The sequence below is a fragment of the Aerosakkonema sp. BLCC-F183 genome, assembly GCF_041929145.1.
Lineage (GTDB): Bacteria > Cyanobacteriota > Cyanobacteriia > Cyanobacteriales > Aerosakkonemataceae > Aerosakkonema.
Genome location: NZ_JBHFNU010000075.1, coordinates 57,672 through 113,498, shown reverse-complemented (window position 1 = coordinate 113,498; position 55,827 = coordinate 57,672). Strand labels below are relative to the sequence as shown.

General features: G+C 44.8%; 62 protein-coding genes (2 of these 62 running past the window's edge). 27 read left to right on the top strand and 35 right to left on the bottom strand.

Annotated features, from left to right (window positions below; all coding sequences use genetic code 11):
* The 5 genes from nuoH to ACE1CD_RS22870 form a co-directional block, all read left to right on the top strand.
* On the top strand, window positions 1-545 hold the 3' portion of the coding sequence (gene nuoH, locus ACE1CD_RS22890; protein ID WP_374793247.1) for an NADH-quinone oxidoreductase subunit NuoH. The gene continues 574 nt to the left of window position 1, outside the view; the window shows 545 of its 1,119 coding nt (coding positions 575-1,119); the start codon falls outside the window, past its left edge; its stop codon occupies window positions 543-545.
* Window positions 546-638: 93 nt separating this feature from the next.
* A complete protein-coding gene (gene ndhI, locus ACE1CD_RS22885) occupies window positions 639-1,223 on the top strand; it encodes an NAD(P)H-quinone oxidoreductase subunit I (RefSeq protein ID WP_190469615.1) in 585 nt (194 codons plus the stop codon).
* Window positions 1,224-1,298: 75 nt separating this feature from the next.
* Window positions 1,299-1,943: an NADH-quinone oxidoreductase subunit J gene (locus ACE1CD_RS22880; protein WP_374793249.1), complete on the top strand. Its 645-nt coding sequence runs from the start codon at window positions 1,299-1,301 to the stop codon at window positions 1,941-1,943.
* A gap of 111 nt (window positions 1,944-2,054) precedes the next feature.
* Entirely contained in the window at window positions 2,055-2,360 is a 306-nt protein-coding gene (gene nuoK, locus ACE1CD_RS22875; RefSeq protein WP_190469700.1) for an NADH-quinone oxidoreductase subunit NuoK, read from the top strand.
* A 195-nt stretch (window positions 2,361-2,555) separates the two neighbouring features.
* Entirely contained in the window at window positions 2,556-3,476 is a 921-nt protein-coding gene (locus ACE1CD_RS22870; RefSeq protein ID WP_374793251.1) for an NAD(+) kinase, read from the top strand.
* A 134-nt stretch (window positions 3,477-3,610) separates the two neighbouring features.
* On the opposite strand, the gene nblB is transcribed toward ACE1CD_RS22870, so the two are convergent.
* The 6 genes from nblB to ACE1CD_RS22840 all read right to left on the bottom strand — a co-directional run bounded on the left by nblB (window position 3,611) and on the right by ACE1CD_RS22840 (window position 9,530).
* Window positions 3,611-4,276 (bottom strand): phycobilisome degradation protein NblB, encoded by a 666-nt coding sequence (gene nblB / locus ACE1CD_RS22865; protein WP_374826335.1) that lies wholly within the window; start codon window positions 4,274-4,276, stop codon window positions 3,611-3,613.
* Window positions 4,277-4,414: 138 nt separating this feature from the next.
* A complete protein-coding gene (locus tag ACE1CD_RS22860) occupies window positions 4,415-4,882 on the bottom strand; it encodes a CBS domain-containing protein (RefSeq protein ID WP_374793255.1) in 468 nt (155 codons plus the stop codon).
* A gap of 239 nt (window positions 4,883-5,121) precedes the next feature.
* Complete coding sequence (locus tag ACE1CD_RS22855; RefSeq protein ID WP_374826334.1) at window positions 5,122-6,174, bottom strand: M42 family metallopeptidase; 1,053 nt, start codon at window positions 6,172-6,174, stop codon at window positions 5,122-5,124.
* Between the two features lie 193 nt (window positions 6,175-6,367).
* A complete protein-coding gene (locus tag ACE1CD_RS22850; protein WP_374826333.1) occupies window positions 6,368-7,765 on the bottom strand; it encodes an S-layer homology domain-containing protein in 1,398 nt (465 codons plus the stop codon).
* 116 nt (window positions 7,766-7,881) lie between these two features.
* A complete protein-coding gene (locus tag ACE1CD_RS22845; protein WP_374793261.1) occupies window positions 7,882-8,133 on the bottom strand; it encodes a hypothetical protein in 252 nt (83 codons plus the stop codon).
* A 140-nt stretch (window positions 8,134-8,273) separates the two neighbouring features.
* Window positions 8,274-9,530, bottom strand: coding sequence for a glycosyltransferase (locus tag ACE1CD_RS22840; protein ID WP_374826332.1), 1,257 nt, complete (start codon window positions 9,528-9,530; stop codon window positions 8,274-8,276).
* 250 nt (window positions 9,531-9,780) lie between these two features.
* Between ACE1CD_RS22840 and ACE1CD_RS22835 the strand changes: the two genes are divergently transcribed.
* Genes ACE1CD_RS22835 through ACE1CD_RS22825 form a run of 3 tightly spaced genes read left to right on the top strand, consistent with a single transcriptional unit; the run spans window position 9,781 to window position 10,466 of the window.
* Complete coding sequence (locus tag ACE1CD_RS22835; protein ID WP_374826331.1) at window positions 9,781-10,119, top strand: DUF433 domain-containing protein; 339 nt, start codon at window positions 9,781-9,783, stop codon at window positions 10,117-10,119.
* Entirely contained in the window at window positions 10,112-10,330 is a 219-nt protein-coding gene (locus ACE1CD_RS22830) for a DUF5615 family PIN-like protein (protein WP_374826330.1), read from the top strand. The genes ACE1CD_RS22835 and ACE1CD_RS22830 overlap by 8 nt, the downstream gene beginning before the upstream one ends.
* The gene (locus ACE1CD_RS22825) at window positions 10,290-10,466 is read left to right on the top strand and encodes a hypothetical protein (protein WP_374826329.1); all 177 of its coding nucleotides are present in this window, start codon (window positions 10,290-10,292) and stop codon (window positions 10,464-10,466) included. The genes ACE1CD_RS22830 and ACE1CD_RS22825 overlap by 41 nt, the downstream gene beginning before the upstream one ends.
* Here the strand turns inward: ACE1CD_RS22825 and ACE1CD_RS22820 are convergent.
* The 3 genes from ACE1CD_RS22820 to ACE1CD_RS22810 are packed head-to-tail and all read right to left on the bottom strand — an operon-like array spanning window position 10,450 to window position 11,791.
* On the bottom strand, window positions 10,450-10,878 hold the full coding sequence (locus tag ACE1CD_RS22820) for a hypothetical protein (protein ID WP_374826328.1): 429 nt from the start codon (window positions 10,876-10,878) through the stop codon (window positions 10,450-10,452). The genes ACE1CD_RS22825 and ACE1CD_RS22820 overlap by 17 nt on opposite strands.
* 15 nt (window positions 10,879-10,893) lie before the next feature.
* Window positions 10,894-11,508 (bottom strand): hypothetical protein, encoded by a 615-nt coding sequence (locus ACE1CD_RS22815; RefSeq protein ID WP_374826327.1) that lies wholly within the window; start codon window positions 11,506-11,508, stop codon window positions 10,894-10,896.
* On the bottom strand, window positions 11,489-11,791 hold the full coding sequence (locus ACE1CD_RS22810; RefSeq protein ID WP_374826326.1) for a hypothetical protein: 303 nt from the start codon (window positions 11,789-11,791) through the stop codon (window positions 11,489-11,491). The genes ACE1CD_RS22815 and ACE1CD_RS22810 overlap by 20 nt, the downstream gene beginning before the upstream one ends.
* Before the next feature lie 99 nt (window positions 11,792-11,890).
* Here ACE1CD_RS22810 and ACE1CD_RS22805 point away from each other — a divergent pair, with 99 nt between their 5' ends.
* A complete protein-coding gene (locus ACE1CD_RS22805; RefSeq protein WP_374826367.1) occupies window positions 11,891-12,190 on the top strand; it encodes a hypothetical protein in 300 nt (99 codons plus the stop codon).
* A 294-nt stretch (window positions 12,191-12,484) separates the two neighbouring features.
* On the opposite strand, the gene ACE1CD_RS22800 is transcribed toward ACE1CD_RS22805, so the two are convergent.
* The 5 genes from ACE1CD_RS22800 to ACE1CD_RS22780 all read right to left on the bottom strand — a co-directional run bounded on the left by ACE1CD_RS22800 (window position 12,485) and on the right by ACE1CD_RS22780 (window position 14,237).
* Window positions 12,485-12,967 carry a hypothetical protein gene (locus tag ACE1CD_RS22800; RefSeq protein ID WP_374826325.1) on the bottom strand — a complete coding sequence of 161 codons (483 nt, stop codon included), beginning with the start codon at window positions 12,965-12,967 and terminating at the stop codon, window positions 12,485-12,487.
* 298 nt (window positions 12,968-13,265) lie between these two features.
* Complete coding sequence (locus ACE1CD_RS22795) at window positions 13,266-13,529, bottom strand: type II toxin-antitoxin system RelE/ParE family toxin (RefSeq protein ID WP_374826324.1); 264 nt, start codon at window positions 13,527-13,529, stop codon at window positions 13,266-13,268.
* Complete coding sequence (locus ACE1CD_RS22790; protein WP_374793271.1) at window positions 13,522-13,800, bottom strand: hypothetical protein; 279 nt, start codon at window positions 13,798-13,800, stop codon at window positions 13,522-13,524. The genes ACE1CD_RS22795 and ACE1CD_RS22790 overlap by 8 nt, the downstream gene beginning before the upstream one ends.
* Before the next feature lie 28 nt (window positions 13,801-13,828).
* Window positions 13,829-14,026 (bottom strand): hypothetical protein, encoded by a 198-nt coding sequence (locus tag ACE1CD_RS22785; protein WP_374793273.1) that lies wholly within the window; start codon window positions 14,024-14,026, stop codon window positions 13,829-13,831.
* Entirely contained in the window at window positions 14,016-14,237 is a 222-nt protein-coding gene (locus ACE1CD_RS22780) for a hypothetical protein (protein WP_374793274.1), read from the bottom strand. The genes ACE1CD_RS22785 and ACE1CD_RS22780 overlap by 11 nt, the downstream gene beginning before the upstream one ends.
* Window positions 14,238-14,256: 19 nt before the next feature.
* Between ACE1CD_RS22780 and ACE1CD_RS22775 the strand changes: the two genes are divergently transcribed.
* The 3 genes from ACE1CD_RS22775 (at window position 14,257) to ACE1CD_RS22765 (ending at window position 15,089) form a co-directional block, all read left to right on the top strand.
* On the top strand, window positions 14,257-14,442 hold the full coding sequence (locus tag ACE1CD_RS22775) for a hypothetical protein (protein WP_374793276.1): 186 nt from the start codon (window positions 14,257-14,259) through the stop codon (window positions 14,440-14,442).
* 69 nt (window positions 14,443-14,511) lie between these two features.
* Window positions 14,512-14,781, top strand: coding sequence for a type II toxin-antitoxin system ParD family antitoxin (locus ACE1CD_RS22770; protein WP_374826323.1), 270 nt, complete (start codon window positions 14,512-14,514; stop codon window positions 14,779-14,781).
* The gene (locus ACE1CD_RS22765) at window positions 14,778-15,089 is read left to right on the top strand and encodes a type II toxin-antitoxin system RelE/ParE family toxin (RefSeq protein ID WP_374826322.1); all 312 of its coding nucleotides are present in this window, start codon (window positions 14,778-14,780) and stop codon (window positions 15,087-15,089) included. Before ACE1CD_RS22770 ends, ACE1CD_RS22765 begins: the two co-directional genes overlap by 4 nt.
* Before the next feature lie 93 nt (window positions 15,090-15,182).
* Here ACE1CD_RS22765 and ACE1CD_RS22760 read toward each other — a convergent pair whose 3' ends face one another.
* From ACE1CD_RS22760 to ACE1CD_RS22750, 3 genes are all read right to left on the bottom strand, one after another.
* Complete coding sequence (locus ACE1CD_RS22760; RefSeq protein WP_374826321.1) at window positions 15,183-15,404, bottom strand: hypothetical protein; 222 nt, start codon at window positions 15,402-15,404, stop codon at window positions 15,183-15,185.
* Between the two features lie 110 nt (window positions 15,405-15,514).
* Complete coding sequence (locus ACE1CD_RS22755) at window positions 15,515-16,039, bottom strand: hypothetical protein (protein ID WP_374826320.1); 525 nt, start codon at window positions 16,037-16,039, stop codon at window positions 15,515-15,517.
* Complete coding sequence (locus tag ACE1CD_RS22750; protein ID WP_374826319.1) at window positions 16,040-16,264, bottom strand: hypothetical protein; 225 nt, start codon at window positions 16,262-16,264, stop codon at window positions 16,040-16,042.
* Between the two features lie 298 nt (window positions 16,265-16,562).
* Between ACE1CD_RS22750 and ACE1CD_RS22745 the strand changes: the two genes are divergently transcribed.
* The gene (locus ACE1CD_RS22745) at window positions 16,563-16,769 is read left to right on the top strand and encodes a hypothetical protein (protein ID WP_374793288.1); all 207 of its coding nucleotides are present in this window, start codon (window positions 16,563-16,565) and stop codon (window positions 16,767-16,769) included.
* Window positions 16,770-16,841: 72 nt separating this feature from the next.
* On the opposite strand, the gene ACE1CD_RS22740 is transcribed toward ACE1CD_RS22745, so the two are convergent.
* Both ACE1CD_RS22740 and ACE1CD_RS22735 read right to left on the bottom strand, forming a co-directional pair.
* Window positions 16,842-17,732 (bottom strand): alpha/beta fold hydrolase, encoded by an 891-nt coding sequence (locus tag ACE1CD_RS22740; protein WP_374826318.1) that lies wholly within the window; start codon window positions 17,730-17,732, stop codon window positions 16,842-16,844.
* A gap of 266 nt (window positions 17,733-17,998) precedes the next feature.
* Window positions 17,999-19,456: a hypothetical protein gene (locus ACE1CD_RS22735; protein WP_374793292.1), complete on the bottom strand. Its 1,458-nt coding sequence runs from the start codon at window positions 19,454-19,456 to the stop codon at window positions 17,999-18,001.
* Between the two features lie 415 nt (window positions 19,457-19,871).
* On the opposite strand from ACE1CD_RS22735, the gene ACE1CD_RS22730 reads away from it, so the two are divergent.
* Window positions 19,872-20,450, top strand: a complete 579-nt coding sequence (locus ACE1CD_RS22730) for a hypothetical protein (protein ID WP_374826317.1) — start codon at window positions 19,872-19,874, stop codon at window positions 20,448-20,450.
* A 278-nt stretch (window positions 20,451-20,728) separates the two neighbouring features.
* Window positions 20,729-22,126 (top strand): TldD/PmbA family protein, encoded by a 1,398-nt coding sequence (locus tag ACE1CD_RS22725; protein ID WP_374793295.1) that lies wholly within the window; start codon window positions 20,729-20,731, stop codon window positions 22,124-22,126.
* 63 nt (window positions 22,127-22,189) lie between these two features.
* Here the strand turns inward: ACE1CD_RS22725 and coaE are convergent, their stop codons facing one another.
* The 8 genes from coaE to ACE1CD_RS22685 all read right to left on the bottom strand — a co-directional run bounded on the left by coaE (window position 22,190) and on the right by ACE1CD_RS22685 (window position 34,250).
* Window positions 22,190-22,807: a dephospho-CoA kinase gene (coaE, locus tag ACE1CD_RS22720; protein ID WP_374826316.1), complete on the bottom strand. Its 618-nt coding sequence runs from the start codon at window positions 22,805-22,807 to the stop codon at window positions 22,190-22,192.
* Between the two features lie 75 nt (window positions 22,808-22,882).
* Window positions 22,883-27,937, bottom strand: coding sequence for a PAS domain S-box protein (locus ACE1CD_RS22715; RefSeq protein ID WP_374826315.1), 5,055 nt, complete (start codon window positions 27,935-27,937; stop codon window positions 22,883-22,885).
* 462 nt (window positions 27,938-28,399) lie between these two features.
* Complete coding sequence (gene cobA / locus ACE1CD_RS22710; RefSeq protein WP_374826314.1) at window positions 28,400-30,061, bottom strand: uroporphyrinogen-III C-methyltransferase; 1,662 nt, start codon at window positions 30,059-30,061, stop codon at window positions 28,400-28,402.
* 27 nt (window positions 30,062-30,088) lie between these two features.
* The gene (locus tag ACE1CD_RS22705) at window positions 30,089-30,826 is read right to left on the bottom strand and encodes a tetratricopeptide repeat protein (RefSeq protein ID WP_374793305.1); all 738 of its coding nucleotides are present in this window, start codon (window positions 30,824-30,826) and stop codon (window positions 30,089-30,091) included.
* A 148-nt stretch (window positions 30,827-30,974) separates the two neighbouring features.
* A complete protein-coding gene (locus ACE1CD_RS22700) occupies window positions 30,975-31,307 on the bottom strand; it encodes a translation initiation factor (RefSeq protein WP_374793307.1) in 333 nt (110 codons plus the stop codon).
* A 36-nt stretch (window positions 31,308-31,343) separates the two neighbouring features.
* Window positions 31,344-31,808, bottom strand: coding sequence for a hypothetical protein (locus ACE1CD_RS22695; protein WP_374793309.1), 465 nt, complete (start codon window positions 31,806-31,808; stop codon window positions 31,344-31,346).
* 513 nt (window positions 31,809-32,321) lie between these two features.
* The gene (locus ACE1CD_RS22690; RefSeq protein WP_374793460.1) at window positions 32,322-33,266 is read right to left on the bottom strand and encodes a homogentisate phytyltransferase; all 945 of its coding nucleotides are present in this window, start codon (window positions 33,264-33,266) and stop codon (window positions 32,322-32,324) included.
* A 132-nt stretch (window positions 33,267-33,398) separates the two neighbouring features.
* Complete coding sequence (locus tag ACE1CD_RS22685; RefSeq protein WP_374826366.1) at window positions 33,399-34,250, bottom strand: methyltransferase domain-containing protein; 852 nt, start codon at window positions 34,248-34,250, stop codon at window positions 33,399-33,401.
* Between the two features lie 172 nt (window positions 34,251-34,422).
* Between ACE1CD_RS22685 and ACE1CD_RS22680 the strand changes: the two genes are divergently transcribed.
* Complete coding sequence (locus tag ACE1CD_RS22680; RefSeq protein WP_374793311.1) at window positions 34,423-35,757, top strand: TrkH family potassium uptake protein; 1,335 nt, start codon at window positions 34,423-34,425, stop codon at window positions 35,755-35,757.
* A 64-nt stretch (window positions 35,758-35,821) separates the two neighbouring features.
* Window positions 35,822-36,517, top strand: a complete 696-nt coding sequence (locus ACE1CD_RS22675; protein WP_374793313.1) for a potassium channel family protein — start codon at window positions 35,822-35,824, stop codon at window positions 36,515-36,517.
* Window positions 36,518-36,664: 147 nt separating this feature from the next.
* Here the strand turns inward: ACE1CD_RS22675 and ACE1CD_RS22670 are convergent, their stop codons facing one another.
* Window positions 36,665-37,600: a tetratricopeptide repeat protein gene (locus ACE1CD_RS22670; protein WP_374793315.1), complete on the bottom strand. Its 936-nt coding sequence runs from the start codon at window positions 37,598-37,600 to the stop codon at window positions 36,665-36,667.
* 124 nt (window positions 37,601-37,724) lie between these two features.
* On the bottom strand, window positions 37,725-38,888 hold the full coding sequence (queA, locus tag ACE1CD_RS22665) for a tRNA preQ1(34) S-adenosylmethionine ribosyltransferase-isomerase QueA (protein ID WP_374826313.1): 1,164 nt from the start codon (window positions 38,886-38,888) through the stop codon (window positions 37,725-37,727).
* Window positions 38,889-39,272: 384 nt separating this feature from the next.
* On the opposite strand from queA, the gene ACE1CD_RS22660 reads away from it, so the two are divergent.
* On the top strand, window positions 39,273-39,662 hold the full coding sequence (locus tag ACE1CD_RS22660; RefSeq protein ID WP_374793319.1) for a hypothetical protein: 390 nt from the start codon (window positions 39,273-39,275) through the stop codon (window positions 39,660-39,662).
* A gap of 12 nt (window positions 39,663-39,674) precedes the next feature.
* Here the strand turns inward: ACE1CD_RS22660 and ACE1CD_RS22655 are convergent, their stop codons facing one another.
* A complete protein-coding gene (locus ACE1CD_RS22655) occupies window positions 39,675-40,211 on the bottom strand; it encodes a YraN family protein (RefSeq protein WP_374793321.1) in 537 nt (178 codons plus the stop codon).
* 14 nt (window positions 40,212-40,225) lie between these two features.
* On the opposite strand from ACE1CD_RS22655, the gene ACE1CD_RS22650 reads away from it, so the two are divergent.
* Window positions 40,226-40,735 carry a pentapeptide repeat-containing protein gene (locus tag ACE1CD_RS22650; protein WP_374793322.1) on the top strand — a complete coding sequence of 170 codons (510 nt, stop codon included), beginning with the start codon at window positions 40,226-40,228 and terminating at the stop codon, window positions 40,733-40,735.
* 169 nt (window positions 40,736-40,904) lie between these two features.
* On the opposite strand, the gene dnaG is transcribed toward ACE1CD_RS22650, so the two are convergent.
* On the bottom strand, window positions 40,905-42,830 hold the full coding sequence (gene dnaG, locus ACE1CD_RS22645) for a DNA primase (RefSeq protein WP_374826312.1): 1,926 nt from the start codon (window positions 42,828-42,830) through the stop codon (window positions 40,905-40,907).
* 718 nt (window positions 42,831-43,548) lie between these two features.
* Between dnaG and ACE1CD_RS22640 the strand changes: the two genes are divergently transcribed.
* The 3 genes from ACE1CD_RS22640 (at window position 43,549) to ACE1CD_RS22630 (ending at window position 46,545) form a co-directional block, all read left to right on the top strand.
* Window positions 43,549-43,737 carry a hypothetical protein gene (locus tag ACE1CD_RS22640; RefSeq protein WP_374826311.1) on the top strand — a complete coding sequence of 63 codons (189 nt, stop codon included), beginning with the start codon at window positions 43,549-43,551 and terminating at the stop codon, window positions 43,735-43,737.
* Window positions 43,738-43,750: 13 nt separating this feature from the next.
* Window positions 43,751-43,924 carry a hypothetical protein gene (locus ACE1CD_RS22635; RefSeq protein ID WP_190464059.1) on the top strand — a complete coding sequence of 58 codons (174 nt, stop codon included), beginning with the start codon at window positions 43,751-43,753 and terminating at the stop codon, window positions 43,922-43,924.
* 653 nt (window positions 43,925-44,577) lie between these two features.
* Window positions 44,578-46,545, top strand: coding sequence for a PQQ-dependent sugar dehydrogenase (locus tag ACE1CD_RS22630; protein ID WP_374826310.1), 1,968 nt, complete (start codon window positions 44,578-44,580; stop codon window positions 46,543-46,545).
* Between the two features lie 132 nt (window positions 46,546-46,677).
* Here ACE1CD_RS22630 and ACE1CD_RS22625 read toward each other — a convergent pair whose 3' ends face one another.
* Together ACE1CD_RS22625 and ACE1CD_RS22620 are read right to left on the bottom strand one after the other, a co-directional pair.
* Window positions 46,678-48,204, bottom strand: a complete 1,527-nt coding sequence (locus ACE1CD_RS22625) for a GMC family oxidoreductase (RefSeq protein WP_374826309.1) — start codon at window positions 48,202-48,204, stop codon at window positions 46,678-46,680.
* A gap of 185 nt (window positions 48,205-48,389) precedes the next feature.
* The gene (locus tag ACE1CD_RS22620; RefSeq protein ID WP_374793464.1) at window positions 48,390-48,602 is read right to left on the bottom strand and encodes a helix-turn-helix domain-containing protein; all 213 of its coding nucleotides are present in this window, start codon (window positions 48,600-48,602) and stop codon (window positions 48,390-48,392) included.
* Between the two features lie 124 nt (window positions 48,603-48,726).
* On the opposite strand from ACE1CD_RS22620, the gene ACE1CD_RS22615 reads away from it, so the two are divergent.
* Window positions 48,727-49,182, top strand: a complete 456-nt coding sequence (locus tag ACE1CD_RS22615) for a hypothetical protein (protein WP_374793331.1) — start codon at window positions 48,727-48,729, stop codon at window positions 49,180-49,182.
* Window positions 49,183-49,184: 2 nt separating this feature from the next.
* On the opposite strand, the gene ACE1CD_RS22610 is transcribed toward ACE1CD_RS22615, so the two are convergent.
* Window positions 49,185-50,921, bottom strand: coding sequence for a phosphatase PAP2 family protein (locus tag ACE1CD_RS22610; RefSeq protein WP_374793333.1), 1,737 nt, complete (start codon window positions 50,919-50,921; stop codon window positions 49,185-49,187).
* A gap of 162 nt (window positions 50,922-51,083) precedes the next feature.
* On the opposite strand from ACE1CD_RS22610, the gene typA reads away from it, so the two are divergent.
* The 4 genes from typA (at window position 51,084) to ACE1CD_RS22590 (ending at window position 54,504) form a co-directional block, all read left to right on the top strand.
* Window positions 51,084-52,874 (top strand): translational GTPase TypA, encoded by a 1,791-nt coding sequence (typA, locus tag ACE1CD_RS22605; protein ID WP_190464055.1) that lies wholly within the window; start codon window positions 51,084-51,086, stop codon window positions 52,872-52,874.
* Between the two features lie 75 nt (window positions 52,875-52,949).
* On the top strand, window positions 52,950-53,141 hold the full coding sequence (locus ACE1CD_RS22600; RefSeq protein WP_374826308.1) for a DUF433 domain-containing protein: 192 nt from the start codon (window positions 52,950-52,952) through the stop codon (window positions 53,139-53,141).
* 10 nt (window positions 53,142-53,151) lie between these two features.
* Entirely contained in the window at window positions 53,152-53,787 is a 636-nt protein-coding gene (locus tag ACE1CD_RS22595) for an SMI1/KNR4 family protein (RefSeq protein WP_374826307.1), read from the top strand.
* 411 nt (window positions 53,788-54,198) lie between these two features.
* Window positions 54,199-54,504 carry a hypothetical protein gene (locus tag ACE1CD_RS22590; RefSeq protein ID WP_374826306.1) on the top strand — a complete coding sequence of 102 codons (306 nt, stop codon included), beginning with the start codon at window positions 54,199-54,201 and terminating at the stop codon, window positions 54,502-54,504.
* 40 nt (window positions 54,505-54,544) lie between these two features.
* Here ACE1CD_RS22590 and ACE1CD_RS22585 read toward each other — a convergent pair whose 3' ends face one another.
* A protein-coding gene (locus tag ACE1CD_RS22585; RefSeq protein WP_374826305.1) for an Hsp70 family protein crosses the window boundary here: on the bottom strand, window positions 54,545-55,827 show its 3' portion. Its footprint extends 640 nt past the window's final position; only the last 1,283 of its 1,923 coding nucleotides appear in the window; its start codon lies off the right edge, out of view; the stop codon is at window positions 54,545-54,547.

Genomic DNA, 55,827 nt, shown 5'->3' with positions numbered 1-55,827 from the left:
CGATCGACATCGTAGACCAACAATCGGGTTACGGTATCTTGGGTTGGAACGTCTGGCGTCAGCCGATCGGATTCATCGTATTTTGGATTTGTGCTTTAGCAGAATGCGAACGGATACCTTTTGACTTGCCGGAAGCTGAAGAAGAACTGGTAGCAGGCTATCAAACCGAGTATTCTGGTATGAAATTCGGTTTGTTCTACGTGGGTTCCTACGTCAACCTGGTTCTCTCTTCTCTACTCTTTTCCATACTTTACCTCGGCGGCTGGGATTTTCCCGTTCCGATCGATCGCATCGCCAGCTTGTTGGGAGTCAGCGAGACAAACCCCTGGTTGCAGGTAATCGCTGCCTCTTTAGGCATCACCATGACAGTTCTGAAAGCTTACTTCCTCATCTTTCTCGCTATTCTGCTGCGCTGGACGGTACCCCGCGTCAGAATTGACCAGTTGCTAAATTTAGGGTGGAAGTTCCTCCTACCAGTTTCTCTGGTCAATCTGCTGTTAACCGCCGCCCTCAAGCTAGCATTTCCCTTTGCCTTCGGCGGCTAGATAAATTTGAGATTTTGGATTTTAGATCGCAAATTTGCACTCAATCTAAAATCTAAAATCTAAAATCTAAAATTCCCAAGAGAGTGAGACACGATGCTAAAGTTCCTCAAACAAGTTGGCGATTACGCTAAAGAAGCCGTTCAAGCCGGTAAATACATCGGTCAGGGTTTGGCAGTTACCTTTGACCATATGCGCCGTCGTCCCATTACGGTACAATATCCTTACGAAAAACTCATCCCTTCAGAGCGTTTTCGAGGACGCATTCACTTTGAATTTGATAAGTGTATTTCCTGCGAAGTTTGCGTCCGCGTTTGCCCGATCAACCTGCCAGTAGTAGATTGGGAATTCAACAAGGAAACGAAAAAGAAACAGCTGCGACACTACAGCATTGATTTCGGAGTTTGTATCTTTTGCGGCAACTGTGTGGAATACTGCCCGACAAACTGTTTATCTATGACAGAAGAGTACGAGCTTTCCACATACGATCGTCACGAATTGAACTTCGATAACGTGGCTTTGGGACGTTTGCCGTATAAAGTAACTGATGACCCGATGGTCACACCGCTGCGCGAACTCGCGTACTTGCCAAAAGGTGTGATGGACCCTCACGACGTTCCAGACAGCTATCGTCGCGCCGGTCAACTTCCAGAGGAAATTTTGGAAAAATCGGAAAAGTAGGTTTAATAGTTCATTGTTCGTTGTTTGTTGTTCTTGGCTATGAATGATTAACAACGAACAAAAGGAGAAATAACTGTGGATTTAGCGCAAGGGGTTCAGATTGTTTCGTTTGCCATACTGAGCGTGATGATGATTGGAGCAGCTTTGGGTGTGGTGCTGTTTTCCAACATTGTCTATTCAGCTTTCTTGTTGGGCGGAGTTTTTATCAGCATCGCCGGAATGTACATTTTGCTAAATGCTGATTTTGTAGCAGCAGCACAAGTGCTGATATATGTAGGTGCGGTAAACGTTTTGATTTTGTTTGCCATCATGTTGGTGAACAAGCGCCAAGATTTTACACCCCTTAAGAGCGCTTGGCTTCGTCAGGGAGCAACAGCCTTAGTCTGTGCTGGTTTGTTTGTCTTATTAGGCACAATGGTTTTGGCAACTCCTTGGGCGATTTCTACGGAAGTCGCTACTACAACTGAAAGCTCAATTATGCGAATCGGTCAACATTTCTTTAGCGACTTTTTGCTACCTTTTGAGCTAGCATCGGTGTTATTGTTAATCGCAATGGTGGGTGCGATCGTTTTGGCACGGCGCGAATTTTTGCCGGAAATAACCGAAAGTACAAGCGTACAACAACAAGTTTTAACTTTGCCGGAACGTCCTAGAGAATTGGTGCCCGCAGGTAGCGATGCTTCTACGCTGACAAGCAATCGAGGCGCTCAAAACAAGTAATAGTCGTTAGTCATTATTTCAAGCTCCGTCCTTTCAAGGCGGAGCTAATCGCAAATCCCAAATCCCAAATCTAAAATCGGTTGACTACTTCGCTAAAAAAGAGGATTCATGCTGCAACTGCAATATTTCTTACTCTTAGCTGCTGCCCTTTTCTGCATAGGTATATACGGTTTGATTACCAGTCGCAATGCAGTGCGGGTACTGATGTCAATTGAATTGCTGCTGAATGCAGTGAATCTTAATTTGATGGGTTTTTCCAATTTCCTAGACCCGCAAGCAATTAAAGGTCAGGTTTTTACTGTGTTTGTGATTACCGTAGCAGCTGCTGAAGCGGCAGTTGGGTTGGCGATCGTGCTGGCAATTTATCGCAACCGCGATACGGTAGATATGGAGCAGTTTAACTTGCTCAAGTGGTAATGGAGAATTTTAGATTTTAGATTTCAAATTTGAAATCTAAAATCTGAAATCTGAAATTACGGAAATTTTGCCGAATTTCAAACTCTGCCCACTGATTGCGGAGTCAATTCTTTCATCCAAAATCCTCTCATCCAAAATCGGGTGAAGAACCCTACTTAGTTATTAGTAAAATCATTATTTCACCAATATAAAAAAGTGGAACTGAAACAAGCAATTATAGCACATAAAGCAGGAGATTCGCAGAGCAAGCGCTGGGCAGAAAAGTGCGCCAGAGAACTGGAAAAACTCGACTGTAAGGTGCTGATGGGACCGAGCGGGCCAAAAGATAATCCTTACCCGGTTTTTTTAGCATCATCTACACAACCGATCGATTTGGCGATCGTACTGGGAGGCGACGGTACGGCTTTGTCAGCAGCGCGGAATTTGGCAGGGGATGGCATCCCGATTTTGGCTGTGAATGTGGGGGGACATCTGGGTTTTTTGACGCAGCCTTTTGAGGAATTTAAAGATACTGAGAAAGTTTGGGAACGGTTAATTGACGATCGCTTTGCGATTCAGCGGCGGATGATGTTGCAGGCAGCAATATTTGAGGGCGATCGGCGGGACTTGCCACCAGTGAGCGATCGCTTTCTGGCTTTAAATGAAATGTGCGTTAAACCAGCTTCAGCCGATCGAATGCTCACCTCTATTTTGGAGATGGAAATTGATGGTGAGGTAGTCGATCAGTATCAGGGAGACGGGTTAATTGTGGCAACGCCTACAGGGTCTACTTGCTATACGGTTTCTGCTAATGGCCCGATCGTACACGATGGTATGGAAGCGATCGCCGTAACGCCTATTTGCCCTCTGAGCCTTTCCAGCCGTCCCATTATTTTGCCCCCTGGCTCTGTAGTTAGCATTTGGCCTTTGAGCGATTACGAACTCAGTACCAAACTGTGGATGGATGGGGTTATGGCTACCTCTATTTGGCCGGGACACCGGGTTGATGTTTGGATGGCTAACTGTCAAGCTAAATTTATTATCTTGCGAGATAACTATTCCTACTACCAAACTTTACGAGAAAAGCTGCTGTGGGCCGGTGCGAGAATTAGGTACGACAACAATCACCGTAATTAAAAAGTCAAAAGTCAAAAGTCAAAAAAGGGCTAAGGGAGAGGGAGAGGGAGAAGGGACAGGGAAAAGGGACAGGGAAGAGGAGGAATTTTGACTTTTGACTTTTGACTTTTGACTTTTGACTCCCCCTAGCCCCTCTAAGCAAGAGGCAAACAGTTTCTCGCTTCTTGAGCTACCTGCTCTACCTCATCGTCAGTCATTGTTTCCAGAATCGCAAGAGCTTCTGGGCTACCTAAATGATTGAGGGCTTGGACAACTCGGTAGCGCAGTTGCCAATCTGGATAGGTGGTGAAAGTTGCCAATATAGGAACGGCACGTAAATCGCCCAATTCTCCAAGAGAACTGATGGCGGCGGTTTTGATCAGATCGATATTGGAATCGAGTGCTTCTTCTAGCAGCTCGAAGCCTCGCGGGTCGCCCATTTCTCCCAAAGCAGCAATAATGCTGACTTGGAGAAGCCATTCAGAAGAATTGTGGTAAGCTTGCCGCAAATCTTCAAAAGCTTCTTCTAACTTGAGCGCCCCCAGAGCATCTGCGGCTGCGGCTTGCACGTCTACTTCCGAGTCGTGCTGAAGGCGATCGCGCAAAATTTCCAAGGCTTTGTGGAGGTCTAGCTTGCCCAGCGTATCCATGAGGCTGACTGCACCATATCGAACGCGGGCGTTGCTGTCTTGAATAGCTGGTTGAACCAGCTTGAAAGCGATCGCAGGTTCCAACTGACGCAGCTGGTTAACGCCTCGCAAGCGATCGCTCAGTTCGTCCGAACTTAACAACTTTTGAACAGACTCAGGAGTAATGGTCATTTTTTCGTCGTCACTTCTGGGTGAAAAGAATTGCAAATTTTAGAAGAGCAGATTGCAAATTTAATTCTTCGAGATTTCAAAGAAATAAATTTGATTTGACCATTCGCCTCGTTTCCACGGCTGAGCCTGGAAACGCCATTAGTCTTGAGTGGCTGCCATTTCTCGAATGATATCGCCACGGGTGACAATGCCGACGACATGACCGCCATCATCGATCACCGGCAAACGGCGAATATTGCGTTCGTGCATCAATTGTGCCGCTTCACGTAACGATTTATGGGGATGGACCGTCACCAGCGGATCGCTGGTCATCAATTCCCCAACCGTTTGCCCCAAGGCTTTGTGGAGGTCTCGATCGTACTTGGCGGGATTTTCTAAGTAAATAACGCTGTCGAGAATCATGATGTAAGCGGGAGGGGTAACCCCTGTTTCCTGCCACATCAAGTCGCTTTCGGAGATAACGCCCACTAATTTGCCATTTCCATCCACCACTGGCATACCGCTGATCCGGCGTTCTGCCAAAATCTTGATAGCCTCTTTGAGAGGAGTTTCTGGCCGCACTGAAATCGGATCGCGGCTCATCACATCGGCAACTGTTTTGGGCATGATCTACTGCTATAGCTAGGGGCTAGGAACTAGGGGTTAGGCGCTAGAGGAAGAAGGGTCTAGAAATCTTGAGTTTGGTGAAATTAAGTACGTCCTAACTGACACCTCATCGGTTGTTATATTTCTGACTGATTCCCTAGCTTCACTATTGTAGAAAATCGTGGCGATCCAAAGGTTAGCGTTTATGGATTGTTTAATATTCGTGATTGGGTAATTGACAACCGGCGACTGACAACTGACTATTGGCTAAATTCCGTTTCGCAGTATGCTTGCAGCAGACGGATGCAGTTGGCGATCGCTCCTAAGTGAGCAATCTCGTAGCCGTGGGTGTTTTGGGTGGGGAAACTCAAACAAGCCGCACGCGCTACGTGACCGAATTTCATGGCAATTGAGGCATCGGAACCAAAACCGCTCAGTGTTGCCAGTTGTAAGGGAATATCCAGTCGTTTTGCCACGCTTCGGATCTCCCCGTTCAGGTTTTCGTCGTAAATGCCGTAGCCATCTTGGGAAAGCAGTACCGGCGCTTCCCCATCTTCAAGAGGATATTCGCTCGACAAAGGACAGATTTCCAGGGCGATCAATGCTTCTAGCCGCTGATTTTGCGTAAAGTAGAGAGCGCCGATCGCACCCACTTCTTCTTTTGCCGAAGCTACCAGATAAGTATCCACAGGCGGCTGCTTTAAGGTTTCTGCCAGACCCAACAAAATAGCTACCGAAGCTTTGTTATCCAGGGTGTAACTGGCAATGTAATCCTTGAGTCGGATCGGTCGCTTGCGATGTTTGCCTACGACTGCGCGAGTTCCCGGTCGAATCCCGGCTGCTTCCAGTTCCGCTGTGCTGCATTTGGTTTCCACCCAGGCATCTTCCCAGCGTAGCGGTTTATCTTCCTGCTGGGCTTTTTGAGGCGATTCGTGGGAGACGTGACGCGATCCGAATGATAAGATGCCGCTGATAATTTGGTGATCTCCCAACAGATCGATGACGCCTTCACCGTAAACCCAAGGAAATGCACCGCCGAGTTTTCGTACTTGTACTCGTCCAAATGGCTCGATGCTCTTGACAATTGCGCCAATTTCGTCTTTATGGGCGGTGATGGCGATACTGCGGCTGGAATCTTGACCGGGAATGAGAGCGATCGCATTTCCCGCTGCATCCAGCCATGCTTTCACTCCCAGAGCCTTGAATCGATCGAGCAACAGGCGATCGATTTCCCCTTCTGCGCCACTGGGAGAATGGTGCAGCACTAATTCCTCAATTGTATCGAACAGTCGATCGTAATTTAATAAAGACATTTGCAAGTATTTGGTGTTTTTGAGATTTTGCTGTTTCTAGTGAGTTCCATCAGAGAGCGAAATTATAACAATAGCTTATATTTTTACTGTACGGGATCGGACAGACAAACGATTTCGTACCTATCGTCTAACTCGATCGTAACGAGCATAATTGCTATTGACAAATTTTGTCTCCTACAAACTCAAAATTCTCCTACTCCTTAGTTACCAATTCCTTTGCAGATATGCCCTCATTTTGAGTGCCAAAATACCAAAGCGCCGCCGCCGCTTCAGCGCGAGTCACAGATTTTTTTGGCTGAAATAGGGTAGTATAACCAAAAACTCGCCGAATAATAGAAGTATCTCCATTTTGGAAATCTGTGAGGATCGATCGCAACGCCTTCGGGTCAATTTTCGCTACATCTTGAAAACCCCAAGTTTGCTTCACTGAATCAATAGTTGCAGCCGACACCAAGCGAGTATCCAAAGGTACTTTCCACATGAGTAACTGTTCCCGCGTTAAAGCTGCACCCGGACGAAACAACACCGCTGTGCTATCTCCAGAAAGCGGACTGGGAATAATTCCCGCTTCAGCTAATCCTTGAATAGCGGCAAAGTCGGGGTCTGTTTTCGGCACATCTTGAAAAGCAGGTTGAGACGCATCTGTTGCCAAACGGATTTGCTTCGCCGGATTGTTAGCATTCATTTTATTACTGGTAGCAATTAGCCAACGCGCAAACTCGCGATGACTGATGGCTTTGTTCGGCTCAAATTTGGTGTTTGCCGCCGATTGATTTTGTTTCGAGTTAGGGGGATTGAGGGTCAGTACTCCCAATTGCGCTACATCTGTGACGTAGGAACGCAATTCTTTGGGTGCATTATTTAAGTCAGAAAAAACAATAACATTATTAGTAGTATTGGTGGCAGTTTCCGCTTGGGAAGTTGCGGTTGGTTGCGCGGAAGGTGTTGGTGTTGGAGAAGCAGAACTTGTGGCTTCTGGTTGCGGTGCAGTTGCGGTAGTATCGCCACTTGGTTGCTGGGCTGTATCGCTGCTAACGCGCTCGTATTGTATGGTAAATTCTGTGGCGGCTGCTGAATTTTGATTAGCAGCAGGTTGATTGGTGCTGCTCGTATTTGTCGTGCTAGAAATTGGCTGGATGGAAACCGTAACTTTCAAGTCATTTCGCTTCGCTTCAAACGTACCGCCAGCATCATCCGTAGGCTGACTGAGTAATTGCCAGTTATTTTCCTGAAACTGCTTTTGATAGAAGTTCTGAACTAAGTTAACGGGGTCGCCGCTAGTCCAGCGAGTCAGGGTCGCCTGTTCTGCTGGAGTTGTAGAGTTAGGTAACTTGACTTCCTGTAATTGCGCTAGGGGATATTTGTTAATTTCCGATGGGAAGTCAGATGGTAAATTTACCGTTGGTGATGTTTGGACGTTGCGATCGCTTCCCGACTGTCCCACTGTAACCGGGTTTTCTTGCAGTTTGGGATCTGCCGCCAAAGACTGCTCCAAGTTCCTCGCAGCTGGACTGTTGGCGCAGGCAGTCAGGGAAGTCAGCAACAAAGCCGTCAGATTTATTAATATAGCAGGGCGTCTGGAAGGAAACACAGTCTAGCTAGGGAAATCGTTTTCAACCCTACCCTAGCGCAGTTTGGCGATCGCTGACGATCGCGAATGAATCCCCAACTATTATCTCGAATTTAGTTGGGGTGCGTGGAATGCGATTAGAGAACCTGACTGCGCCGTGCAGTTGTGCAAGTAGCGCAGCTACATCCCAATTGGTCTAGAATAGGATTTCCCTGCTGCACATTCAAAGTGGGCAATCGATCGCTCAGGCTCACCTGTGCAGTCTGTGCGGAGATGGCGGAGTTTGCGATCGGAGTTCCTATTTCAGCAGCATTTGCGGGATTCCCCATCAGCAGCAAAGCACCCAATAAACCAGAGGAAACAAGCAAAGTTAAAGTAGCTTTGTTCATGAAACCAACTCCACTTTTCTGGAAAGGTAAATTTAGTTAATTCTAACCTTAGCAAATCCTTAAGTGCATCTTTGAGGAATTTGATGGTAGCGATCGCGTCCATTAGTTTTTCTGCTCTCACCCATCCTACAAACTGGCTGTTAAAGCTGTTTTTCGATCGCATCGCACGCCACACCAACCCCATTTTCGGCTTGAATAATCCGTCCTATTTCTGCTGCTTTAGCTGCATAATGGGGATTTTCCCACAATTCACCTAAGTTTTTGGCTACTCGTGCTGCTGAATACTGCTTGCGGGAAATAGTTCGGGAAGTTCCCAAGCGTTCCACTCTTGCTGCATTGTCTGGCTGGTCGTGGCTGTAGGGCATCACCAGCGTGGGACGACCCGCCCGTAATGCTTGGGCGGTTGTACCAATGCCGCCTTGATGTACGATCGCACAAGCACGCGAAAAAATTTGCGAGTAAGGTGTATAACCTACAGCAATGATGTCTTGAGAAAGATTCTCTGGAGGTGCATTCTTACCAATCAACAAAACTGCACGACGGTTTAGCAGCTTTGCAGCTTGAATGCTTTCTTGATAAAAGCTACCAGGAGTCATAACTGCGGCTGAACCAAGGGTAAAAACGATCGGTGCTTCGCCTGCATCTAAAAATTGTTTGAGTTCTGGTGTGAGTTTCGTTTTTTCCTCGCTACCATCATAGAATGTAAATCCTGTAATAACAGTATTTTTTGGCCAATCAAGTTGAGGTTTTGCGAATGCTGACGAGAACATCGCCAACACAAGGTAGGGAGAATATTTATCATCAATGAAAGGACTGCCAATTAGGGGAGGCAAACCGAGTTCGCGTCGCAGTTGATGAATCGGTTCTGCCCAAGATTTAGAAATTACTCTTGATAATTGAATTATACCTTGGCTGAAAATAGATCCAAGCTTGCGAAACTTAGCTAAAGATGGAAACACAGGGATTACTGACGGGTCATAAACAGATAGAAATGAAGCGGGTTGCAAGACAGCAAACGCCCACCGCATCCCTAATTTTTCCGCCACCAATCGCGCCGCCACAACTCCTTCACCCGCAACAATAAAGTCTGCATCTTTGGCAACGTTCATCAAATCTGTATAAGTTTCCCGTAAATTCGCACAAACCCAATTTTTGATGACATATTCCGTCCCCGTTTTCAAATCCATCATCTGCGCCATTTCTTGCGGATCGCTTAAAGCCTTGTTGTCAGGGCGCATTCGATGAAACTCAAATCCCAAAGCTTCAATTTTGCCTTGATATTCCCGATGAGTTGCAAACACTATATCGTGACCGCGTTTTCGTAATTCCAGTGCGATCGCAATTTTCGGATGCAGATCGCCAAAAGAACCAATGGTAGTTAAAACAATACGACTCACGGTTTTGGCTGACTATGGAGAATAAATAACGTTGATTATTTTATCATTTTCATGGTTGATGGGTGTGGTGCGATCGCACATAAAATTTATCTTAATTAACTTGACAGCTTAATGCTATAATGTTGTTGGCTGGATCGCACACCGCGATCTTAATGGTAATAAAGATTTATTCATTTAGATAATTCATCTAGGCAACAATGAATAAGCAAAGATTAAAAACTAATAATCCTACCTACCAAAGTGAGGATTTATGAATGTTAAGTTAGTTGAATCTTTAGTGCAGTTAATCGAGTCTCTGGATATAGAAGAATATGCTTTATTGCAAGATAAATTACAAAATAGAATGATTCAAAAAACAGCAGGAGTCTGTGGAGGTCATGCCTGCATCCGTCAGACGAGAATACCAGTCTGGACTGTAATTTCTTTGCAACTGCAAGGAGCAGATTATCAAGAAATTATCCGAAATTTTCCCAGCTTAACGATACCTGATTTGAGCGCAGTACAGGCTTACTATGAAAACAATAAATCAGAAATCGATCGAGCTATTGCTTCTCACCAAGATGATGCTGATATAGAAATCAATGATTAGATTTTACTCAAATGAAAATTTCCCTTTGGATATGGTGCAAGCTTTACGCGATTTCGGCTATGATGTGCTGACATCTTATGAGTCTGGACGAGCCAATCAAAGGATTCCAGATGATGAAGTTTTAGCTTTTGCCAAGAGTGAACAGCGAATTGTAATTACCCTAAATCGGGATGATTTTATTGCCTTGCATCGACCAACGAGAGGCGATTGATACAGCCTTGGCGCAGTTGGCGTTGGCGGCGATGGAACAGAAAGATGAGGTTTCGCGGTTACGGTTGCGGGAAAGTTGGGTATTGAAGGTTTTGGGAAGTCGCCCGATTTTTCAGGCGGTTATGGGGGTGAAGTAGTTGAATCAACTATATTTCTAACGAGATAATTGTTCTGAACGCATTCACTAAGTAATTTTGCTATTAATAGATCGTCAGCCTCATGGAAAATACCACAATGAGGTAAGTTCTTTTCTCTATAAAAAATTTCTGATGATATTTTTTCTAAAATATATTCTTTGGATTTCTGTATATTAATAATAGCAAAAGACCCATTATATTTTAACCTAAAACCGTTTTGTTCCATATAGGCTTTAACTTCTCTAATGTTTTCTAATTCAGTTGTTTTGCCAAAAAAGTCAAGCCAATAGACAGACAAATCTTTTTCATCTCTTTCTCTTCGTCTTTCAAAAGCCGAACTCTTTGGTATTTCATTCTCCAAAGTTGAAGGTTTACAATAGCGCGTAACATCACCAGTTTGTATCTCTGTCATTGTTATGTTTATTGTTTATATTTTTTTGTGTATTTTTATGTTAAAACCGTTAAGTAGATCGATTAAATCTAGAGCATACATCGAACCTTTCAAAATAATTCGTTGATTTATATGAGAACTTGGCTTAAAAATAACGTAGTCTACGAAGTAATCTTTTTTGAATCGCAGGGTTATTGAATTGTTCCTATCTCTCTCCCATTCTAAATAAAAAATGCCACTTTCACTTACCGTTAAGCTACTGGCTTTAGAAATACTTCCAATTGCTTCAAGAAATAAAAACATCGTTTTAAGCGACTCTAAAGAAACATCATAGTCTTCTTCTGAATCGCATAATTCTTTTAATTCACTAATACGATTGAAAAAATAATCATCATTCAACTTAATAGCATCAATACCATATTTCAGTATTTCTTCAAAGGTCGATAATTTATCTATTTCATCTCTTTTACTTAATTTATTTTTGGTTATTTTGAGATTTTGCGATTTGGGTTCTGTATAAACAAATGGAAAATCTTTTCGTTCAAGAGAAGGCGAAATTGTACCTACTGGATACCCTTTGAAATCAATAGGGTTTTTATTTTCGTCAACATCAGAAAATTTATTATATTTTTCACGGGTTATTGTCAGCATCTTGTTCTTCCATTAATTTTTCAATTTCATCTGAATCCGGTATTGTCTGATTTGTTTGAGTTTCAAATCTTCTCAAAGCCTCACTTAGAGAGTTTACAAGTGATTTAGCTGTAATGTGAGATGCGTTAAGTATTGCTTCTTCTTTTCCATTGCGTCTTAATAATATGAAAATATCATGCTTAGAAACTCCAATACCAAACTCGTTAAAATAGATACTGTGTAATTGACCAGATTTGATGATCTCTGTTATAGTTTGTTTTTTATCGTCTTTTTCTGAATCCATTACCTTATCTCTTAGTGTGATTGTAGATTTTCTAAGTTGGGTTGAGGGAATGCAACTGAATATCGGCTCATTTGCTAATTATGGCATAGCGACACCCCAATCGTCAACCTCGCCCAACTCCTGTGCATCGACGGTAGCAAATTCGATAACCGCGATAACCCCGCCATCGATATCTACCTGCAACTCGTCAAAAAACACGACTGTCCCAAATCCACAGAAGGCACACCCCGCACCCTCACCGAACTCAAAATCTACTCTTCACTCCTAGACTGGGAAAAACACCCCATCCTCATTTTCTACGAAGAAGCAAAACCCCAAGGTTTTAGCCAAACTTTTCTCGATGCTCTCACTCGCAACGATCCAGGTTGTCTTGTGCAACCAAATCCTAGAGGAAATTAATCTGGTAACTCAAAGAACGAAACTCCAAAAATATTTTCCGGACTGGCTTAAATTCGCCTACAACCTCCCATTGGAATGAGAGCAAATCGAATAGTTTATCCGGCGTTAGTTTGGACAGATGAATTGAATAAATTCAACTCACAGCGAGAAGCTCATTCAGCTTATTTTTTAAGTCTGGGGATGCCATTAATGGATTATAGATTTCCCCCTCGTAGGGTTGCCAAACATAACTAGAACTAAAGGTTCGGAAAAGTGGTAATATTTCTAGCATAAGAGTAAGTTCTTTGGCTAAAACTACTGTCTGTACTTGTTAAGTTCCGTTACCGCTTCGCCTCTGAAGTATAAAACCCCAAATACATCAAAAATCCCAAATCCCTGCTCTTTGATTTGGTAGGAAATGGGTTGACCGCTCACGACTAAACGCGCCCAATGCTCACAGTTCCAGCCCTGAACTCCATAGTTCCACTTGTTATGAAAAGCTGAAACAGAGGCAATTATATTTTCAAATATTTCATCCTTGAGCAAATATGAAACTTGAACCGCATCTCTGAACTCATAACCAAGACAATGTATTACAAGACAACCTTTATAATAAAGTTTTGAAGTCTCCCTCGGCCCCCAAGAAATGGCTGAAGTATCTGATAGTGCGACACCATAATGCCAAACGCCATCAAATCGTTGTACCAACGTTCCTGAACGCTTTGATAAAGGATTCCAACATTGCCGTATTTTCTCGATTAGCTCACCATCGTTATCTATGTCTTTTTGCAAATTCATAGTATTTTTCAAAACCCATCACATGAATTTATTTTTCTATCTTACTACTACTCCAAGGCGATCTCGGAAAACATCTTAGCACCACTCGTCAAAAAACATCACTGACCCCCTCCCCGCACCCTCACGGAACTCAAAATTTACTCTTCACTCCTAGACTGGGAAAAACACCCCATCCCACCATTCCCACATTCTCACCCCAAGATACGCACCTGATTCAAACTATTATGAATTGGCTACAACGCACTGTTTTAGAAGCGTAATATCAACCCATATGAGGAAATTTTAGATAACAGGCAATTCATGGGTCATAAGCCTCACTACGATGGGCGATCGCTACAACAAACACCCGAACTACTTCATCTTCTATTGAATAGATGACTCTATAATCTCCAATTCTATACCGATATAACCCCGCCAAATCTCCCTTGAGCGCTTTAATATTGGAGTGCGATCGAGGATTTTGCTCTAACTGCTGCAAACATCGAGCAATTTTCTTAGCTAGGGCTTTTTCAGCATTAGCATAAACGTTTTGAGCATCGGGATGAAGCAAAACTTCATACATCAGATCGAATGTTTCTCCAGTTTGTGTAATCGGTTTTAGGAGTAGCTTGATTTTGTTTAATTCGTTCTAACAACCCTGGAATTGCCAAAAGTTCCTGAGTTGCTGCTTCACTTTCAACATTAACTAGGTAAGCAGCAAAATCAGCAAGCACCTGTAATTTCTGTGGCGATAGTTGCTTGAGTAATTCATTAAGCTGACATTCTAATTCTGTGACAGATATCACTACTGCCGACGATCGATCTGAGCTTGGGGAATTGTCTGTAGTATTCATACCTGTTTTTGACCTTTATAGAAAATCTTTATTCTTCCCAAATTGTCCCTAATTGCATTCCCATATTATAGGATAAAACGTTAACACTAGCTCCTGTATCCAGTAAACCCATAACCTCAACCGATCGATTTTGATAAGTTAGTGTTAAAGGCAAATACGGAACGTCAGCTAAAACACCAAACTCATCTCGTTTAGGTTGAAAAGGATATCGCTTACTATTTAACATTTTGAATTGGCTGTTTTTCAGTTTCTAGTAACTGCATTAATTGTTCTGCTGCACCATTAGATGTATGCACTGCACTCCATATTTCTGCTGCTTCATTTCCTAATACAATTCCTTCTTCTTTCGCCAATTCAGCCGTTAAAAACTGTATGATTTGCAACTTTTCAGAACGGGATAACTGTCGCAGTTGGGCTAATAATTCGGGATTTGACATAAAACAAACTAGAATTCATTTGTCCATTTTACCACTATCCACAGACTTCAGTCAAACTTTTCTCGATTCTCTCTCTCGCTTCGACGCTACAATTTGCGTTATCACTGACTCTCCTCATCCCACTATTCCCACTTTCTCACCTCAAGACCCGCACCTAATCAAAACTATTAAGAATTGGGTAAAACGCACTATTTTAGAAGATTGATGCTATAATTAAGCTACAATATCTACAAAGCATAGTCTTAATTCAAAATGACTCAAACTGAGGTTAAAAATGAATATATCGTTAAGTTCAGAAATTGAGAAGTTTATTGAAAGTCAAGTAGAAAGCGGTAAGTATCCTTCTGCTGAAGAAGTCATCGTGGCGGGTATCAGGCTGTTAGAAGAACGAGAACGCATTTACAAAGGGCGGTTTGAGGAATTGAAAAGGGAAATTATGCTTGGCGTTGAAGCTTCAGAACGAGGTGAGGTTATTGATGGGGAAACGGTTTTTTTCCAACTGCAACAGAAACTACAACAACGTCGCGATCAAGCTGGTTTATGACTAATATTTGTCGTTTTACGTCTCCCGCCAGCAGAGATATTGAAACCATTATCGATTTGATTGCTGACAATAGTGGTTTTGATGCGGCAGAGCGCTTCCTGAAAAAAGTCAATCAAAAGTGTAAGAATTTAGCAATTTTTCCAAATATGGGGCGTCGGCGTGATGAACTTCTTGAGGAGTTGCGGAGTTTTCCAGTTGATGATTACCTGATTTTTTATCGTCCAATTGAAGGGGGAATTGAGATTTTAAGGGTAATCAGTGGTTATCGGGATTTGTCAGGACTTTTTGAAGAACCTTTTGAGGAGTGATAAATTTGTTCAAGGCTTAAATTTTTTTGTCTAATTTTGACCATTCAGGAAAATCTTCAAAAGCAGAAGATTCAAAAACAATTCTTCTGCTCATTATAAATCCTCTAAGTTAACTTCTACTAAATTTTGCCGATCTTTAACATTTTTAATCGCTTTAAGAAGTCGATTTTTGTTGACTGTTGATTTTAAAAGGTATTCAGTTTCATCAAATTGTGAAACAATGATTTCAATTTCTTTATCTCCAAAAGTTGCTTTAATTTCTTCTAAAAAATTACTATCTAGTTCGCTGGCTTTCAACCGATAAACTGTTGACATAGTTTTTATCTATTTTCGATTCTGATAATTATAGCGTTATCTTAGCACCTTTCATCAATAAACACCACGACCCCCAAACATTTCGCGGAATTTGCTCTACCTGCTTTCCTTTAAAGCCTTTTACATTCCCAAAAAAGTCCAGGCCCGACCGTCAAAATTTGCTCAGTTGGCATGAATAATTCCCAATAAGCAAGCCCAGAATCATCTTGCAAATCTGGCTCTAAAATAAGTTTATAATCACCCTCAAACAATAGAGTCAGACTAATATTACGGGCATTAATTACAAAATTAATCAATTCTTTGTTTTCCAATTGCTGCAAAACTTTCTTGACAGCATCTATTTCTACCTCATCTATTTCTGCATCTATATTTACTGGCAACGCAGAAGTTAAAATTAGATCGCCTTGCTTGAAAACCCAAGGTGTTGCCCTTGTGCCAAATTGCCAACTACCTTTGCGTAGATGTGCTAATTTTGGATGAGTATAGGCAGACATCTCACCGAAATCTAGCCGTAATTCATCCCCATAACTAAATGTAACCTGATGACAAATTTCTCCGATAATCGGTTTAGTAATGACTGAAATAATTTGCTCGATATCTGGCTTGTGATTAGCAATAGATGTCTGAGTTGCCATTTAAATACCCTCTAAAAATTCTTGAGCTTTTTGGCGGAGTTCTTCATAAGTAAAATCGCCTCTACTGTTTAAAGTTCCACCATAACCATTTTTCTTTTCTTCCTCAAGGAATAAACCAAAAGCAATCCTTAATTCGCCTCCCATATTAAACTCTCTAGCGATCGCATCAACTTGTTTAAGATCCCGTTTTCTGCCCATCAATACATAGAAACCAGAATTATTCACAATTTAGCATATATAATACATAAATTACCCCTACACCGATCGTGTCCATTACGCCGCTACTCATCCAACTCAGATGCTAATTCCCGCCTAGCTGCCATATATTCAGATTTACCGGCAAATCGTTTGAGGATCTCCCCTGGAGATCCAAATTGCTTGAAAGGTTAATTTTAGCGCAGAAATGTTATGGCTTGTGCGATTGCCTTACACAGAAACCCGGTTTCTATATCACCCGCCGCCCAAGCAATACAATTGTAAATAATTAAGCTAAAATATCGACAAACCCCAATCCTCACGAAAAATGGCTAAAACTATTGATATCACAGGACTTACTCCCGAACAAATTGAGCAGATTTATGCGATGATAGAGACATTTAGAAGTATCAATAAACATCAGAACCCATTAACAGAAGAACAACGCTCAGAATTCGATCCAACTCCGTTATTTTTTGAAAGTGAAATTCTCCAACCATTTAATCGCAGTACGCTTTATGGTAACAGAACCTAAAATTGTGATGCCGTGTCCATACATAATAATTGCCTCCAAAAAACGGTTTTCTTAGTCCAAAATGTGAGGCGATTAGCTGTTCAAAAAAGGTATAATAACTTCTGCAAATTTATCTGCATATTCTTCATGCAATCCCAAGGAACCTGGTAAGAGGCGAGATTGCACTCCCGGTAATTGGGATAGTGATTCCATTTCTGCTTTTGATTTGGGTGGACTTTGTTCGCCGATTGCTACCATTACTGGGATGGACAAATCTTTAAACCAAGCGAGAAATTCGGAGCGATTTTGAACTGGATCTAATGCGCCTGTGACAAAAGCGGCAGATGCAAATCGCGCATCCTGTTGTTGGGTGGTTTGCCATTTTTGTTGGATGAAATTGTCGGTGAGGATATCTCCTTTGGCAAAAACGTGACCCCGATACATGAAGTTAAGAAATGGCGGTATTGTGTTGAGTGCGTAAAGCATTTCTCCTAAGATGGGCGATCGCACTATCTCTCTGAGTATGTTAGACTGTTCCTCGTTTAACCCCATTGTTGGCAATGGCCCGCGCCAAGTGGGGGCTGCTAAAACAATGTGCGAAAAAATGTCTGGTTGCGTTTTTGCCAGTTTCATCGCATAACCGGCAGCATGACCGGCTGCTACAACAGCGGCTGGCGTATTAATGACATTTTTGACAAAATCTTCTATAAATTGATGATATACACTCGGTCGGTAATCTAGCGGTGGTCGAGATGATTGACCGAATCCCGGCCAATCTACCGCTACAACTTGAAACTGGGAAGCGAGGGATTTTGCCAGTTCGCCCATTTCCCCGCGTGTGGAAACGCTGCTCAATGCCGGTAGCAGCAAGACAGTTTTTCCTTCTCCAAGGATATCGTAGGCGATCGACAACTGCTGTCCTTGCCAATACCATTCATATTGCTGGCGCGTACCGCCAATAGTTTCAAGTGTTAATTGGCTCATATTTTTAGGGGCTAGGGGTTAGAAAGTCAAAAGTCAAAAGTCAAAAGTCAAAACAAAAAAAGCGCGTGGCTCTTGCGGATTTATGGGGAAAAATGTTCGTGAATGTTACAGTTGAGTGAGATGGTGGGTTACGGCACGGGAACTAAATTATCGATCGAAAGTGCTGAAATTATCGCCCGTGCCTAACCCACCCTACGATTGGATAAGTTTATATTATCACTACAAAAACTATATGGCAGAGAAGTGATAATTATTCTTAGTATACATTATTGGATGCTTCGTTCTAAATTTAGATATTTTTCTAAATCGAGAATTTGCGGATTGGGAAATTGTTTGACGACGCGCCACAGGACGGTATAACTGCCATCCGATCGACGATACACCGGTCGAAAAGCAATGAGGAGATCGGCGCTGGGCGTTTTCAGCAACGAGTCGAGGATGCGGCGCTGTCTGTTGGTAATCGGATCGCCACTGACAAGAACTTCCGGTAACTGGAATTGCACAGTCCGTACTAAATAAGTATGATTTAGCACTGCTGGCGCTTGGGCGAATATCGGTTCGGATAAGCCAAAATTCTGTTCCTTACCAGTAATAAATCGTCTGCGGTCTATTTGCAATGAAGCTAACTTATTTGGCGGTCGATAATTGAGGAAAAATTGGCGCGTGTTCGTTGCAACTGCGCTCAACCCTGAATCGATATTTTCAAGCGGGATATCGCCAATATCGACGAGAAATCCATAGTTGATTTCTTGCGGAAATATTTGGAAATTATCATCGGCAATTTGAATTTCCAGTTGCGGAACGAAGGGAGGATTATCTGTAATTATTCGACTTGGTTCGCTTGCTTCTCTTCCCAACTTTAATAAGACAGGAAACGGAAAATTTTCTGCGTTTGTAGGTAGCAGTCTATTGCGTAAATTATTTGAGTCTTGGTTATAAAATTCGGCGGTGAGAATGCGAGCTATACCAGTGTTAGGCAAAGCGAGAAACTGCGTGTATTGTGACAATTCTGCTCTGAATAAACCATAAGGGTTCTCTCCATTAATTGAACTCACTTCATCAGAAACTGTAAATGGAGTTCCTCTCGGAAAAGTTTTTCGCGCTTGGTCTAAAAATGCTTTGGCTGCTAACAAAGGCGCAGTTGCTTGCAAGGGGGGTACGATCGCAGGTGGAATAGGCACTTCGTAGTTAGCGATCGCTTGCTTGGGAACTCTGCCAACCCCTAAAATCAGATTGGATTCTTCTTCTGTCATTGGCGATGCTTCGACTGTATCGGATCTGCGATCGAGTCCAGTCACACGGCGATCGAGTAATGGCCGCAGCGAATCCAGTTTCTGTGTGGAAGAATAGAGAAGACAGTAAACCCGTACCTGTGACGCACTCAAAGATCCTACGGCTGGCAGATCTTCAAAACTTTCTGTAGCAGTTGGCGCACAAAGAACATTGGGAAATTGGTAGTAGTTTTTGAGTAAGCGATCGACAGATGATGTGTGCAGGAAAAGTTGACCTCGGACAGCTTTTACTCGATCGGGATCTGGACTGAGGAGCGCTCTTTCAATTCTCGATATCAAATATATTTGTTCCTGCACCAGTTCTTGCGCTGGTGGCCAAAAATCCGGCTGTTCGCTGGGAGGGAAAACAGTAGATGGATCTTCCACCGCCAAGACTTTGAGCGGTTGCGATAACAAACCTAGTATCAACAGTAGTGAGAAGTGATGGCGCATTTTGATTGTGTTTTCGATCGACCCGTTTATAGCGTATCGTAAAAGTGAGTTTTAGGGAATTTTTTTACAGCATCCGGCTTGTGAAAGAAGAAAGCTTCCGAACGCAGATAGGTTTTGAGTTTAGTTTGGCAGTTTGTTTGCAAAAAGCGGGTCTAGAGGGTTTAGGGTGGAAAATGTTTGTATATGTTACAGATAGGTAGGATGGTGGGTTACGGCACGGTAACTTAATTATTGCTTGAAAGTGTTGAAATTATCGCCCGTGCCTAACCCACCCTACGATTATATAAGTCTTTATTATCGGCACAACAACGGGAAAGCCATATGTTTCTTTTGATAGATAAGAAATATCCTATGTGACTGCAAAATAACATCCAGCGATTGATGCACAAACCTGTGAAAACTCGCCAATCTAGGAATGAATAAATATGCCTTGTCAGTAGAGGAAAGAGTCATGGCGCTTAGTCCTTATCAACGAGCTTTTGGTGTTTTTGCTAATCCTCAAGACATCCGCAACGCTCTCAACGAACTGGAAGCAGCTGGATTCCCGATGGGTCAAATTTCCGCGATCGCAAAAGATCCGGAACGACAAACTGTGGAAATCCGCGAAGTCAGTGGAAACAAAGCACAGGAAGGAACTACCATAGGTGCGATCGCAGGTGCTACAGTTGGGGGTAGCGTTGGTTTGGCTGTGGGACTGGCGACAGCTGCCGCACTGCCGGGAATTGGCCCAGTAGTATTGTTTGGCGCGGCAGCGACAGCTCTGGCTACTACTTTAACGGGTGGTATCATGGGTGCAACCGCAGGCAGCTTAATTGGCGCGTTGGTAGGTTGGGGAATGCCCGAAGAACAAGCTACAGTTTATCGCGATCGCATCTATCAAGGCGATTACCTCATCATGATAGAAGGTTCTGAGGCAGATATCCGCCAAGTAGAAGCCGTTTTCAGCCGCTGGAACGTACAGGAATTCAGGATTTACGACCTCGCACCGGGCTAGAAAAGTCAAAAGTCAAAAGTCAAAAGTCAAAAAGAAGAATAAAAAGAAAAGGGAAAAAAATTAATTCTGCTTGGTCGCCCCTCTGCCCTCATGCTTCGCCCTGCCAAGGTCTACATAGAAATTCACCCTATGTCGCTTTTGTCAACCTCTTTTACTGGACTGGCGATCGACGCCCGACGCCTTTCTTTCTTTTGACTTTTGACTTTTGACTTTTGACTTTCTAGTCCCTAATCCTTTCCTCTAAAATAAAGTCAGTTCATCAACGATCGTCATCAGCTATGCCCAGCTTAATTGCGGATGCCAAAAACTTGCTCTCTGACTTGATCGGAAGATATCGATCGCAAGTAGATTATTTGGCGATTCGATTGGAAGAAGCAGAAGGGACTGATATATTACTGCGTGCGGATAAGATTGAAACACTTTCCCAAGGTATCTCAATTGGTGGGCAGGTAAGAGCTTGTTACAAGGGAGGTTGGGGTTTTGCTAGCTTCAACCAACTTTCCACATTGAAAGAACGAGTAGAAGAAGCGATCGCAGCTGCTCGTATAGTGGGAGATGAAGAAACTATCCTCGCTCCGATCGATCCAGTTCGAGATATCTTCGAGCTACCTTTAACCGGTACCGATCCGCGCCACATCCAATTATCCGATAAAAAGGCATTGTGCGATCGCTACACCCACATTCTTCGCAGCTTGGATAAGCGAATCACCACCACTTCAGTACGCTACAGCGACAGCGCCCAGCGAATTTTACTTGCCACCTCGGAAGATACAATGCTAGACCAATCTTGGGTGGATATGGAAATGCGTTTTGCCGCTACAGCTCGCGATGGCGAAACCGTGCAAACCGGACGGGAAACTACAGGTTCTCGCAAAGCTTACGAAGATCTTACCAATCTCGATGACCAAGTTCGCAGTGCCGCACAACGCGCTGTAGACGCCCTCGCCCTACCTTCCGTCAAAGGTAACACTTACACCGTAGTGATCGACCCGATTCTCAGCGGTTTGTTTGTCCACGAAGCTTTCGGTCACCTTTCCGAAGCTGATATGGCATACGAAAACCCAGATTTGCTGGAAGTGATGACATTAGGACGGCGATTTGGGCCAAAAGAATTGCAAATTTTTGATGGTGCTGCACCTCCCGGTCATCGCGGCAGCTATTTCTACGATGATGAAGGAACGCCGGCGACAACTACCCAGCTGATAAAAGATGGGGTTTTGGTGGGAAGACTGCACTCTCGCGAGACAGCTGGCAAATTGGAAGAAGAACCTACGGGAAATGCTCGCTGTCTCAACTATCATTATCCGCCGATCGTGCGGATGACGAATACTTGGATTGAGCGCGGCAATACGCCAGTCAAGGATTTATTTAAGGATATCAAAGAAGGCGTTTATGCTCGCAACTGGTTGGGTGGGATGACGAATGGCGAAATGTTCACCTTTAGCGCCGGGGAAGCGTGGATGATTCGCAACGGCGAAATTGCCGAACCTGTCCGCGATGTGACGCTTTCCGGCAATGTGTTTACAACTTTAGCCGATATTGAAGCGATCGGCGATGATTTCTATTGGGATGAATCCGGCGGGTGCGGTAAAGGCGGACAAAGCGGTTTGCCAGTCGGTTGCGGTGGCCCTTCTTTGCGAATTCGCAATGTCGTCGTTGGCGGCGAAGCAGCGTAATAAAAGAATTGCAAATTTCAGATTGCAGATTGTAAATTGCCAATAAGCATAAAAAACTATTGTTTAATTTGAAATCTGCAATCTAAAATCTTTTAAGGCTGCATCAACCTGTTTTAATAAAGCTTCTAACGTCGAAGAGTTATTCAAAATTACATCGGCTTTGTTGCACTTTTCCTGAAGTGGCATTTGACTGTTAATTCTGGCTTTAGCTTGTGCTAAAGTTAATCCATCTCTTTCTATCAATCTATTTAATTGTTGTTGTTCGTCAACAAAAACTACCCAAATTTCTGTGACTAAATCTGTCATATTCGCTTCAAATAACAAAGGTATAACTAACACCGCTGTGGAATTTAAAGGTAATTTATCGATCGCATCGACAAAACGATCGCGCACATAGGGGTGTATTTGTTGCTCTAACCAATATTTTTCTTGAGGATTGTTGAAAATAATATTGCCCAACTGTTGACGATTCAACGCACCTGAAGCTGCGAGAATATCCGCGCCGTAACGTTCTGCTATATTGTTAAGAATTGACGAACCCGGTTGGACAGCTTCTCGTGCGTAGAGATCTGCATCAAAAATCGGCAATTTGTAGCTATTGGCGAGATAATTTGAAACAGTAGTTTTGCCTGTGCCAATGCCACCAGTTAAACCGATAAGGCGATGATTGTTAATAGCCATTAGTGAATTATAATTTGTGGGTCATTATTAACCATTAGTAATATTTTAGCTCGAATTACTTGATAATGATTAAAGTTAAAACCTTAAATTATTTCTGAGTAAACCTTCTGCGGCTTTGCTGTCCACAGGCTTAGAAATGAAATAGCCTTGGGCGTATTCGCATTGCAGCGATCTGAGTTGCGCCAGTTGGTCGGTGGTTTCCACACCTTCGGCGATCGCATCCATTTCCAAACTATGCGCCAAGGTGAGGATCGTCCGCACAATTTCCAAACTTTCGCTATCAACAGTCATTTGAGAGATAAAAGAGCGGTCTATTTTTAAAGTATCGATCGGCATCTGATGGAGACGCGCTAAAGATGAGTAGCCCGTGCCAAAGTCATCTATGGAAAGCTGAATTCCCAAAGCTTTCAACTGTTCTAACATCGCCCTTTCGGAAGTAACGTTTCCTAACAAACCGGTTTCCGTAATTTCAAGTTTCAAACTGTGGGGATTAATGCCAGTTTCCCACAATATTTGGTTGATTTGATCGATTACTCCTATTGTCGATAACTGCACAGCAGACAAATTTACACTTATAGTTAAAAGTATGCCATCGCCAAATTCCTTCTGCCAAATAGCCATTTGGCGGCAAGCTTCGCGCAATACCCAGCGATCGATCGCACCGATCGAACCGGTTTCTTCCGCCAGCGGAATAAACTGGTCTGGAGAAACAAAACCTCGTGTCGGATGCTGCCAGCGGACTAGCGCCTCAAAGCCACTAATTCTGCCGCTTTTGAGAGATACGATCGGCTGATAATAAACCCGCAATTCCGAGCGTTCGATTGCCCGCCGCAAGTCTGTTTCTAACTGCAATTTCTCCACAGCACCGATGTGCCATCTTGGTTCAAAAAGGGCGTAGCCTGCGAACCCAAGTTTTTTGCACTGGTGCATTGCTGTATCGGCGGCACGTAAGAAGTCAGTTGCCAAATCGTAATCGATCGTACTAAAAGCAATCCCAATGCTGGCAGTAACAAATACCTCTTGTCCATCAAAATTAAACGGTAATTGCAATTCCTGGGAAATGCGATCGGCTACACGGGTGGCGTCGCTGGGTTTTTCCAGATCTGCAAGAATTATGGCAAATTCGTCTAATCCTACTTGTGCCACAAAAAATTTGAGATTTTGGCTCGTGACCAGACGACTGTCTGGAAATGCGGATTTGGGATTATTGGCATTATTTGGTTGCTGGTGAATTTGTCTAAATTCGATATTCTTGTCACCTCCTGACAAGCCAAAATTTAAAATAGAAAATCCAAAATTGCTCAGGCAATTTTTTAAGCGATGAGCGGTCGCGACAAGCAGCCGATCGGCAATCTCGTGTCCCAAACTGTATTTAACGATCTGGAAGCGATCGAGATCGAGCAACATCACAGCAAATAAACCTGTTTCCCCGCATTTGCTTTGTTCGATCTTCTGTCGGAGTCGCTCTAAAAACAAAGTTCGGTTAGGCAAGCCAGTCAGGGGATCGTAAAAAGCATAGCACCACAGCAAATCCTCAGCCTGCTTGCGATCGGTAATATCGGTAAGCGTACCGACATAGCCAAGCACTTCTCCATTTTCCCCAGTCTCCACGACAGCCTGACCGAATACCCAAGTAGTCAAGCCGTTAGGACTTTTAAAACGATATTCCGATTCAAATCGGAAATGATCTCTAGTAGCCCGATCCCATTCACTTAAAACGCGCTCCCGATCTTCAGGATGCAACCCTTGCATCCAGCTTACTCCCAGAGAATCTTCTACCGTCAAACCCGTAATTTGACACCAACGCTCGTTGACGTACAAACACTCTCCCCTGATATCCGTGCGAAATATCCCCACCGGAGATACTTTTGCCAGGGTATAATATCGGCGCTCGCTTTCTCGCAAAGCATCTTCTGCTCGTTTGCGCTCGGTGATATCGTTTGCCAATATTAATTGAGCGTGTCTGCCAAAAAAGATCAATTCGTGCGCGGCGATCTCCACATACATGATAGTGCCATCCTTTTTGCGATTCCTCCACAGACTCCTGGGATTAATATCGGAATTCTGCTGAGATCTTGTTTCTTCTAATAAGCGAGAGATATCTTCTGGAGGGTGAATATCTCTAATTGTCATCGCTAAAAATTCATCGCGAGAATACCCATAGTGCTGAATAGCCGCATCATTAACATCTAAAAATCTGAGTGTCTCAAAGTCATACACCCACATGGGATGGGGGTTACTTTGAAACAAATTGCGGTAGCGCTTTTCTGACCCTCGCAGTTCTAACTCTGCTAGTTTGCGCTCGGTGATATCTTGAACCATTGCCAAACTACCGATGACCGTTCCATCTGCTTTCAGGGGTAAAATATACCACTCGCAGATGATAGTGCGTCCATCTTTGGTAATGTTGTGGTCGATTTTGGCAATTGAGGAGTCGGTCTTGAGAATTGGAGATCGATCGTCGGTCATCGATTGAATGCTTTCCCACTCACCAGTTACCAGATCGTGCAGACGCTTGCCCAAAACTTCTTCTTTTGTAAAAGAAAAGATTTTTTCTGCGGCGGGATTCCAATCGATTACGCCAAATTCAACATCTAGCTCAATACATCCGATCGGCATAGTATCAATTTGCAGCTGAAGGCGTTCTTGTAGTTGTTTGGTTTGTTCGTAAAGCTGGGCGTTGAGAATTGCGATCGTGCAGCGTTCGGCGGTGATTTCCAGCAAGTGCAGTTCCCGATCGCTAAAAGGATGGACGCTCAACCAATCTAAATGCAGAACGCCGATCGTGTTGTTGTGGCGTTGCAGGGGAACGCCCAGCATCGTGCGAATACCAAGCTGTTTGAGGGGTTGGCCGATCGCGATCCGATCGCTCTGTGCGTCTTCAATGTAAAGCAGTTTCTGAGTTGCGGCAATTGTACCTGCAAAGCCTTGTCCGATCGGGACGCTAAAGTGAGAACGATCTTCCGCATCAATCCCAATGCTGGCACGGACGCGCAGGCGATCGTTTTCTTTCAAAAGGATCGCACCCATATCCGCTTGCACTACGCTGGCAATTCGCAACAGCAGCACTTCTAGCAATTCATCCAGATTCAAAGAGCCGATCGCATTGGCAGTTACTGTCGTGAGAGCGGTAAGGTCTTCTTTCTCCTGTTTGAGTTGCTCTAACAACTGCTCGCGCTCGTTCTCCAGACGCTTGCGATCGGTAATATCTCGCGCAATCCCGATCGAACCGATAATGTTGCTTTGGTAGTCGCGCAAGACATATTTGCTGGCCAGAAAGGTTCGCGTGATGTTGTTGGCAGTAACGATTTCCTCAACTATTTCCGTTTCACCGCTGGCCATAATTTTGCGGTCATTTTCGATGATTCGATCGGCAGTTTCCCGTGTAAAAAACTCGGTGTCGTCTCGCCCGATAATTTCTTCTAAAGGTTTTCCGATAATGCGGGCAGTTGTAGAGTTGGCTAGGACGTAGCGCCCCCAAACATCTTTGACAAATATCGCATCACTGCTTCCTTCTACTACTGCTTGCAAGAGGTTGTAGCTTTCTGCCAATGCCGATTCTACCTCCTGGCGATCGCTGATATCGTTGAGAGTGCCGCAAATGCCTGTGACGGTACCATCTGGAGCAAAAGTTAACTGCGCTTGCAGTTCGACATAGCGCAACTCGTCGTTTTTTGTCAGTAATCTTAGCTCGTAGCGACAATATTCTGTTTGCCGTCGGTTTAAGGATTGGAATTCCTCTGAGTGATGTTGGCGATCGTCAGGATGAACGAAGTCTAAACAATTTTTGCCGATGCTTTCTGCGATCGTATATCCTGTGATTTTTGTCCAAGCAGGATTGAGAAATGTCCACACGCCGATTGTATCTATCTGGAAAATTACTTCAGCGACGCTGTTAAAAACCGCTCGATATCTTTTCTCTCTTTCTTCAAGAGTGCGAAAAGTCGAGTCTCGTTCGCTGACAGAACGCTGTAAATATGCTGCCATCTCATCAAAAGCTAAGCCAAGTTGTTTGATTTCTCCTCCTGTCAATCGCCAACCAACGCGGGTATTGAAATCTCCATCTCCTAAACGTTTTGTTGCCAATAGCAGGGCTTTGATTTGACGTATAACAAACAACTCGCTGCCTATCCAAGCAGCAGTTAGCATTAAAGATGCACCTACTCCTAACCAGATTAAGTTGCGGATAAATGTTTGGTTAGCGTCGGCGAAAACTACTTTTTCAGGGATGCCAACGCTTACGTATAGAGAGCTTGGTATGGAACTTAGCAACGGATCGTTAGTGTTAGTTTCCAGGGGTGTAACGACATACAACCGAGATATGCCATCGACTCCCGGAGTATAAACAATGCCTTTGTTTGGTCGCGATCGAATGGTTTCGATGGTATGTGTTTCTGGGGCTTTACGCCCTACCCAGGTTTCTGGGTTGGGGTAGCGAGTTAAAATCGTACCTTTGCGATCGATAATAGTGAAAGACGCTCCTGGTGGCAGTTCGGCGCTGGGAGTCATTTGATTGAACCAGTTGAGATCCAGCGCTGCATAAATGACGGCTTTGACCTCACCGGCTCGATCGCGAACGGGATAGCCAAAGTGGATCGTCGCCTTGTTAGGGATATGACCGATTTGATATTCACCGATAGAGAAGTCGCGATCTTTAATGGCAAGCTGAAACCAGGTGCTAGAAGCTCGGTTAACCGAGTCTTTTGTAGAAATAGCGCTACAGCGAACTTTGCCGTGGCGATCGACTACTCCTATATTGGCGTAGTGTCGGTATTGTTGTTGCACAGCGGCGAAAAGAGCATGACACGCTGCATTGGAACTGGGTGTTTCTATCCCGACGCTTTGCACTTGCGGCAGTTGCGCCAACGTCGTTAGCACTTGGCGCGTCACCTCGATCGATTGCTCCTGAATTTTAGACGCAAGCTCAGTCAACTGCAACGCATCTTTCCGAGCTGCCGCTAATGCCTGTTGGCGTTCTTTCCAGTAAGTGTAAAGCGTTAGGCCGAATGTCGGAACTACGGCCAAGAATACCAACAAAATCAGGCGGAAACGCAAACTGGCAAATACCGATATCAACCAGGATTGCCTTGTGTGTTTGCTAGTGCTGAATTTTGTTTCTGAGCTTTGCATCCGCAAGTTTATTTGTCTATCCTTTCGGATTTTAATTTTTTTATTGTGTTTCTACTTACTCATCCACTAGGGATAATCTTAATATTTTAATTGGATTAAATAACCTTTGACAATCATATTCAATTTTTTATTCTTTTGATGACATTTATCAAATAAATTCACAATTTACGAGCGCTGGAAATATAGATCTGAGAGGTTTTGCAAAATCAAATTTAATCAACCTTTTTGAGTATATATGCCTGTTTATTTTAGCAAACTATTCTTACTATTTACTTTCAAAGTTATGGTTTGCCCACAAAGGTACTTATGGAAGCCTAGCAGGTGTTATTTTTTATTTTACCTATAGATAAAAATCTAAAAGTGTTTGTCAAGAAAAATTTTAGACTTTTTGTTCGTATGATAAATTTCGGCGATTTTACTGGCAATTTCGGTATAAAATTATACCCTTTACCAAACATAATCTTAAATCTCCATTAAAGCTTTTAATAAACCTTCCAGAGTATATTCTTTCGCCTCTACATCGACTCGTCCCAGTAACTGCTGACAAGTTTTGGAAGTTTGAGGGCCAATGGAAGCAATGCAAACGCCCTCCAAAACATCCGGAGGTAGAGATGCTTGTACCAGCCGATCGAAACATTGGACGGTTTTGGAACTAGCAAAAGTAACTGCATCCACTGCTTTGCGCTGTAGAGCGTCGAAAGCTTCTGGCGGTATATCCGTCGGACACTGAGACTGATAAGCCGATACTTCCACGACAACAGCGCCTTGAGCGGTTAATTCTTGTACCAGTACTTCTCGCCCCCCAGTTTCCACTCTGGGGAAGAGAATTTTTTGGCCTGGTAATTGTTCTGGGAAATTTGCCACGAGGGAATCGGCCACAAAGTCTGGGGGAATAAAATCGGGCGTGACAGAGTGTTGTTGCAGGCGTTGGGCTGTTTTTTTGCCAACTACAGCAATTTTGAGGGTAGCTAGAGCGCGGGCGTCTTTGCCTTGTGCTTGCAGTCGTTCAAAGAAATAGTCTACGCCGTTGGTGGAAGTGAGAATTAACCAGTGAAAAGTGCGAAGATTTGCGATCGCACCATCTAAACTCTCCCAACTGGAAGGAGGGCCAATTGACAGTGCAGGCATTTCAATTACCTTTGCGCCTGCTTGTTGCAACAGGTCACCAAACTCGCCAGATTGACCCACCGATCGAGTCACCAGGATAGTTTTGCCAGCCAGAGGAAGCAACCTCTCTTTGTCAGACCGAGAGGGGAGAAGAGAAGCAGAAATTTGTTGAAAATCGATCGATCTTGAGTCTTCGGTATTGGTCACGGCGATAGAAATTTGCGGTTGAGGATTCTCAGTGTCGAATTTTAAATCATCCTCGATCTCGATCGCCACTTTACAACCAGAATCGCCGCTAAGTAAATATGGGCGTAACCCCACAACTTCCCCGATCGCGATCACTGCTGGCGAGAGAGACACCCCAGCAGTGACTTGAACAATATTGCCCAGTTCTCCTGTCCAAACTTGTTGTTGGGGATGTCCCGCCCAGCGAATTACCGCGACGGGAGTTTTTGGCGAACGTCCGTATCGTTGCAGGCGATCGACAATTTCCGCCAAATAACGCCCTCCCATCAAAATTACCAGCGTGTCAATGCCAGAGAGCGTCTCCCAATCTAACTCCGCTGGGTCGTGACCGCTGAGAACTGCAAAACATCGACTCAACACCGGGTCAGTCAGAGGAATTCCCGCAAACAGCGGTGCTGCTAGCGCCGAAGAAATTCCCGGCACCACTTCAAAAGGACAACCTGCTGCCAGCAAGCTCTCAATTTCCGAGCCACAACGACCGAAAATGAACGGATCGCCACTTTTGAGCCGCACTACCTGCTTTCCTTGCTGACATTGTTCTACCAGCAAGCGATCGATTTCTGCTTGCTTAATGCTGGGGCGTCCGCCGCGTTTGCCCACATCAAACAAGCAGCAATTGAGCGGTACTAGGTGCAACAGTCGCCCATCGACAAGGGCGTCGTAGACCAGAACTTCTGCTTGCGCTAACAGCTGTTGCGCCCTCACAGTGAGGTAGGCCACATCGGAAGGCCCAGCACCCACCAAGTAGACTTTGCCTTTTTGCTCGGTCATAGTTTCGCTTTTGCGAACGCCAATTTTTTACTTTTGTTCGTTCACTTTTTGAATGATTTCATCGACTTTACCAGCTTGCTCTTTTTGACCCTGGCTTTGCAATAAATCTCTAGTTGTTCTCAAACTGGCGAGCGCTTCCTCTTTCTTGCCTTGTTCGGATAAACCTAATGCTAAGACATAATGAGCTTGTGCAAAGTCGGGCTTGAGGCGAATGGCTTCTTTTGATTGTGCGATCGATTCGTCTAGTTTGCGCTGTTGACCCAAAGCCACGGCTAATTTAATATGAGTCTCTGGATTATCGGGAGCGAGGCGAACAGATTCCTTGTAGTGAGAGGTTGCCTCATCTAGCTTACCCTGACGTTGGAGAAGCACACCCATGTTAGAGTGAACCTCTGCATTTTTAGGGTCTAGCTGAAGCGATTTGTTCCATAATTCCTCTGCGGTCTTGAAATCTTGTTGTTTGACCTTTTCAATACCTTGTTGATAGTAATCCGCAGCGCTGCCTTTTTCTACAGGGGCTGGGGCTGGGGCTGGGGCTGTTTGAGTATTGGCAGTATCTGTTTGTCCGGAGGCTGCTGGGGAAGCTGGCGGCGTTGGGTTAGAATCCTGTGGGTTTGAAGCTGATGCCGAAGTTGCTGGCGAAGCTGATGGGGTAGAGTTGGCGTTTGGCGAGTTTGACCCTGATGAAGAACAACCAAAAGTAGATAGGCTCAGACTGATGACAGTAGCCAAAAGCAGGTGTTTGCGTTTGAGTTGATGAGACATTAGCAGATCCGTAATCGTAGCTCTAAGCCTAGTGTGACAGAAGATTTAGAGGTTGACTAAATCAACAAAAGGCAGTAGCAATAATTGCTCTGCCTTTATTATTGTGCGATCGCACATCCAGATTCAGCTGAAGATTCGCGGTTTACCTTTACCAGCGGGACTCCTGGTCTGCGGGGTCGCCGTAAGGGTCTTCACTGGCGGGACGAATATCGGGGAACATTCCTACATCGGCGGGGTCGCCGTAGGGGTCTTCGCTAGCGGGACGGACATTGCCGAACATTCCTCCATCTGCGGGGTCACCGTAGGGGTCTTCACTGGCGGGACGGACATTGCCGAACATTCCCACATCTGCGGGGTCACCGTAGGGGTCTTCACTAGCGGGACGGACTGGGCGATCGTAATCATTGTATTCTTCTTCCGATCGTCGATCGTTATTGCCAAAGATGGCATCGGTCACGTTTCGCAAAAATCTATCTACCATGATTTATCTCCGTTAAATTTGTGTCAAAATCGGGACTTACTGTGCGGGTGCTAAGTCGGTTAAATCGCGCCCTGTGGACTGTCCGTTATAACCCTGGAAATCTCGATATCGTTGCGCTTCCGACTCCGGAACTCGAATTCCTTCTGGTGGCGGCGTTACCCAATGAGCTGCGCCTTGTGCATCCCGGTAGTAAACTCGTCCGTTCTTAGAAAGGTAGTACTTGCCCTGCGGCCCTTGCTCTTGCTTATTTCTATGCTGGTTGTAGAGATAGTAAAGTGCAGCAGCTCCTGCCAAGATAGCCACTTTCTGGCCGGTTGACAACCCCTGACGCGCTTGGGGTGTAACTGGACGGGAAGTTTGACCTGCTGGATACCTACTGTCGCGGGGTGGAATCGCTTCATTCGATCCTCCGCAGGCGGTCAAAAGTGGCAAACTTAGGAATGCTGTCAGCAGCAAGGCAATTGTACGCGAAATTTTTGTCTGAGCGAATATTTTATTCATTGTTTCTCCTCTGGTTTTAGGCTATTGGCAGCAGCTTGTAGCGCAGTTTGTCAACCTGCGCCGCCAGAAAAAAGAGTGTTTTCCTTCAATTAATTTCTGAGTGCAAATAAAGCTGGCCTGCTTGCGATCGCCAGCATTACCGTTTCGCAGCTACAACAGCTATATTTGCTTGTCTGTTATTTCAATAGTGACGACATCTGCAAATAGTTACCTCCAGCCTTAGATAGAAGGTTTGTTCGTCCTCTGGTAAGATACGGCATCTTAGGCTGGATAAATAAGTCACCGGATTTTGGATTTTGGATTTTGGATTTTGGATTTGCTCCGCCACAATCCTACAAAGCTTCAAATTCGGAATTTTTTTGATGATTGTCCTTGAAATCCGAGGTTTTACCCTATTTTTTTCCGATCCTAAATTTATTTACAGTAGAATATTATTCGCCATTATTTTATTATTTTTTGGTTCGTTATTTATGGACATATTTCATATACCAAAACGAACCAAAAATAATTATTTTAATTCAAAAGACAGGCGGCAGGAAAAATGAGATACTCCAGGAAAAACAATTTCCAGATGAATTGGTAAAACTGGGCGATCGCACTTTTATCGTGCAAGTCTACACTCCCACTTCGCCACCACATCAAACCTAGCATTATTAAATGAGTGACAATTAGAAAAACTTGGTTTACCGATGCCAGATAGAGTAAGCCAGCAACGCTCATCCCCACATAGCATAGGGTTAACACCCAACGTGCTAAATTAAACACAGCCACCGCGCCCAGTTTGATTGTAAAAGTGCTGATGTTGTATTGGCGATCGCCTTCTATATCGGGAACGTCTTTAAAAATGGCGATCGCAAATGTAAACACCAAAATGAACAGCGTCAGCGCCCAAACTTCTCCCGTTACAATTATCTCTTGCGCGTTGTGCAATTTTTGGTTAAAGTGCAAAAACAGTCCGATATTAACGATCGCTCCGCGCACGCTAAAAATACACAACGCCGCCCAAAATGGAAATCGTTTCAACCGAATTGGCGGCAAAGAATAAGCAGTGCCAATTGCCAAACTAACGCTTACCATCAACAGCAAAAACGGCCCCATCAACCAAGCGAATATCAGTGCCAATATGCCTGTAATGCCAACAATTAACTGAGCTTGGCGTAGCGAAAATTCACCCGCAGCTAAGGGCAAATGCGGTTTATTAATGCGATCGATTTCAATATCTTCTAGCTGATTTAGTCCGACAATGTAGATATTGCCGCACAGACAGGCAATCCAAGTTCCCCATAACTGCCACAGTTGCAGGTGGAAATTGCCATTATATGCAGATTGGGCAATTAAATACAAGCCTAAAACACTCAGGGTTGTACCGATTATGGTATGGGGACGAGAGAATTTCCAGAAAGAGTAAATCCCAGCAGCATATTGCCGCACTCCCTGCGGATGAGAAGTATCGGTTATACCAGAACGATCGGGGATAATCTGACTCACAAGCTACCTATATGACTACAGAAAGCACCAACACCGCTACAAAAAAATAATGCCAGAACCAAAGCAGAAAAACGATCGCTTTGTCTGTGTCCGTGATGATTGTTACTGCTTATTAGCACAGAGCAAACCAAATCTAATTAACCCGCGCTCATAGCCTTGCTTCATTAATCCTAAAGACAGTGCTGCCTGGATTGTACCCCAGCCGCTGCAAAGTAAACCGAAGATAGCTCTGAGATCGAAAGCAGAATCTATGACTGTATCCCAAAATGGCGCGACAGCTTTTGACCAATCTGCGGTTCTGATATTTTGGAAGGAGAGGTTGCGGGCGATCGCTTCGTATTCCGGCAGCGAAATCACATAAGGTAAGCAATAAACTCGATAAATCTCCTCTAAATGCTTTTGCTCATCTGGCGTGAGGGGGGCATTGGGAGGCGTTGCGGGACGATGACACCAAGTTACCATCAGGAACGTTCCCCCTGGCTTTAACACTCGATCGCACTCCTGCATAAACTTCACCTTATCAGGCATATGTTCGCCACTTTCCAGCGCCCAAACAAAGTCAAAGGAGGCGTCAGCAAAAGGCATATTGAGGGCATCGGCGACCTGGAAATCAGTTTTGGCACTCAGTCGAGCTGCTAAGGCTCGTTCTTTGGCCCTAGCTGCTTGTACGGGGCTGAGTGTAATTCCCCAGGCAGATGCGTTAAACTTTTCTGCAAGGTAAAGAGTGCTGCCACCAATTCCGCAGCCTACATCGAGGATACGATCGGCGTGCTGTACTCCTGCCCAGCTGAGCAGTTCTTCGATCAGGTCAATTTGCGCCTGACGACGGTCTTTTTTGAGGTCGCCATTGGGCCCATAGTAGCCGTGGTGCATATGTTCTCCCCAAATCTGTTCCCACAGACTGGAGGACGCATCGTAGAATTGCTGAATTTGCTGATAAAGAGTTGAAGTCATCGATTGCTGTGTATTCATACAAACCGGAATTAGCCTAGCAGACGATCGCTCCGCAGTACACGCTTCTTTTTCCAGTCTATGACTCACAAAGCAACGAAGGAGAAAATTTTGCGATCGAGAAAGTACTCCTTTAGGAGTAAGCTTCAAAGAAGATTATTAAACCAAATTTTCCATGACCATATCAAGAAGCATTTGCCTGGGATTTCTCACCGTTATTGCCGTAGGAACTCTTCTGCTGATGATGCCGTTCTCCACCAGTAGCGGAATGTGGAACAACCCGCTCGTAGCCCTGTTCACATCGACCTCTGCCGTTTGCGTGACCGGTTTATCGGTTGTAGACCCAGGTACATATTTTTCTTTTTGGGGTCAATTTTTTATTGTCGCTTTGGTTCAAATTGGCGGACTCGGCTACATGACCACAACCACTTTCCTGATCTTGCTCGTGGGCCGCAGGTTCGATCTCAGGCAGAAAATGGCGATTCAGCAAGCTTTGGATCGTCCCGGTATACAGGATAGCGCCCAAGTAATTCGGTCGGTCATTGCTACTACAATGATTTTTGAAATTACGGGAATTTTTCTGCTGATGTTTGTGTTTGTGCCTGACCACGGTTTTAATTATGGGCTGTGGTTGTCAATTTTTCACAGTATTAACTCTTGGAATAATGCCGGTTTTAGTTTATTTAGGGATAACTTGATTGGCTATCAATCATCGGTGTTAGTAAATTTGGTTGTAACGGGATTGATTATTTTGGGTGGCATCGGCTACCAGGTAATTTTTGAAATCTACGTATGGCTGCGCGATCGCATTTTGAGAAAACCATATTGCCAGGTATTATCGCTGAATTTTAAGGTAGCTACCAGCACAACAATTATACTTTTATTGTCCGGATCTATAGCATTATTTTGTATAGAAAGTAGAAATCCAGAAACATTAGGATATCTTAGTTTAAAAGATAAATTATTGACAGCTTGGTTTCAATCTGTAACGCCTAGAACCGCTGGCTTTAATACTATTGACTTTAGCAAAATGACCCAGGCTGGTTTATTTCTGACGATTGCACTTATGTTTATTGGCGCAAGTCCTGGTGGCACTGGTGGCGGGATTAAAACGACAACATTGCGAGTTTTAACCAGTTGCACAAAAGCCATTTTGCAAGGCAAAGAAGAAGTTCAACTTTATCATCGCCAAGTGGCATTAAGCCTGATTATAAAAGCAGTTGGTGTATTGGTTGGTTCGTTTGCCACCGTAGTGGTATCGACAATTTTAATTTCAATTACCGATCCAGAGTTGCAGTTTAGTCAAATACTGTTTGAAGTTGTCTCGGCGTTTGCAACAGTCGGTCTTTCTACAGGGATTACAGCTAGCATTACACCTGCGGCAAAACTGATTATAATTTCGACAATGTACATTGGAAGAGTAGGGGTTTTACTGATGATGGCCGCTATTCTGGGAGACCCCCGTCCCAGTGCAGTTCGCTATCCAGAAGAAAACTTACTCGTTGGGTAGTTAAGCAATAGCACAAATAACAGAAAGCAAATAACAGAAAGTGTGTGTGATAAAAGGTATTGGTATGAACCTGTCATCTCTAAGTTTTTTTCGCAGTTTGCGTAAAGACAATCAACAGTTTGCGGTAATTGGATTGGGTCGTTTTGGTCGATCTGTCTGCTCATCTTTGCACAATATGGGATACCAAGTTCTGGGAACTGACGTTGACGAAAAACGAGTTTCCCAAGCTTTGACCGACCAGCTAGTTTCTCATGCAGTGCAATTGGATTCAACCGAACCGACAGCGCTAAAAGAAGCGGGTATTTTTGAGTTTGATACGGTGATTATTGCGATTGGTAATTATATCCAAGAAAGTATCATTACAACTCTGAATTTGAAAGAAGCTGGTGTGGCTCACGTTGTCGCGAAAGCTTCATCGGAAGTCCATGTGAAGCTATTGAAGCGTGTGGGAGCGGATCATGTGGTTTATCCGGAGTTTGAGGCGGGTTGTGCGCTGGCGCGATCGCTCACCAAACCAGCCATTTTAGACCGTTTTGATTTAGATACTGAAAACAGCATTGTGGAACTGATCGTTCCAGATGAATTTCACAACAAAACGATCGCCGAACTCAAACTCCGCAGTCGTTATGGTTTGAACTTGCTAGCGGTAAGTCACGAAGGCAAATTTGAGATTAATCCCGATCCTAACAGACGGCTTCTTAAAGGTTCGGCGATCGTTGTGATCGGCTCGAATAAAGATATCAATAAGTTGCCAATTTGAAAGTCAAAAGTCAAAAGTCAAAAGTCAAAATAAGGAAAGGCGTCGGTAAGAGGACAGAGGCGCAGAGGCGCGACCAAGCAGAATTAATTTTTTCCTTTTTTCTTTTTCCTCTTCTTTTTGACTTTTGACTTTTGACTTTTGACTTTTCTAGCGCCTGGGTTGTTTCCGCAGCACCTCAATTTGTTGTATCAGGAGATCGACTTCATCGGCTTTAGAGGTCTGACCTTGGGATCTGTATAAGTCCCTAGCTCTCTTGAGGGGGCGAACTGCATCTTTGAGCTGCTCTTGATAGTACAAAATAACGCCCAAATTATAGTGTGCGGATGGCTCGTTGGGCTGAAGGCGAATGGCTTCTCTATAAGCTGCGATCGCCTCTTCTGGCTGATTTTGTCTGCTTAAAATATTGCCTAAACTATTGTAGCCTGCTGCTAAATTCGGACTGATTTCAACTGCTTTTTGGTATGCAACCGCTGCCGCCTCCAATTGCCCTTGCTTTTCTAAGACAATTCCCAAGTTGTAGTAAGCATCGGCATTGTCGGGATTTAGGCGAATCGTTTGTCTGTAGGCTACATTCGCTTCTTCTAGCCGATCGAGTTGATAATAGATCGCGCCTAAGTTATAGTAAGCATAGGAATTTTCGGGATTGATGGCAAGGGTTCTTTCATATGCGGCGATGGCAGCATCGACTTGACCTTGCTGATAATAAATCACTCCCAAGTTATAGTGAGCTTCTTCTAAATCTGGATTGAGAGCAAGCGCTTGCTGGTATTGAGCGATCGCTTCCCCAGTGCGGCCTTTTTCGTTAAAAATATTGCCCAGGTAAAAGTGCGCCGGAGCAATTTTGGGGTCTCGTTCCAGTGCTTTGCGAAAAGCGACGGCGGCGATATCCAAGTCTCTCTGGTTGTAGCTATTGACTCCTTGTTGGAAGTAACCAGCCGCCTCCAGATCTTGAGTAACAATACCTCGAACTAGCTGCTTCGTTCCTGGGATATCGCTCGCTGCATGGGTTGGCGACAGCACAGACGAACAAGCGATACTGATAGCGGCGGCAATTATATAGATTGCGGGGTGCTTTTTAAACATTTGGTTCTTTAGTTTTTAGTATGCCAACTTTGGGAGCGGGGGAGCGGGGGAGCGGGGGAGTGGGGGAGAAAATGTTTGTAAATGAATTTTTGCATAAAGATTCCAAAAGAACCATTTTTCTCGATCAATTTGGTGGCTTTGCTTCCGGCAAAATCAACATGGCATCGCCAAAGGAATAGAAGCGGTACTCGCAGGCGATCGCTTCTCGGTACAATGAGAGCAAGCGATCGCGTCCAATCATTGCACTGAGGAGCATCAGCAAGCTAGAACGGGGGAGGTGAAAGTTAGTAATCAGTCCCTCCACTACGCGCCACTTGTAACCGGGATAGATAAATAATTCGGTTTTACCGCAAAAAGGTTGTAATTCTCCGCTAACAGCAGCTCCTTCCAACGATCGCACTACTGTTGTTCCCACTGCAATCACTCGACCTCCTCGACGCTGGGTGGTGCGGATTTTGGCGACCGTTTCCGGCGATACCTCGACCCATTCGGAGTGCATTTTGTGAGCTGTAATGTCCTCTGCTTCAACGGGTCGAAACGTTCCTACACCGACGTGCAGGGTTACGTATGCCTGTTCGATTCCTTTTTCTTGCAACTGTTTGAGTAACTCGGTTGTAAAGTGCAGTCCCGCTGTCGGAGCTGCGATCGCACCCGGTCTTTCGCCATAAACTGTTTGATATTGTTCTGGGTGAGACTGGGAATTTTTTATGTAAGGTGGCAAAGGTACATGACCGAATTGTCCCAAAACTTGAATTAAAGAAGTTCTTGGCGGCAATTCAAATTGCAAAATTCGCCCACCCGTAGCTTCATCTCTAGCCACAACTGTAGCGGTGAGTTTATTTTGGATTTTGGATTTTGGATTTTGGATTGGGAATTGAAAATCCTCCCCATTCTCCCCTCCTCGTGCGACGGGGAGGGGTTGGGGGTGGGGTTGTTGAGCTTCAAATAGTATTTTCGTTCCTGGCGGCAAGCGTTTACCTGGCTTCACCAAAGCTAACCAGCTGTTGTTTTCCAGCTCTTCCAACAGTAAAACTTCTACTGCTGTACCGCTGATTTTGCGACCGTAAAGTCTGGCTGGGATCGTGCGAGTGTTGTTCAGCACTAGCAAATCGCCTGATTTGAGCAAGTTGGGTAAGTCGCGAAATATATGGTGGCTGTGGTGGGAGGGAGAATTTACTACCAGCAAGCGAGAGCTATCCCTGGGGATCGCCGGATTTTGTGCGATTCGCTCTTCTGGTAATTGGTAATCGTATGCGGATAAGAATAAATCTTCATCTTTATTAGGCACTGGACTGGGTGACGATCTACGTATTGAATTTTAAATCGCTTCTGCTTCCCAAGGCTGACTCTCGCAATTTAATCAGGATACATGGGGATTGAATCTCGGATCGATCGTGCCAAGGCAGAATTTGTCGCTGTGTCAAGGAATATGCTAAATTTTGCCTAATTTGAGCCATCTATGCTATATCTATCTAGCCTAACCAAAATCTATTTGTAAAGTTTTTTATCTTTTCAGTAATGTAGAGTTATAATTAATTAATAAATCTCAATATAAAATCAAAAAATTGGGTAAAACTCCCCAGTAAAGCTTGGGGGTTTACCCCCTATTTGTAAACCACAATTCCTCGCAAAAATATAGGTATAACATTCGCTAGGCTCCTCAAGTAAATTTATGGAATACTTATATTTTCTCGCGAATGCCAGCCTTACTCAAAGAATAGTTGAGTACCTGCACGCGAATCGCCAATTTCCTCTTTACTCAGTCACAGTTCTCCATCAGATTGATGGCTGGGTAGTGAAGGTTAAAATGAAAACTTCTTTAGACCCACAACTGCATGGAGACTTTCGAGCATTCCTAAACGAATTGGGAATTCCCCACCAACCGGAAGTCCGTGTCAAAATGGCACTTTGGAGTTTGGATGCGGGACAGTCGCCCATTGACGTGATGCGCCGCTACCAAGTGGCAGTAGTTTCTCACGGTAGACCCGATCGCGAAGAAATAGAAGCATTTCGCCGCCAATTTGTCAATGGTTTGGGATACTGCCCAGAAACTCTGGCATAAGAGAAGAGAAATCTAACCTTCAAAATCAAAGGCTGACTGAATATACTGCTGCAAGACAAGTCGATATCCTGTTTTCTGTGCAGCTGGCTTCCCAGTTAGCGAAGATTGCTCCGCATTGTTTCCTTTTTGGTCATCTGCCGATGGGGGATCTAAGTAGTAACTATCTATAGCTTTAAAATTGGAATTACGGTAAGGCTTTCTACCCAGCCGCTGACACCTAACCAAAGCTACATCAAATCGACACGGACGGTCTGCCAGTTCTGGGTGTGCGGCTAAAAATAACAGCACTGCTTGCCAAAGTTTAGCTTGTTTTTGCAGCGAGATCGACAGCAGGCCGTCTGCATCCCAATTTCCCCGACTGCGGGTTTTTACCTCTACAAATACCAAATCTGCCGATTCACTGTTTTGGGCAATGATGTCCAACTCTCCCCAACGACAATACCAGCGACGATGCAATATCGACCAGCCTTGCGATCGCAACCATTCGGCAACCAGGTCTTCACCTAATGCACCGAGATCGGGATAATGAGATACTGAACGGTTTGCCATCAACTGGTACGAGCATGAATTTAAGTTTAAAAAATCGGATCGCGAGAATATTACTCAGTTTATGGCTTTGGGTAGCTATCTGCCTAACGGCTTTTGGAGGGATTTCGGCTCCAGCTTGGGCTTTGGACTACACCAAAGAGAACCTAGTTGGTGCAGATTTCTCCGGACGCGACCTCACAGATTCCAAATTCAACCAAGCCAATCTCCGCAACAGTAACCTGAGTCATACTGATTTGCGGGGAGTCAGTCTTTTCGGGGCTGTTCTAAATTTAGCTAATTTAGAGGGAGCCGACCTCAGCTATGCTACGGTAGCCACAGCCCGTTTTATGAAGGCTAATTTAACCAATGCAATTCTGGAAGGTGCTTTTGCCTTCAATGCTAAATTCGATGGTGCGATCGTCGATGGTGCTGATTTCACCGATGTGATCCTGCGCGACGATCAGATCAAAATCCTTTGTGCAGTTGCTAAAGGGACTAATCCGGTGACCGGACGCGATACTCGCGAGACTTTGTATTGTCCTTAAAAAAGGGCGGGGGAGCGGGGGAGCGGGGGAGTGGGGGAGTGGGGGAGTGGGGGAGTGGGGGAGCGGGGGAGTGGGAGAATGAGATAGCGGGAAGAAATTCTTAATGAGTGACTTTTGACTTTTGACTTTTGACTTTTAGCTCCTCCGCTCTCCCGTTTTTTCCTTTAAATTAAATTTCGATTAAATCAGAGAAGGAAACTTGGCAAAGTCGATCGAGTTCGATGCTGCGCTGTGCGGCGGTGCGATATTCTTGGCTGAATTTCTCGCCGCGTTCTTGTTCGATCGCAATGTTAGTCTTTTCCCAAAGTTCTCGAAAATAACGAGATTGTTTTTTACACATCACTTGTTCCATACGAGTGACAGCAGCTCGAATTAATTCCGCAGCACGGGTGATATCCAACTTTCTCAACTCATCTAATTGAAACAGGTGACCAACTTGGGCCATTTCGTCTGGGAATTCCAGGCGTTTGTCTTGCAACTTAGAGATCGGGTCTAGTTCTAACTGTGGATATGTTTCCTGGATCTCCAAAATCTGCGCCCATAAAAATCTATGGTGAGAAAGGCTAAATTCCAAATCTCGCTCCTCTAAGATATCTGCGATCGCTTGACGCTGGTAAGGACAATGCAGATAAAGGCGCAAAAGTAAAGCTTCCGCTCGCTCTAATCGGTTTCCTTCCGGTAAACTGGGAACCGGTTTAGCAGGTTGAGGACGCCCAGGCACGGACCCAATTGGCCCACTGCGGCGGGGATTTCTCAATTCGACGATCATATTTTGGGCAATCATCGATACCAGTCCCGCTTCGCCTTGGCTGAGAATTTCTGCACAACGAGTGATGTAGTGCGTCCGCATATCTGGATTGAGGATATTGTGCAGCAATTTCATCATTTGCTGATATGCTTGCTGATATCGATCGGCTTGTTTGAGGTTTTTTCCAGCTACGATTTGCTGGATTTGCCAGTCTAACCACAGTGGCGCATCTGTTACCAACTGGCGATACTCTTCGTGGGAATGGGTTTTGAGATATTCATCGGCGTCTTTGCCATCGGGAATGTTGAGTATGCGTAACTGCACCTCTCCCCGGTAGGCTAAGTCTGCAATTTCCCCGATTGCTCTTTCGGCGGCGGTAGTACCGGCTTTGTCAGCGTCGAAGTTGAGTACGAGTTGTTTCGAGTCGGTGTAACGCAATAAATAACGAATTCGATCGATGTTGAGAGCAGTGCCGAGTGAAGCGACGGCGTTGGTAATCCCTGCGGAGTGGAGTGCGATCGCATCAAAATACCCCTCTACCAGGATAGCTCGGTCTTGCTTGGCAATCGCGTCTTTAGCTTTATCTAACGCAAACAGAGTTTTACCTTTATTAAATAGTTGCGTTTCTGGCGAGTTGAGATATTTGGGTTGTTCGTTGGTGAGAGTGCGACCGCCAAAAGCGATAACTTTGCCTTGCATATCGCAAATGGGGATAATCAGACGATCGCGAAATACGTCATAATAACCACCACCCTCTTTGCGCGGTTTAATCAACCCGGCTTGTTCCACCAAATGCACGGCATAGCCTTTTTGTTCTACAAGGTAGCGGTAGAGAGTTTCCCAACCCGCCGGTGCATAGCCGAGTTGAAACTGCTGGATGGTTTCTTCGCTCAGCTGCCGTTGGGATTTGAGATATTCTAAAGCTTGTTGTCCTTGGGGTTGGCGCAATGCGTGCTGGTAGAATGCTGCCGTCACCGCCAGTATTTGGTAAAGCTGTTCCCGGAGAGTGATTTGGCGTTGCAGTTCTTGTCGCTGTTCGGGTTCGAGGGTTTGCACCGGCACAGCGTAGCGTCGCGCCAATTCCAGCACTACATCGCTGAAGGATTGTTTTTCCACTTGCATGAGGAAGTTGATGGCGCTACCGCCAGCTTGACAGCCGAAGCAGTAATACATCTGCTTTTGCGGACTGACGGTGAAGCTGGGGCTTTTTTCGTCATGGAAGGGACATAAGCCTACGAAGTCTTTGCCCCGCTTGCGTAGGACGACGCGATCGGATATTACATCTACAATATCGACTCGCTGTTTGACTTGTTCGATCGTGTCTGGGTGCAGGCGCGGAACTTGCATTGCTTGGTTGCCTCTGTGCTAACTGTTCCTTCTCTATTAGACCTCTCCAAAAATTCTGGTGGGGTAGGCATCCTGCCTGACTTTTGAGATTCTTTTGGCGGAAATGTCTATTAGACATCTCCAAAAATTCTGGTGGGGTAGGCATCCTGCCTGCCTTTTGAGATTATTTTGGCGGAAATGTCTATTAGACATTCCCGCCGGATCATCCAAAAAATGCGTTGGGTTTCGCTTCTCTCAACCCAACCTACCAGAAAATGGCTTCATTTTGTGATAGAAATATCTACCCCAAGTACCGCAATTTTACCTAACCCGATCGCTTTAAAAATTTTTTATTTAAACTTTACTCAATCTTTATATTAGCAATCCGTAGATTATCCGGATTGTGCAATTGCATCAGGTTGTTTTGATAATATCCAACAAACATACTGCGGTTATTACTCTGTAGACGCGCAAAGATTTCCTGAAACACAGTTATTTTAACAGTATCTTTATTTAGACAGGCGAGAAGATTTCCACTAAGCGACCGAGGATAGCGATCGCATAAAACTTCAGCCAGTTCCCAGAGTGTCTACCGTTAAATGACTCTTCTCCTTCACCAAAGTGGATTTAGAAACCTAATTGACAATGACGCTCAATGAACTGGTCAACTACGACCGTAACCCAGGCGATATTTCCACTTCAATAAAATCAAAAATGATAATTTTGTGAGGAAAAACATATGGAAATTCTAGCCTACCTTCATATGGCATTGGCTTACGAAGAAGCTCAAATACATCATGCTAATTGTACTAAAATAGAGCCAGAAAACTGCCAAAGTATCGAGCCAGAAAATGCGGCTCATCAGGCTGCATTTTGTGACGAAAATACAAAAAACACTCCTTGTCATTTGCAAGCTGCGGAAGCTTAAGAGATTAATGAATATGCCAGTCATGACTAATCAACCCCTGCAAAAGGTAATTGACGAATTAAATACTCTGATCGGGGAAATCGAAACCAATCCTGGCACTTCGTCTTGGACAATTCGCATGGCTTTAAAGGCAATAGCTGATAAAGCCGAAAAAATGAACAAAGAAACGACGCAAAAACAAAGCTGAGTTTGGGTAAATACCCGCTCGACTGCTCAATTCAACTAATTGAAACCAAGGGTGCTTCCTATAATTTAACTATAGCAGGACTTACGCAACTGGCACAATTAGTAGGGTGCGTCAGACGCTCAAACCCTAATGCTGTCGATCGGATTTATGGTCTGACGCACCCTACAAACCACAAATTTACCCAAAATTAATAACTAGCAACTTACGTTAATAATTTACCCATTTTTTTAATAAAAGCGATCGCTTTGTTCAAAAAAGCTTCTTTAAATATGGGTATATTTACCGAAACACGCAGTAATAGGCTTTGAGGTCTCATAAAATAAAGCTGGATTGGCCAACAATCTGCGAAAAACCTATATATTGATAGTTGACATTTTTGAATAAAAGTGGTAAATTTATTATCGATTAAAATTAAGCGATCGCATCTGTATTTATTCCCAAAGCCGATCGCAAATTGAGACTGAGCATGAGAATGCGATCGAGCCATATACTCAGCACGCAATTAATTTAATTTTGGCAAGTTTGAAAAGTTCTTCACTTTAACTTCTATCTGGAGATAGATTTTAGAATATTTATAAGCGCAGATGAAAGCAGATAGATTTATTGCTTAGATGCGTAAGATTGTAAGTATTGGTTGCAGGTAGGAAACAGCTATGTCAGGCCCAAATTTAGATGGCTTTTATGACTTAACTGCCAATGCCGATAATTTTCAAGTAACGGCGGGATTGCTGGGTGGATTGCCGTTCGGACTGCGCGGATTAGAAGGAAATGATTATATTGGCGGTGACTCTGCGCCAGAAATGATTAACGGCAATCAAGGTAACGATACCGTATCTGGCGGCGAAGGTACGGATGCGGTGTATGGTGGCAAAGGCAACGACTACCTCTACGGAAATCAGGGGAAAGATATCTTATTTGGCGATAACGATGCGGATATTCTTTTCGGCGGTAGCGAGGACGATTATCTTTACGGCAATCAGGGAAACGACCAAATTTCCGGCGACAAAGGCAACGATATTTTATTTGGCGGTAAAGGCGATGACCTTCTCAACGGTCTGGAAGGAAATGATATTTTAGTGGGAGATTTTGGCAAAGATACTTTAATCGGTGGAGAAGGTCAAGACACAGTTGTACTGCGAACCGATACCGCCGTAAACGATCCAGCTTTAGCAGATATTATCCGCGAATTTAATAACGGTTTCAATCGCATTGGTTTGACGGGTGGTTTAACGGCGGCAGACATTTCTCTGGAAATAGGTTCTCTCGCTGCTGGAAGTTCTGATACTATAATTAGAGTGAAATCTGACGGTACAATTTTGGGTTGGGTTGAGGGAGTATTGCCGAATCAAATCGGAAGCGATCGCATTGTTTCAGTAGATAGCTTATTAGCAGCAGAAGCCAACAATGTCAACAACCTTTTATCTAGCATTCCTTTTAACAACAGCATCGTCACCGCCGCACCGATTTCATCGACACCGATAAATGTTACCCTCGACTCATTACCGCCGCCTTTCCAAACCGAAAGCGCCACCAAATTTTCCCAAACAGTGCCAATTCCAGATAATCCCTCACTGCAAGTACCGGCGGGTTTTGAAGTAAACGTATTTGCCGCTGGTTTGGCAAGTCCGCGTTGGTTAGCTGTTACTCCCACCGGCGATGTTTTGGTAGCGGAAACATCCCAAAATCGGATTAGTTTGTTACGGGATAGCAACGCAGATGGCGTCGCCGATGTTCGCACCACTTTTGCCAGTCAGTCAAACGGATTAAATCAACCATTTGGGATGGTTTTTGTCGACAATTACTTCTATCTTGGCAATACTAATGCCGTGGTGCGCTTTCCCTACAGTAACGGTCAGTTGCAATTAATCGGAACAGGCGAGAAAATCGCTGACTTACCGACTGGCGGACACTCCACGCGCAACCTCGCGCTTTCTCCAGATGGACAGAAATTGTATGTAGCGATCGGATCTGCTTCTAATGTTAATGTAGAACCTTTGCCACGCGCCTCCGTACAGGTGATGAATCTTGATGGTTCTAACCAGCAAACATTTGCTTTCGGTTTGCGAAATCCAGTCGGACTCGAATTTAACCCGACAAACGGCCAACTTTACACTGTGGTGAACGAACGCGATGGTTTAGGTGACGACTTAGTTCCAGATTACCTCACCAGTTTGAATGCAGGTGAATTTTACGGTTGGCCTTATACTTATCTATCACCCAATCTATTCGATCCGCGCCGCACAGTTAACGGCCAAAGCGAAAATCCCGAATTAGCGGCAAGTACTACAACACCCGATGTTTTGTTCCAAGCACATTCTGCACCTTTGGGATTGGAATTTTACAACGGTCAAACTTTCCCCCAAGAATATCGTAACGGAGCGTTTGTCGCCTTGCACGGTTCTTGGAATCGCGATCGCGGTACCGGTTACAAAGTTGTGTTCGCGCCTTTCGACGCCAATGGTAATCCTCTAGGTTACTATCAAGATTTTCTCAACGGTTTTCTATTAGATCCCGCTGTACCGACGACTTGGGGAAGACCTACGGGTTTGCAAACTTTACCCGATGGTAGTATGCTCGTTACTGATGATGCCAATAACCGCATTTATCGAGTTCAATATTAGGGCTAGGGCGTCGGGGCTAGGGGTTAGGGGTTAGGGCGTCGGGAAGAGGGAAGAGAGAAGAAGAAAAAGGGAAAATATTAATTCCTCCACTCCCCCACTCTTCCCTTTGAATAAGGGCGATAATCAAAGCTGTCAAACACGACCTGCGGATTTAATCAAATCGGCTGCTTTTTCACCAATCATAATTGTGGGTGCGTTCGTGTTTCCGGTAGTAATGGTAGGCATAATTGAGGCATCAACAACACGCAATCCCTCAACGCCATGTACCCGCAGTTCCGAGTCTACCACCGCATCGGGATCAGTTCCCATCTTGCAGGTGCCGACAGGGTGCCAAATAGTAGTGGCAACTTCCCGGATGTAAGTTTGCAGTGCTTCGTCGCTGGATACATCTGCGCCAGGAGCAACTTCCTCGCCGCGAAACTCATCAAATCCTTGTGAGTCCAACAACTGACGGATAATTTTTATCCCTGTCACCAGCTTTTGCACATCTGATTCACTTTGCAGATAGTTCATCCGAATCGCGGGTGAGTCTTTGGGGTCAGCAGAACGCAAGGTGACATTGCCGCGACTTTGGGAATGGGTCAGGCAGGCTGTCCCGGCGAATCCTGGCCCGTCTTGGGGATAGCCGGAAGGCACCCATAAAACGGGACTAAAGAACAACTGCAAATCGGGGACAGCATCTAAATTGCTCTCGGTGTGCAGAAATAATCCGGCTTCTGCGATATTGCTGGTGAGGGCTGGTTGCAGATTTTTAGTGGCGCGATATGCTACTGTGACACAAATGTGATCTTGAAGATTCTGACCGACTCCTGGCAGATTGACGAGGACGGGAATGTCTAGCGATCGCAATTTTTCTGCATTCCCAATTCCAGAGAGCATCAGCAGTTTGGGGGAATCAAACGCTCCTGCCGAAAGGATCGCTTCTTTGCTGACTCGAACTTGATGCAGCGTGCCTTCATGCAGGTATTCTACGCCAACGGTGCGCGTTCCCTCAAACAGTAACTGTGTTACTAAAGCGCCTGTTTGAACTGTTAGATTAGAGCGATCGAGAAACGGGATCAGAAATGCTGCTGCTGTACTGTGGCGTTGACCATCTTTAACGGTCAATTGATACAATCCCGCGCCTTCCTGTTGTGCGCCATTGAAATCAGGATTGCGATCGTACCCCATTGTCGCCGCAACTTCTACAAATCGGTGCGAGATCTCATTCGGATCGATGATATCGCTAACGTTCAACAAACCGCCAACGGCGTGAAATGGCGATGCGCCGCGCTGTTGATTTTGCGATTTCAGGAAGTAGGGCAACACATCTTCGTAACTCCAGCCTGGATTGCCCAATGCTTGCCAGGAATCGAAATCGTGACGGTTACCTCTAATATAGATGGTGGCATTGATCGAACTACAGCCACCCAAAACCTTCCCTCGCGCACAAAACACTTTGCGTTTGTTCAGATACGGTTCTTCTTCTGTCCAATAAGCCCAATCTACTTCTGTTCCCAGTAGTTTTGGCCAAAATACCGGAACTTGGATCTCCGGTTTTGTGGGTGGATTCCCCGCTTCTAGCAATAATACCGTCGTTTCACCATCTTCTGTGAGGCGATTGGCAACTACACAGCCTGCCGAGCCTGCACCAATTACAACATAATCGTATTGATTCATGACATCCCGATATTTTTAACTGAATATTATTGAACATCGGGGTACAACTCAAACAAAACATCCTCAGCAGTTACAGTATCAGAAGCGACTCTGACCGAGATCGAAAATGGATACAAGCCCCCGCATTTATCCGTGGGGTCAATCCAAAATCCAAAATCCAAAATCCAAAATCCAAAATCGAATGACTATTCCTTGACTATCTCCACCAAATCTTCAACCAAAATATTAAATGCCCGCGCTAACTTAAATAAGGCAGTCACATCAGCCATTGCCATTCCATCAGACAAGGCATAAGTTTTTATTGTGCTGTAGGGGACTCCCGCGCGATCGGATACTTCCTTGAGCGACCAACCCTCTTTCGCAGCAAACTCTCTAATTCGCAGTTTGACCAATCCCATACTTGACAGCAGCTGAATATTCAACTACAATTTTATGATAATTAAAAGCAATCGCCCTCCCAGGTAGCAATCTGAAGGGCGAACGCTAGTCAAAAACAAAACCCCAAAAGGGGAAGTCATTTATATGGTAGCAACAATTCAGCAAGAATCAACAGTAGTTCATCCACAAACTCGTTTTGTTACCGCAGAAGCAATAGCCCAGCTTCTGGGAGTGCATCCGGAACAGCTTACACAAATCCGCTGTTGGGCGCACGTTATCCTGGTAGTGGGAGAAGGCATCAGCAGATTTGTCAGCTACGCCGACTTGCCGCCGATCGTAGAAGTCGAACCACCCACCACCAAGGACTTTCTCGCTTGGCGCAAGCGTTGGCGGAAGATCGGGACATATGCAGCGCCTCAATTTTGGGTGGAATTTTACACCCAAAAATTTCAGCAAGCTGGTTCTTTGACACAACTGCACAAATGGGGAGAATTGGCGAGCCAAATCAACTTTGGTTTCAATTTAGCATCTGTGCAGTTATTGCAAAGCATTTATGAGGAGCTAACACAGCAATACAGCTGGCAAACTCCCTCAACGTAGCTCTACATAATTGTCATATCGTTATTCAACAACAAGTTCTCAACAATGTAATTGGCGACAGACCTCCCCAACAGCAGCCCATCTGTATTATCAGATGAGAAATGAACTCCCGCATAAAGACGGCTGATCGAGGTTTCCTCTGCTGCTTGCGAAAAACTATCATACGATCGCGAAATGTTGGGATTATCTAGCGCATTGGCAGTAAAACTGACATCGTTACCGAAGATAGAACTCAAAACTATCTCTGCCGCGCCACTTTGGGCACTGTGTCCCGATACGTAACCGGGAAACGCCGGAGTACCCAACAGAGGTTCCCAGTTCGGATCGGTTTCTGTCAGCGGATTATTATCGGTGTCAGCTTGTCGAATGGCTGTAATCGGTCGCCAAGAATTATAGGCATACTTGGTATCCCAACTGGCAATGGAAGTGTCAGCCAATGCAATATTCAACAAAGCGAACATACGGGCATCTTCCAGGAGAGTATTGCCATGCCTTAAAGACATTTCTTGTGCGATTTGATTCCAGAAAGTGGGTGGGGTAAAAGCATTCGGACTGCCCGCCCAAAATCTGGCAATTTCTGTTTGTTCGGCAGTGCGAGTAGCGCTATTTTTGCTGCCCAATTCTTTAACTAAATTGAACTCGGCTGCGTATTCGGTGCTACTCAAAGGCTTTGGCCCAGTCACGCGGAACTGAGATGTACTTCTCATCCCAAAAGGCGTAACATCCGCCCATTGAGGTGTTGTTGCGGGTGCAAAGCTGGGGGGAGTCGGTACCCAGCTACCGGGATTGGGTTGTGGCGTGTAAGGAACTTGGATGTTTGAACCATCCGTACTCCGCCACTCGATAATGCGATCGGCTACAAATTGGCCCAAGGCAACGCCATCACTTTCCGATTTACCGTCGGGAACTTGCGCCAGAGATGACGCCAATGCCGCATCCAAGCTAGCTTTTTGTTGGGGGTAGGCATTGACTAAAACGCGATGTGCCGCCGCAGCTGCCGCTGCTTCAGGGGAAGCAAAAGCAGGTGCTTGTGCTTCTACTCGGTAGGGAGTGTAAGTCTTTGCAATAGCATTAACAGCATCGTAAATTGCTGTATGTACCATTGCCATATTCCGAGTTGCCATCCCGCCTGACGTTCTCTCTACCCGCATCGCATTCAGCAGGGTTTGATTCCAATCAATAACTACATTGGTGGCATCGGCAGAAACAAAGTTGTTGAATGCCGGATCGAACTGGAAAGTAGGTGAAAATTGGCGTCTTTCCGTCAAGCCCAAAACGTTTAAGTGGGATAGGGCAATAGAGCGATCGCCACCGTAAGTTTGATTTACATCTGCGTTATTCTCTAGATAGAAGTCCAGATCGACAACCTCAGAGAAGCGGCGTCCCTCCGCCAGTCCGCGAGTTTGCAGATGCTCGAATAATTGCTCGTTGTTCAAAGAAGCTAAATCGCTGTTGTTCTCCCGATAGAAGTTTAAGTTTACCAACCGAGAAAATATCCGTCCCTCAGCAATTCCGTGTGTTTGCAGATGCTCGAATAATTGCTCGTTGCTAAAAGAAGCTAAATCGCTGTTGTTCTCGCGATAGAAGTTTAGGTCTACCAACGGTAAAAATTGGCGTCCCTCGTTCAGACCAAACTTCTGTAAGTGTTCAAACAGTTGAGTCTCGGTAGTCAAACCTGCCGCTGGCAAGTCAGAATGTACAGCTTGGTAAAAAGCGGCATCAAATATCTTAAGAGTCATGTTGGTAATTTACGGATAGGTAGTCAAATATCTATCCGATGGCTTTTGACAATGAGTATATTTTCTCATACCTAGCCACACGAGCGCTTACGTCTGTAAATAAGCTAAGATTGTTAAAGATTTATTACTGTTTTCGCTAACTCCCTGTTCTCAAAGGCTGCTATGACGCTCCCGATTCGCAACGTTGCCATTATTGCCCACGTAGACCACGGCAAAACCACTCTAGTTGATGCTCTGCTCAAACAATCCGGCATCTTCCGCGAAGGGGAAGAAGTACCTGATTGCGTCATGGACTCCAACGCGATCGAGCGGGAGCGCGGCATTACTATTCTGGCAAAGAACACAGCCGTTAAATATAAAGACACGCTGATCAATATAGTTGATACCCCCGGACACGCTGACTTTGGCGGTGAAGTCGAACGGGTGTTGGGTATGGTGGATGGCTGTCTGCTGATTGTAGATGCCAACGAAGGCCCAATGCCCCAAACCCGCTTCGTACTGAAAAAAGCCCTGGAAAAGGGATTGCGTCCTATTGTAGTGGTGAATAAGATCGATCGCCCGCAAGCAGAACCGCATAAAGCGATCGACAAAGTATTAGACCTGTTCCTAGAATTAGGTGCAGATGACGACCAATGCGATTTTCCCTATCTATTTGCCTCCGGTTTGGGTGGATACGCCAAAGAAGACCTCAAAGACGAAGGCAAAGATATGCAGCCTTTGTTTGATGCTATTTTGCACCACGTACCGCCACCGGTCGGAGACCCGAACAAGTCGCTGCAACTGCAAGTGACAACTTTAGACTATTCCGACTATCTGGGTCGGATAGTCATCGGTCGCATCCACAACGGTACGATCAAAGCGGGTCAGCAAGCGGCTTTAGTAACGGAAACCGGTGCAATTGTGAAAGCCAAAATCACCAAATTGATGGGATTTGAAGGCTTGAAGCGCATTGAAATGGCAGAAGCTTCCGCCGGAAACATCGTCGCCGTAGCAGGTTTCGCGGATGCCAATATTGGGGAAACGATTACCTGTCCCGACGAACCGCAAGCTTTACCGCTGATTAAAGTAGACGAACCTACCTTGCAGATGACGTTCTCGGTGAACGATTCGCCGTTCTGCGGACAGGAAGGACAATTTGTTACTTCCCGGCAATTGCGCGATCGACTCATGCGAGAATTGGAAACCAACGTCGCCCTCCGCGTCGAAGAAACCGACTCCCCCGACAAATTCCTCGTTTCCGGTCGCGGCGAATTGCACCTGGGTATCCTCATCGAAACCATGCGCCGCGAAGGTTACGAATTCCAAGTATCCCAACCGCAAGTTATCTATCGCGAAGTCAACGGTCAACCCTGCGAACCCTTCGAGTATCTCGTGTTGGACGTTCCCGAAGAAAGCGTCGGTAGCTGTATCGAACGCTTAGGTCAGCGCCGTGGCGAAATGCAAGATATGCAGGTTGGCGGTAACGGACGCACCCAGCTAGAGTTTGTCATCCCCGCACGCGGTTTGATCGGTTTCCGAGGTGAAATCATGCGTATGACTCGCGGCGAAGGTATCATGAATCACAGCTTCCTCGACTACCGACCCCTCAGCGGTGATGTGGAACTGCGCCGCAACGGTGTCTTGATTGCTTTTGAGGAAGGCGTTTCCACTTTCTACGCGATGAAGAACGCGGAAGATCGCGGCGTCTTCTTCATTACCCCAGGTACGAAAGTTTACAAGGGTATGATTGTCGGGGAAAACAACCGACCTCAAGACTTGGAACTCAACATCTGCAAAACCAAGCAGCTGACTAACCACCGCGCCTCCAGCGGTGAAGAGTTGGTGCAGTTACAAGCACCCGTAGATATGAGTTTGGAGCGTGCTTTGGAATACATCGGCTCGGATGAATTGGTAGAGGTAACGCCGAAGTCAATTCGTCTGCGGAAGATGGCGAAGAAGTTGGTGAAACGCTAAAAAGCTAAAAAGTAGGGTGGGCAATGCCCACCTTATTTTTTGATAATGTTGATAACTGGGGAAAGGAGAAACCTGATGAGTTGGCAAGAGCGAATTGTTATCGACCCTGAAATTTTAGTAGGAAAACCAGTTATCAAAGGTACTCGCTTAGCGGTAGAGTTTATAATTGAGCTTCTGGCTCAGGGATGGTCGGAAGCGGATATTTTGCGGAATTATCCAGGAGTGACGCAAAAAGATATTAAGGCGTGTTTGAGCTACGCCACCTAAATGGATTCTTATGAATAAGTTCGATCGATTGAAGAATAAGTTAACTCAGTTAGCAACAAAGGATAAAAATTTTAAAAATTTTGGTTCCGAGTTACACAAATATCAACTCAATCCTTGCTTGAGCGAAGCAGAAATTCAAGCTTTTGAGGCAAAAAACAGGATTACACTTCCAGATGACTATCGAAATTTTCTATTAGAAGTTGGCAATGGGGGTGCCGGCCCCGGTGATGGTTTGCGGAAGTTAGAAGTAGATAAGGAAATGTCAACAGCAGAAAATGATTACTACCTCTCGCAACCATTTCTTCTCATGAAGGCGTGGAATTACCCAGGTTTGCTCAACCCTGGTTACGAGTTTGTGGATATCAATGAAGATAAGCTCACGCAGGGAACAATGTATGTAGCAAATTATGGTTGCGACATACATAGCCGCTTAGTAATTACAGGAGACCAGCGAGGAACAATCTGGATAAATGACTGTGGTAGTGATGGTGGTATTTATCCTTGTTCTTTGCAAATTGGGTCCTTTTATCATTCCGAAATGGTTGAGGACGAAGAGTTAGAGCCAGCTTTAAGCGAGCCACCTTTAAGTTTTTATGATTGGTACGATAACTGGTTGGATAAGAGCCTAGAGGCTGATTATATTTAGTAAAAAATGTTTGCTTAAGTTACATTTAAGTGCGCTCGGTGGGTTACGGCACGGGAATTTAATTATCGGTTGAAAAAGCTGAAATGTCGCCCGTGCCTAACCCACCCTACGATTTAGTTTTCGTAGGTTGGGTTGACGCCAGGAAACCCAACACTTTGTTGGGTTTCGCTATCGCTCAACCCAACCTACAATTCTACGATTTAGACTAATAGTTAAATTTATGAGATGGCGATCGCATTCTGCAAGAGTCGTGCTACTTCATATATCTTGTGAAAGCAGACAACTACCTCAATACAGATTTTTACGTAAATTTAATAGATTTTATTTATGAAAAGCAGAAGAAAAAATATTTGCATATATGGGTCTAAAGAGTCTAGGTTGTAATTAAAGGTAAGATATTGTGAGGAAATTATGAGTTCGAGTTTTATAGTCGGCCAAATTGACTGGAGTCCCATTGTTGAGCGAATGCGAGTTAAACAAGGGGAGAGATTGCCTAGTTATCCGGGGGATTTGAAAACAGCGTTACTCGATCGCGCCGGACTCAAGGATAGGGCCAAGGCAGAAGAAGCTTACAATCTTGCTAGGGAAATCGCCCGTCTGACAACCTATTGCGATCCGGAAATTACCTATTGGTTTTCTCGTCTTGTATCGCTGATGGATTCCCAGGTGTCAGACAGGGAGTGCAAAGGCGAAGAAAAGGTTGTTTTGAGCAAGTAGGTGAGTTAACGCTCGCGCGATTTAAGGGAGCTAATCGCGTCTACTGAATCAAAATGATGGCCTCTTCCGCTTTGGCGTTCAAAGCTTTTTGGAGACTTTGCCCGACTTTGACGATCAATTCGTCAAAAGCAGCTTGATTTGCTGTCAGTTGTTCTCTCAGGGTCATTTCCAAGTCCGGATTGATTTTTTCGCAGATATTCTCGATTTTGCTATCGTTCAAAAAACTAGAACGCAGCCAACTGGGAATATCCATATTTGTCTTGATTGCGTCCTTTACTCCCTTCCTGTTGAGTTCCATTCCAGCGGCGATAGCCGAGGCACCATAGACGAGTGCGATCGGCCAGGTAAAATGTCCGGTTACGATCAGAAGGAAGATACTCGCGAGAGTCCCGCCACCAATCACAACATTGACGATAAACGCTACAGTTTCTGATAGAATCGCATCGCCGATCGACAGATCGGGGTTCACCACATCGGGGTCGATACCTTCCTCAAACCTTAAGCTGCTTCTCGGTATTTGGAACTGGCGACAAATGGGGTCGGTTTCCAAGGCTAAATCGGGTTGAATTTTGCTGTTAAACCAACTCACACATTGATTGTCGATCAGAAGTTTGGCGCGATCGCTTTTCAGCCACTGTTCGGCTCGCTTCTTCATCGCCGTTTCCAGGTCTGCCAAAGTTCTGACTTTGTTACTTTGCCAGTCTCTCAAACCCGGTTTAATCGCATTTTCTATTAAACCAAATGACAGCGGTTTTGTCAACAACTCGACTAACTCTGGGATATGTTTTTTGATGATATCTTTGATCTTGTCGGAATCGAGTAGTTTGTGCAACTCTTGCTTGAAAGCAGCAGCACGCAAATCCCATCGTCCCACTCGCGCTAAACCCAAAGCAATGCAGCGTTCCGGTTCCGGATCTGGACGAACTTGCGTGTCGGGTTCCGGAAAGATTTCTTCGCAAATTTGACGGGTGAATTTCATCCGAGATGCACCGCCAGTCATCAACACAATTTTCGGTACAATGCCTTGACGATCGAGCTTTTGCTTGGCATCAATCACCGATTCGCGAAAACATTGCATCCAACTTTTATTTCCCAGTTCCGACAAAGGTTGATTCAATATTTCCTCCATAATTAACTTGTTAACTTGGGGGATAAAGTAAATTTGTTCGTTGATGGATTCAAAACCGCGAGCAAAGGATTGCGGGTTGCTGAATAGCTGCTCGTTAGAAAAATAATCTTCTTTCGCTTTGCGACAAGCAAGTTCGCAACGAGCTTGGTGATGGGGATATTCGGCAAACACTCTTGCGAGTAAATCTTTTTGCT

Bases quoted from the DNA above. Each gene is read 5' to 3' on its own strand.
- ndhI (WP_190469615.1), top strand. From the start codon at position 639: ATGCTAAAGTTCCTCAAACAAGTTGGCGATTACGCTAAAGAAGCCGTT.
- nblB (WP_374826335.1), bottom strand. From the start codon at position 4,276: ATGACCATTACTCCTGAGTCTGTTCAAAAGTTGTTAAGTTCGGACGAA.
- ACE1CD_RS22860 (WP_374793255.1), bottom strand. From the start codon at position 4,882: ATGCCCAAAACAGTTGCCGATGTGATGAGCCGCGATCCGATTTCAGTG.
- ACE1CD_RS22855 (WP_374826334.1), bottom strand. From the start codon at position 6,174: ATGTCTTTATTAAATTACGATCGACTGTTCGATACAATTGAGGAATTA.
- ACE1CD_RS22845 (WP_374793261.1), bottom strand. From the start codon at position 8,133: ATGAACAAAGCTACTTTAACTTTGCTTGTTTCCTCTGGTTTATTGGGT.
- ACE1CD_RS22835 (WP_374826331.1), top strand. From the start codon at position 9,781: ATGAATGTTAAGTTAGTTGAATCTTTAGTGCAGTTAATCGAGTCTCTG.
- ACE1CD_RS22830 (WP_374826330.1), top strand. From the start codon at position 10,112: ATGATTAGATTTTACTCAAATGAAAATTTCCCTTTGGATATGGTGCAA.
- ACE1CD_RS22825 (WP_374826329.1), top strand. From the start codon at position 10,290: ATGATTTTATTGCCTTGCATCGACCAACGAGAGGCGATTGATACAGCC.
- ACE1CD_RS22820 (WP_374826328.1), bottom strand. From the start codon at position 10,878: ATGACAGAGATACAAACTGGTGATGTTACGCGCTATTGTAAACCTTCA.
- ACE1CD_RS22815 (WP_374826327.1), bottom strand. From the start codon at position 11,508: ATGCTGACAATAACCCGTGAAAAATATAATAAATTTTCTGATGTTGAC.
- ACE1CD_RS22810 (WP_374826326.1), bottom strand. From the start codon at position 11,791: ATGGATTCAGAAAAAGACGATAAAAAACAAACTATAACAGAGATCATC.
- ACE1CD_RS22800 (WP_374826325.1), bottom strand. From the start codon at position 12,967: ATGAATTTGCAAAAAGACATAGATAACGATGGTGAGCTAATCGAGAAA.
- ACE1CD_RS22795 (WP_374826324.1), bottom strand. From the start codon at position 13,529: ATGTATGAAGTTTTGCTTCATCCCGATGCTCAAAACGTTTATGCTAAT.
- ACE1CD_RS22790 (WP_374793271.1), bottom strand. From the start codon at position 13,800: ATGAATACTACAGACAATTCCCCAAGCTCAGATCGATCGTCGGCAGTA.
- ACE1CD_RS22785 (WP_374793273.1), bottom strand. From the start codon at position 14,026: ATGTTAAATAGTAAGCGATATCCTTTTCAACCTAAACGAGATGAGTTT.
- ACE1CD_RS22780 (WP_374793274.1), bottom strand. From the start codon at position 14,237: ATGTCAAATCCCGAATTATTAGCCCAACTGCGACAGTTATCCCGTTCT.
- ACE1CD_RS22770 (WP_374826323.1), top strand. From the start codon at position 14,512: ATGAATATATCGTTAAGTTCAGAAATTGAGAAGTTTATTGAAAGTCAA.
- ACE1CD_RS22765 (WP_374826322.1), top strand. From the start codon at position 14,778: ATGACTAATATTTGTCGTTTTACGTCTCCCGCCAGCAGAGATATTGAA.
- ACE1CD_RS22760 (WP_374826321.1), bottom strand. From the start codon at position 15,404: ATGTCAACAGTTTATCGGTTGAAAGCCAGCGAACTAGATAGTAATTTT.
- ACE1CD_RS22755 (WP_374826320.1), bottom strand. From the start codon at position 16,039: ATGGCAACTCAGACATCTATTGCTAATCACAAGCCAGATATCGAGCAA.
- ACE1CD_RS22745 (WP_374793288.1), top strand. From the start codon at position 16,563: ATGGCTAAAACTATTGATATCACAGGACTTACTCCCGAACAAATTGAG.
- ACE1CD_RS22740 (WP_374826318.1), bottom strand. From the start codon at position 17,732: ATGAGCCAATTAACACTTGAAACTATTGGCGGTACGCGCCAGCAATAT.
- ACE1CD_RS22735 (WP_374793292.1), bottom strand. From the start codon at position 19,456: ATGCGCCATCACTTCTCACTACTGTTGATACTAGGTTTGTTATCGCAA.
- ACE1CD_RS22730 (WP_374826317.1), top strand. From the start codon at position 19,872: ATGAATAAATATGCCTTGTCAGTAGAGGAAAGAGTCATGGCGCTTAGT.
- ACE1CD_RS22725 (WP_374793295.1), top strand. From the start codon at position 20,729: ATGCCCAGCTTAATTGCGGATGCCAAAAACTTGCTCTCTGACTTGATC.
- coaE (WP_374826316.1), bottom strand. From the start codon at position 22,807: ATGGCTATTAACAATCATCGCCTTATCGGTTTAACTGGTGGCATTGGC.
- ACE1CD_RS22715 (WP_374826315.1), bottom strand. From the start codon at position 27,937: ATGCAAAGCTCAGAAACAAAATTCAGCACTAGCAAACACACAAGGCAA.
- cobA (WP_374826314.1), bottom strand. From the start codon at position 30,061: ATGACCGAGCAAAAAGGCAAAGTCTACTTGGTGGGTGCTGGGCCTTCC.
- ACE1CD_RS22705 (WP_374793305.1), bottom strand. From the start codon at position 30,826: ATGTCTCATCAACTCAAACGCAAACACCTGCTTTTGGCTACTGTCATC.
- ACE1CD_RS22700 (WP_374793307.1), bottom strand. From the start codon at position 31,307: ATGGTAGATAGATTTTTGCGAAACGTGACCGATGCCATCTTTGGCAAT.
- ACE1CD_RS22695 (WP_374793309.1), bottom strand. From the start codon at position 31,808: ATGAATAAAATATTCGCTCAGACAAAAATTTCGCGTACAATTGCCTTG.
- ACE1CD_RS22685 (WP_374826366.1), bottom strand. From the start codon at position 34,250: ATGACTTCAACTCTTTATCAGCAAATTCAGCAATTCTACGATGCGTCC.
- ACE1CD_RS22680 (WP_374793311.1), top strand. From the start codon at position 34,423: ATGACCATATCAAGAAGCATTTGCCTGGGATTTCTCACCGTTATTGCC.
- ACE1CD_RS22675 (WP_374793313.1), top strand. From the start codon at position 35,822: ATGAACCTGTCATCTCTAAGTTTTTTTCGCAGTTTGCGTAAAGACAAT.
- ACE1CD_RS22670 (WP_374793315.1), bottom strand. From the start codon at position 37,600: ATGTTTAAAAAGCACCCCGCAATCTATATAATTGCCGCCGCTATCAGT.
- ACE1CD_RS22660 (WP_374793319.1), top strand. From the start codon at position 39,273: ATGGAATACTTATATTTTCTCGCGAATGCCAGCCTTACTCAAAGAATA.
- ACE1CD_RS22655 (WP_374793321.1), bottom strand. From the start codon at position 40,211: ATGGCAAACCGTTCAGTATCTCATTATCCCGATCTCGGTGCATTAGGT.
- ACE1CD_RS22650 (WP_374793322.1), top strand. From the start codon at position 40,226: ATGAATTTAAGTTTAAAAAATCGGATCGCGAGAATATTACTCAGTTTA.
- dnaG (WP_374826312.1), bottom strand. From the start codon at position 42,830: ATGCAAGTTCCGCGCCTGCACCCAGACACGATCGAACAAGTCAAACAG.
- ACE1CD_RS22640 (WP_374826311.1), top strand. From the start codon at position 43,549: ATGGAAATTCTAGCCTACCTTCATATGGCATTGGCTTACGAAGAAGCT.
- ACE1CD_RS22635 (WP_190464059.1), top strand. From the start codon at position 43,751: ATGCCAGTCATGACTAATCAACCCCTGCAAAAGGTAATTGACGAATTA.
- ACE1CD_RS22630 (WP_374826310.1), top strand. From the start codon at position 44,578: ATGTCAGGCCCAAATTTAGATGGCTTTTATGACTTAACTGCCAATGCC.
- ACE1CD_RS22625 (WP_374826309.1), bottom strand. From the start codon at position 48,204: ATGAATCAATACGATTATGTTGTAATTGGTGCAGGCTCGGCAGGCTGT.
- ACE1CD_RS22620 (WP_374793464.1), bottom strand. From the start codon at position 48,602: ATGGGATTGGTCAAACTGCGAATTAGAGAGTTTGCTGCGAAAGAGGGT.
- ACE1CD_RS22615 (WP_374793331.1), top strand. From the start codon at position 48,727: ATGGTAGCAACAATTCAGCAAGAATCAACAGTAGTTCATCCACAAACT.
- ACE1CD_RS22610 (WP_374793333.1), bottom strand. From the start codon at position 50,921: ATGACTCTTAAGATATTTGATGCCGCTTTTTACCAAGCTGTACATTCT.
- typA (WP_190464055.1), top strand. From the start codon at position 51,084: ATGACGCTCCCGATTCGCAACGTTGCCATTATTGCCCACGTAGACCAC.
- ACE1CD_RS22600 (WP_374826308.1), top strand. From the start codon at position 52,950: ATGAGTTGGCAAGAGCGAATTGTTATCGACCCTGAAATTTTAGTAGGA.
- ACE1CD_RS22595 (WP_374826307.1), top strand. From the start codon at position 53,152: ATGAATAAGTTCGATCGATTGAAGAATAAGTTAACTCAGTTAGCAACA.
- ACE1CD_RS22590 (WP_374826306.1), top strand. From the start codon at position 54,199: ATGAGTTCGAGTTTTATAGTCGGCCAAATTGACTGGAGTCCCATTGTT.